This is a genomic window from Vibrio mimicus CAIM 602 (assembly GCF_000338875.1).
Classification (GTDB): Bacteria; Pseudomonadota; Gammaproteobacteria; order Enterobacterales; family Vibrionaceae; genus Vibrio; species Vibrio mimicus.
On sequence record NZ_AOMO01000024.1, the window covers coordinates 115,344 to 173,014 of the forward strand.

The window sequence follows — 57,671 nt, forward strand, 5'->3', positions numbered from 1 at the left end:
CTATGATGCATGGTGGATTGGATAATGGACGGTTACGAGAAATTTCATAATATTCTCACTGAATTAAAGCTTTCTGCTGCTCAGGTTGATCGACAGCGTGGTGAACATCATCGCCCTTTATTTGACGAAGTTTTGTTTCACTGCCACGGCAAACTTTTAACGCCTTGTGTTGAAGAAACACAGTCGACTCTACAAGCGTTGATTCGTGAGAAAGAGAGCGGACGTTTGACTGCCTTACGAGCGGAATATTTGTCCGAACGTTTATTAGCACAAATTTCGGCATTAACTCGTGAATTATCGACACAGAATGTGCGTCGTAAAGAACCCAAACCACACGCTTATTTCAAGAAACCAATCAATGAACTTTACCAAGAACTGGCTCAGCATCAAGATTGGGAACGTAGATTGATGGATTTAGTCCGTGACAAGGCAATGTTGCTAGAACAAGCTTCTATGACCAATAAAGCATTGGCTCAGCAAGCTCTGTTGCAAGCAGAACAGCGCCTTAGTCGCTGCCGAGAAGCCAAAACAAAAATTGAGAAGCGAATTACCACTCAGGAGAGAAAAGCATAAATGTCGACCTCGTCTATTCCACTGAATGAAGCAGCAGATGAAATCAAACTCGCTGTTGATCTCATCTACTTATTGGAATCACACGGTATTGAGCCACAAACGGCACTTGCGGCGCTTGAGATCGTCAAACGCGATTTAGAGCATAAATTATCTGCCATCTCTGCCCCACTTTCAGACGAATAATCACTCGTCTGAAAGTGAACCTTACTTAAACATCAATCGACTTTGAACTGAGCAACCAGCGTTTGCTGTTCAGAAGAGAGTCGTGCAATCTGCTCGCCCACTTTTTCAGACGCTTCTGTTTCACGTAAGATTTGCGCACTCAAATCACGGATGTTCACCACACTCTCTGTGACTTGTGATGACACGGTTTGCTGATCTTGAGCAGCCTGCACGATTTGATGACTCATCTCGTTGATCGCATGAATAGCGGAGAATACGCGATTCAATTGCGTCACCGCATCTGCGACTTGCTCGGCAGTAACCTGAGCCGTTTCGTTACTGCCCTGAATGGCTTTCACTACTTCTTGTGTACCCAGTTCTACTTTACTAATCACAGTACGAATTTCACCGACGGATGCTTGAGTTCGACTGGCAAGATTTCTCACTTCATCAGCGACAACGGCAAATCCTCGACCTTGTTCCCCTGCTCTGGCGGCTTCAATCGCTGCATTGAGCGCAAGCAAATTCGTTTGCTCCGAAATGCCTTCAATTACACTTAAGATTTCAATGATGCCAGTATTATTGCGTGCTAGCTCTTCAACCACAGGCACAGCAAGACTCATTCGTTCTACTAGGGCATTCATTTGAGCTTGCGAGTGACGAATCACCGTATCACCTGTTTGTGCCGCGAGCTGCGCTTCATTGGCGGCACTTACCGCACGCTGCGCATTGTCAACAACATGAGCTGAAGTCTGAGTCATCTCTTCTGCCGCCGTTGCAACACTATCTACTTCTTTAAATTGGGCTTCACTGCTACGACGTGTGGATGCTACTGTGCTTTTCGCGTGTTCAGTGGTTTCTACCACTTGCCCCGTATTATCTACTACACGGCGAATGATCGGCTGCAATTTATCCATAAATAGATTAAAGCCTTGAGCCAGCTGGCCAATCTCATCAGAAGAGGTCACATTCAAGCGCTGCGTCAAATCGCCTTCCCCAGAAGAAATGTTTTGTAATCGTTCTGCTACTGCTCGGATAGGTTTGACTAAACGCATCGCCATCAAAGCGATAATCAGTAAACCGACCAACACCATAATGGTACCGACAACCAACTCACTTCGAATCCCACGTTCCAGTTGCTCAGTGAGTAAAATATCCAGCTGTTCCGCATCTTGCATAACGCTGCGGCGCGGCATTTCAAAAATAACCCCCCAGTTTTGATTCGCTACTGTGACAGGAGCAAATACCACCAACCATTCGCTATCTTCACTCCACTGAGTGTTCACTTGGCCCGTTTGCAACAAGGAATCCAATGCTGAATGGGTTAAATGCTCGCTTTGAAAAACACTACCTAGTGTGAGTTTTGGATCGTCACTGGCAACTAATACTTGGTTTAAGCTGACAATAGAGACCTTGCCTTCACCATCAAACAAATTGCTATCCGATTTTTGGGTGATGCCGATCAGCGGTGCGAGAGTGAGATCAATGCCATAAAAGCCAATCGCTACGCTATCAATCAAAATTGGTACAGAGAGGGAAGCGGCAAGATAGCGCCCAGTCTCAAGCTCTACCATTCTGGGCGAGGTGATACAAGGTGTCGCCTTTTCCAATGGACAAACAAAGCGCTCTTTATCCGAATCTTGTGTCAATTGCACTTGAGTCAGAACGCGGGAAACCACATTTTGCCCATTTTCAGCTTTTGTCCAATACGCAGCAAACTGGCCAATGTCGTTTGAGCCAACATAATCAGCATTGACGTAATTTGAGTCTTCGTTATCAAGCATGTTGGGACGAAATACCAAATAAGCGCCTTCTATCGTGTCAAAATTCAGCACTGATTTACGCACCATCTCATCTAATGAAGTACGCAGCACTTCGCTTTCACCGAAGTTCTCTTCCGAATTATTTTTCAAAAATAGGGCATTGGCAGCCAACATTTCGGCTCGATAAATCGCCTCACTAAGATATTCCGAGATTTCAGTGGCATTTAGCAAAGCCCCTGTTTGTAACAGTTGTTGTGACTTATCGATAACCGATTCAGCACTCTGCTGCTTAGCGGTTTGCTGACTGGTACGAGCGTTGTAGATCGAAAAACCAATCAACGCGAGAGAAGTAAAAACTAGACAAAGCCCAGCAAGTAGTGTGATTTTCCACTGAACTGAAATTTGGCGCATACAACATCCTTCTGTTTGCGTTTTAGACATGGAAATATAGAGATAGAACTAAAAATAAGTCTAACCCCCATTTTAAACAACATTTTTATTACTTTTGTTTTACCAAAATTACAAACTATCGAACCACAAACGCTTCACACTTGTGATCGCGAGCTTAGGTGATAACATCACCCCCTAAGTCAACCAAAAGGAATCGCAATGAAAGTCATTAGTTTCAATATCAATGGACTCAGAGCCAGATTGCACCAATTGCAAGCCCTAATCGATAAACACCAACCCGATGTGATTGGTTTGCAAGAAATCAAAGTCCATGATGAGGCGTTTCCTCGCCAAGAAGTCGAGGCTATGGGTTATCAAGTTTTTTTCCACGGCCAGAAAGCTCATTATGGTGTAGCTATTTTATGTAAGCAGACGCCTGTGGAAGTCATTAAAGGTTTCCCAACTGACAGTGAAGAACACCAAAAACGCATGATCATGGCGACATTTGCCGACAAAGATGGCAATAAAACCACGATTCTTAACGGTTATTTCCCTCAAGGCGACAACGTAGAACACGAAACCAAATTTCCATATAAACGCCAGTTTTACCGTGACTTAATGACTTATCTGCGTGAACACCGTAGCAATACAGAACGTCTGGTTGTTATGGGTGACATCAATATCAGCCCACTCGATCTGGATATTGGTATCGGTGAAGCCAACCGCAAACGCTGGTTACAAACCGGAAAATGTTCATTCCAACCTGAAGAACGCGAATGGCTGCAAACCTTGATGGATTGGGGACTGGTTGACACTTTCCGTCAACTCCATCCAGAAGTTAGCGATCAGTTTTCGTGGTTTGATTACCGTTCACGTGGCTTTGATGACAACCGAGGCCTGCGTATTGATGTGATTTTAGCAACGCCGACGCTTGCCGAAACCTGTCAAGAAGCCGGGATCGATTATGAATTACGCGGTATCGACAAACCTTCTGATCACGCACCAATCTGGGCAACATTCAAGTAATCCATTTGCCCATAGTAGTTAAAGTTAAATCCCCATCGATTAGCGATGGGGATTTTTATTCAGCTCAATGGTCTTAAATAAGCCAGAAACCGCTTTTCAGCCTGCTTAAAGCACCACAAGATGATGAATGTCAGTGCCATATAAAACAGTCCTGCACTCAAGAAGGCTTCAAATGGCGCATAGTAACGGGAGTTCACTAAACGGGCTGCCCCAGTTAAATCCATAATGGTGACTATCCCCGCAACCGCACTTCCGTGTAGCATGAAAATCACTTCATTACTGTAAGCGGGTAATGCACGTCGCAGCGCGCTAGGCAGAATAATTCTCTTATACGTCTGCAAGCGGCTCATTCCATAGGCTTTTGCTGCTTCGACTTCACCTTTTGGTAAACCATTGATCGCACCGCGAATGATTTCCGCTGTGTAGGCCGATGTATTCAAAATAAAAGCGACTAAAGCACAGAACCATGCGTGTTCCCATAAGGTTCCTTTAACCGGAAACCATTGATCCATACCGTAATAAATCAGATATAACTGCACCAAAAGTGGCGTTCCGCGCAAAAAGTAGATGTAACCCCAAGCAGGATAGCTCAGCAGCTTCTGTTTGCTATTTCTGGCAATGGCCAAAGGGATAGCACACATCAAGCCTATAACTAAGGAAAGGCTGACTAGCCATACCGTGGTCCATAAGCCGCTTAAGTAAACGGGTAAACTTTCGATGATCAGAGAAAAATCCATGTTTACCTCGTATGTATACTGAATCTACGTTCTATCAGTTTGAGTAAACCGGTAGACACACTGGTAAAAAACAAGAAGATAATGGCCACTGCCATGTAGAACGTAAACGGCATTTTGGTCGAGCCTGCAGCTAATGAGCTGATACGCACCATATCTTCAAGGCCGATAATTGAGACTAACGCTGTGGTTTTTAGCAGCACTAACCAGTTATTTCCAAACCCAGGTATCACGTGACGAATCATCTGCGGCAACAAAATACGGCGAAAACTCATCGAAGAACTCATACCGTAGGCTTTCGCCGCTTCTAGCTCACCTTTATCAACCGCGAGAATCGCACCACGAAATGTTTCCGCCATATAGGCACCGAAAATGAACCCTATGGTCAGCACCCCAGCAACAAACGGACTCACGTCGATATAGTCCGGCAAGTAAGATACCCACTCATGGTTGGGATCTCGTTCGGTAAACCATTGGTTGAGAAACTCATTGAAGCTACTGAGTCCATTATTCAACAGTATTTGACCACCGAAGAAAATCAGCATCATCAGTACTAAATCAGGAATACCACGGATGATAGTGGTATAGAGTGTTGCTATCCAACGTGCCCAGCGGTATGGCGCCATCTTCGCCAAAGCCCCAAGCATACCCAACACCACAGCCAGTAGCAGTGAGAGTAGTGCAACCTCAATTGTGACGAGCGCCCCTTTAGCAATCGAGGCCTCATAACCTTGCAAATCCAGCATACTCGTTCCCTGTGGGTAAAGACCGGATTGTTGGTGACATCAGGAACGAGCGGCCAACAATCCGGTTGCAGGAAGTTAAAAGCTATCCTTGAATATGACTTCTCTGCGAATTAATCGCCGTACACGTCATATTTGAAGTATTTCGCTTCAATTTGCTGATAAATGCCCTTTTCACGCAGTGAAGTGATCGCAGCGTTGAGCTTTTCGGTCAAATCTTTATCTTGCTTACGAACGGCAATACCAAAACCTTCACCGAACCATTTAGGATCAGTCAGTGAAGGGCCAACAAATTCATAAGCATCACCACCCGCCTTGTTCAGTACGCCTTCTTCGAGTGCCGAAGCGTCACCCAACACGGCAGCAATACGACCGTTCGCCAAATCTAGATATGCTTCATCGAACGAGCCATAACGAACGATATCTACAGAATCGCCATAGTTATCGGAGATGTATTTGTCATGTGTCGTCGCACGTTGCACACCGATTTTCACACCTTTTAAACCTTCTTTAGTAAAAGCAAGGTTCGCACCTTTTTTGGCAATGTACTTGTTTGGAATAAGGGCATATTTCCCCGTGAAATCGACCTTTTTCTTACGCTCTTCAGTAATCGACATTGCAGCAATAATCGCATCGTACTTCCGAGCTAAAAGTGAAGGGATAATGCCATCCCAATCTTGCGGCACAATTTTGCACTCGACTTTCATCTCAGTACACAGCGCATTAGCCATGTCCACATCAAATCCTTTGAGTGAACCATCTGCTTCCGTCCAACTGAATGGAGGGTAAGCGCCTTCAATACCAAAACGCACCGTTTTCCATTCTTTAGCTTGCGTTACACCACTGATTGTTGTCGCGATTAAGGCTGTAGCAACTAACCACTTCTTCATATCCATACTCCTGTGATTGTTTGTCTTTATGTTGTGTTTACTATTGAGTTTATTGTTGTGTTCAGTCATCGATTTCGATTAACAAGCAAGACTTTGTTCTGCGCTAAACAGAGCCAAACCCGTGCTGAAACATTCATCGCCCGATGTTGTTTTAATGCTTAATAAATAGACGAAACAAACTGTTTTAACCGTTCTGAATCGGGATTTTTAAACAATTTTTCCGGCTTACCCTGCTCTTCCACTTTTCCTTGGTGCAAGAACATCACATGATTTGAGACATCACGAGCAAAAGCCATTTCGTGAGTGACCACCAGCATAGTGCGGCCCTCTTCAGCCAGATCTCGCATAACGCCTAATACTTCCCCAACTAACTCAGGATCGAGTGCAGAAGTCGGTTCATCAAACAACATGACTTCAGGCTCAACGGCAAGAGCCCTTGCAATAGCGGCACGTTGTTGCTGGCCACCGGAAAGATGGCCTGGGTAATAATCTTTGCGCTCGTAGAGCCCCACTTTCTGCAATAAACGTTCGGCCTGTTCAATGGCTCGAGCTTTAGGCACTCCCAACACATGAACAGGCGCTTCAATGACGTTTTCTAGCACGGTCATATGTGACCACAGGTTAAAGCTCTGAAACACCATAGCTAAGCGCGAACGAATACGTTGAACTTGTTTCTCTTTGGCGGGTTGTACTATGCCTTGACGTGAGGTTTTCATTTGGATCAGTTCACCTTTGACCCAAATCTCACCAGAAGTTGGCGTTTCTAATAAATTGATACAACGAAGAAAGGTACTTTTGCCAGAACCTGACGAGCCAATAATGGAGATGACATCGCCTTTACGTGCCTGAAGGGAGATCCCTTTCAGCACTTCATTCTGCCCAAAAGTTTTGTGTAGGTTTTTAATTTCAAGCGCGGGTACATCCGTCATGCGCTAACGCTCCCTGTTTAAATCGATGAACTTCACTGTTCATTTTTGGAACAAGCTAACACTCAACCCAAGCCAGCGCAACAAATTATTAACCCACAAAATATGACTGAAAAGTTATTTAATTTGCAGATTAATGCACCAATGAGTGAATAAATCTTAAAAAACGAAATAAGCAGTCATTTTTGCAATAATTATTTATTAATAATTTTTTAACAAAATCACATATCAGCTACAGCCTTGCTTTTATTGACTGATATTTCCTTAGTTTTTATGCGCCATTTTCCGCACTAAAAAACGTAATAAAACTCGCAATATGAAAAAATATTTCAAATTAAATCTGACCTATGTGTCTGATATCACTAGGCATGTGTAGTTTTCTTTCATATCTATTCTTAAAGTGATCAAGATCAATCGTCCTTATTGATAAGCACGTTAAACTCGCCGCAAATATAAGGTCATCATAATGATCAGTATTTGTGTTAGAGGTGGCACATTTGACTCGTGTCAGAAACACTTCAACACTTTATTCATTCATGCAATGAAACAGTATTCACAACTGAATTACTTACTTTTACAAATATGAGGAATCTATGTCAGACGTTATGAACAAAGAGCGCTCAGACATTGAGACGAAAAGCTACCAGGAGCTTCACCGTCCTGCGTCTGAGTTTGCGACTCGCTCAGAATATCTGGATCATGAACTGCAAATCATGAAGCCACGACGCTTTGGTCTCAACTTACCTGGGCGAGATTTCCGCTTTGAGCTAGAGGATTTAGTTCCTGCTCTGGCTGGTACTATCGGCATTATCTCAATGTACTCCGCGGTAATGATGTCTTGGGCTGACGGCCTGACTCAAGCGTGGGATCACATTAACTTGGGTAAAGAATTTGCTATCGAAGTTGCTCGTGTAGAAATGCTTTTCCCTGCTCTTTTCTTCTGTGTGATTGCTTCTGGTTTCCTCAACCCTAGAGCTAACCTTGCGGGTAACCACGGTCCGATGATTCCTTTGATCGGCTCTATTGCTCTGGCCGGCGCTCACCCTCTTGCTCTTGCTATTCTTCTTGGCGTTTTCGGTCTTCTGCTCAGCTACTTCAAAGGGGGTTCCAAACTGGTTAACCTCACCTCTGAAGGTACGGCCGGTGGTTTGCTTATCTTCCTCGGTTTTACCGGAACCATGAGCCAAATCACCTCGATACAAGAGTGGGCGGTAGGCCTTCAATCCGCGGATATTGCGGCAGGCAGCATGGGTTACATTGGTTTAGTGGTACTGGGTGTAAACATTGTGATTTACGCGCTACTGGCCAAATTTAACCTGCGTTGGCTGGCCATTCCTGTGTGTGCCTTTACAGGTCTAGTTATTGCGCTCGCATTGGGTGCAGGTTTCGACTTGAAATTTGAAACTCAAATGGGCTTACCTAACCTGAACCCAGTTTACTGGTGGGGCAGCACTGAACAGGGTTGGATGTTGGGTATGCCAACACTACAACACTTCATCGCTTCACTACCATTTGCCATTCTTGCGGTTGCGATGTGGTCACCAGACTTCCTTGGTCACCGTATCTTCCAAGAACTGAACTATCCAAAACGTACTGAAAAAGTACTGATGGATGTGGATGACACAATGACTATGTGTTCTATTCGCCAAATGGTAGGTACTGCACTGGGTGGTGGTAACATCACATCATCTTGGGGTACGTACATGATCCCAGCAGCGATTGCGAAACGTCCAATTCCTGGCGGAGCTATCATCCTAGGCTGTTTGGTAATGCTCATTGCTATCCTTGGCTTCCCAATGGATGCTGCGGTATGGCCACCAGTAATGCGTTGTGCTCTGCTCGTAGGTGTGTTCCTACCTCTGCTTGAAGCAGGTATGCAAATGGTGAAAAACACCAAAGATTCACAAGCTGCGGGTATCTGTATTTTTGGTTCAGCTGTAGTAAACCCTGTACTGGCTTGGGCTCTGACCATGCTACTGGACAACAACGGTCTTATCGGTGACAAAGAGCGCGCAGCAAAATTGTCATTCATGGATAAAGTTGTGATCCCTGGCGGTGTGCTAATCATCTGTTTGATTGCTATGCTTGCTGTTGGCATGCTGGAAAGCCAATACGGCTTACAAGCTTGGTTGTAATAACCACTCTTTTTTGGGTAGCGCTGACCGCGCTACCCAAACTTTATTTTAAATTTTTAACTTTTATTGATTTAGTTTAAGGTTTACGAAAAATTTTTAGCGTAGAGTGGCTACATAAAAGGAACTAATAGCGATATCCATATTCAAACAGTATCTGATTGCATTTGAATATCGTTATTGAAGAGTGTACTGCTCCCTAACGGGATAGCTGGCTCAACGGCGAAGACAGTACGTGTTTTTTCTACTCATAAAGGTAGGTATGTCATGGCAGAGCAATTTGCTAAAGCTTGGGAAGGTTTTGCAGCAGGTGACTGGCAAAACGAAGTAAACGTTCGTGATTTCATTCAAAAGAACTACACTCCGTACGAAGGCGACGAATCTTTCCTAGTTTCTGAAGGTACTGAAGCGACTAACAAGCTTTGGGCTAAGGTAATGGAAGGTATCAAAGTTGAAAACTCAACTCACGCTCCAGTTGATTTCGATACTGACCTAATCTCTACCATCACTGCTCACGATGCAGGCTACATTGAAAAAGATCTAGAGACTATCGTTGGTCTACAAACTGACGCACCTCTAAAACGCGCTATCATCCCTAACGGTGGTATCCGCATGGTTGAGGGTTCTTGTAAAGTTTACGGTCGTGAACTCGATCCTCAAATCTCTAAAATTTACACGGAATACCGCAAAACACACAACGCTGGCGTATTCGATATCTACACTCCAGATATCCTAGCTTGTCGTAAGTCTGGTGTTCTAACTGGTCTTCCAGATGCTTACGGCCGTGGTCGTATCATCGGTGACTACCGTCGTGTTGCACTTTACGGTATCGACTTCCTAATGAAGGACAAACTGGCTCAATTCAAGTCTCTACAAGAGCGTTTTGAGAACGGTGAAGATCTTCAAATGACGATGCAACTTCGTGAAGAAATTGCAGAGCAACACCGCGCTCTAGGTCAAATGAAAGTGATGGCAGCGAAATACGGTTACGATATTTCTCGCCCAGCTGAAACTGCACAAGAAGCGATCCAGTGGACTTACTTCGGCTACCTAGCGGCTGTTAAGTCTCAAAACGGTGCTGCAATGTCTCTAGGCCGTACTTCTACGTTCCTAGACGTATACATCGAGCGTGATATCGCTGCTGGTAAGATCACTGAAGTTGAAGCTCAGGAAATGATCGACCACTTCGTAATGAAACTACGTATGGTTCGTTTCCTACGTACTCCTGAGTACGATGATCTATTCTCTGGCGACCCAATCTGGGCAACAGAATCTATGGGTGGTATGGGTCTTGACGGTCGTACGCTAGTAACGCGTTCAAACTTCCGTTTCCTAAACTCTCTATACACTATGGGTCCTTCTCCAGAGCCAAACATCACTGTACTTTGGTCTGAGCAACTACCTGAAGGCTTCAAGAAGTTCTGTGCGAAGGTATCTATCGATACTTCTTCAATCCAGTACGAAAACGACGACCTAATGCGTCCAGACATGAACTCTGACGACTACGCAATCGCATGTTGTGTATCTCCAATGGTTGTTGGTAAGCAAATGCAGTTCTTCGGCGCTCGTGCAAACCTTGCAAAAACGATGCTTTACGCAATCAACGGTGGTGTTGATGAGAAGCTAAAAATGCAAGTTGGCCCAGCAATGCCTAAGATCACTTCAGAAGTACTAAACTTTGACGAAGTGTGGAGCAACCTAGACCACTTCATGGATTGGCTAGCTAAGCAATACGTTGCTGCACTGAACGCAATCCACTTCATGCACGACAAGTACAGCTACGAGTCTGCACTAATGGCTCTACATGACCGTGACGTATACCGTACAATGGCATGTGGTATCGCTGGTCTGTCTATCGCAGCTGACTCACTTTCTGCAATCAAGTACGCGAAAGTGAAACCAGTTCGTGACGAAGATGGCGTAGCAATCGACTTCGAAATCGAAGGCGACTACCCTAAATTCGGTAACAACGATGCTCGCGTTGATGATATCGCTTGTGAACTTGTTGAAGTGTTCATGAACAAGATCCGTAAGCTAAATACTTACCGTAATGCCGTTCCTACTCAGTCTATCCTGACTATCACGTCTAACGTGGTATACGGTAAGAAGACAGGTAACACGCCAGACGGTCGCCGCGCAGGTGCTCCATTCGCACCAGGTGCAAACCCAATGCACGGTCGTGACGAGAAAGGTGCAGTAGCGTCTCTAACTTCAGTAGGTAAACTGCCATTTGCTCACGCAAAAGATGGTATCTCTTATACCTTCTCTATCGTGCCAAATGCACTGGGTAAAGATGAGAACTCTCAACGTGCTAACCTTGCTGGTCTGATGGATGGTTACTTCCACCACGAAGCAGGCATTGAAGGTGGTCAACATCTGAACGTTAACGTTCTGAACCGTGACACTCTGCTTGATGCGGTTAAGCATCCAGAGAAGTACCCACAACTGACTATCCGTGTATCAGGTTATGCAGTTCGCTTTAACTCTTTGACTGCAGAACAGCAGCAAGATGTTATCGCACGTACTTTCACTGAATCTCTGTAAGATTGAGTAAGTAAATTTAAAGCCCCGTATTAACGGGGCTTTTTTGTGTTTTACGCGTAGCAAATTTAATTTCTGTATGTCACTGCACATTTGTGCTCTTCTTTACTAGGTTTATTTTCTGCGATAGCCCATGATCCACGGGTTTTTCTTTTATCTCTCCAAGACATAGTTCACAAAACCATGAAATCGATTCGCTATTTGCCTTTACTGTTCATCAGTACTTACGTAGCCGCTGCACAGACACCCACTTTCACCCTAAGCATTGATAATGACGGTGTATTCGGGGTTGACCAAAACTACACCAACGGTCTGTTTCTTAGCTACACCTCGGGAGGTATTACTCCTTACTGGCTTTTTCAGCCACTCAGTCTGTCCGTTTGGGGCGCACCCAGCCTAGATAAATGGGAGTTTACACTCGGCCATAAAATGTGGACTCCATCCGATATCGAGTTGACCACACCGCAACCGAACGAACGACCTTACGCAGGTTATCTACACACTGAATTTAACTACATTAGCCTTAATCCACAGCAGTCTCAGCGTTTCAACCTGACTCTCGGCATGACAGGAGACAGCGCGCTCTCAGAAGAAGCGCAAAAGATAGTCCACAGTATTACTAAATCTGACGAGCCCAATGGTTGGGCATATCAAGTTGAAGACCAATTTGTTGGAAGCCTAGGTTATCGTTCACATTTCAATTGGGGTCGTTACCAAGCCATTGGCGGAACCGCATTAGAATTAGCGAACATCTCCGAAGTGAATATCGGTAATTTCCGCAGTGATCTTTCATCAGGATTGATGCTGCGTTGGGGTACTGATTTAGAAAACAACTTTGGTGCAGCGCAGATTTCGGTTGAAAACCCGTTCACTCCGGGAATGATTGGTGCCTCAAATCAGGGTTGGTTTGTATTTACTGGTATTGAAGGCCGTTATCGTTTCAACGATGTCACCATTGAAGGTGATAGACCGCTCAATGGTTTAGAGCACCCAGCTGAGTATTACCAAGTTCACGTTGAACCTTTGCAGGCCACAGCCGTAGTGGGGCTTGCTTTATATGCTCGCAGTTTTGGTGCAAGCTTGACCTTAACCGCTAACACCTCTGAATTTAAAGAAAATAAAGAGTCTTTTAGCAGTACAGGTAATGTCTCGCTCTACGCTTTCTTCTAACGTTAAAGAATAAAACGTCGACAATCATTCTCTAAACTCTCTGCGCGTGTTTCCACTTCACTGCTGGTCGCGCGCAGTTGATTGTTATACGACTCTAACGCCTGCATTGCACTCGAAATCTGCGTCATACTCTCCGCCATAGCTTGACTGGTTGTTGAGAGTTCTTTAATCGACGAGAAAATCATCTCGGTCTGTGATGCTGCTTCATTCGTACCTTGAGTGATTTTTTCTAAGGCTTGCATTGCTTGATTGCCTTTGTTCTGCCCCTCTTCCATCGTCTGCTCTGATTGATTCATAAACAGAATCACTTCCGCACTCTCTTTTTTCATGGTTTCGATGGTGTCCGATATTTCACTCACCGCGTCCACCGTACGTACGGCTAAACTACGCACTTCGTCGGCGACAACCGCAAATCCTCGGCCTTGTTCGCCAGCACGAGCCGCTTCAATAGCAGCATTGAGCGCTAAAAGATTGGTTTGTTCTGCAATCCCGTTAATGATGTCCATTACCGAATCCACTTTGGCAGAAGCTTGTTCTAACTGTTGAATATGCGTCGCCGCCGATTGCAAAATCGCGCCAACATCACGCAAAGAACCAATCGCCACACTGATGATTTTACCGCCTTCCTCGGCCGCTAATGTCGAAGCCTTGCTGACGTTGGCAACGACTTCAAGTGAATGAGAAACTTGTTGAGTGGTTAAGCTCACCTCTTCAGTAGCAGTGGCAAGTCTTTGAGTTTGATCCATGACATCCGACTGACTTCGCACCAAATTATCAATCGCTTGATTCAAAGCCAATGCATCACCAGACAAAGCCACACTGCGATCTTGTACTACATGCACTAAGCTGCCGAGATTTTCACAGCTTTTATTCACAGCAAACGCCAGTTGATTGAATTCATCTTTTTTATTTGATGAGAGAGTTAGCCGTTGCGACAAATCACCTGACGAGAGTTTTTCCAACACTCGGCTAATCTGGCTTAAGGCTTTCGTCAAAGACATACTGACCATCATAAACAGCACTATGGTTAGCACAGCCAAAACCACACAAGCCACTAAAATGGACAGCAAGGTTTGTTCACCGGCTTTCTGAGCCAGTGTTTGGTAATTCACACTGATATCTTCAAGACGCTGCGCGGTAGACTCAATAACGGTTTGGGCTTTTGCTTCACTGCTCAGGAGTTTTTGTTCAATATCCTTTACCTGTTGTGAAAGCTCACTCACGCGCAGAAAAGCCGCCTTGAACTGCTCTATCTCGGCTTTATAAAGATCCAACATCGCATAAGATTGTGAAACCCCAACAAACCCAGCCAAAGCGCGATTAAACAGCTTTAGGTTTTGCTCGTTGGGTTGTAACAGATAATTTTGCTGCGCCTTAATCATGGCTTGGAAATCAGAATTGATGGTCACCATGCCTGTTTCATCAATTTTCTTTTCTATGGTGGTCGCTAACGTTTTTAGTTCAGCGAGTTTTCCGTCATCAACATTGAAGCCTAGTTCCCCCTTTGTCCCCAGCCACGGCTGCATATCGCTAATAAAGGCCTGCACCGATTGCTGTAATGCCTCCCCTTCGCTGACAAAATCATTATCGAGCAGGAAACTCTTGTCGCTCTCGACTTTTTGCGTCAACTCAGTCAACCGAGTTTTGATTTCAGACACTTTGCTTGAGGAAAGATGCTCACGCTCGGAGGCCAACTCAAACAGCTGTGCTTGGGTGGCGAATAAGGACGCGGAGCCCGATGTGATTTCCCCACTTTGTTGATACTGTAAATTCATTTTGGACAAGCTTTGCGCGGTAAATAACGACAAACCAACAAAGCCTAAGCAAAGAACAACGATAAATAAGGTGATTTTTTGTTTTTGTGAAAGTTGCGTAACATCCATATTTTCACTTCCTTCTGCTACTTCATCACTGCAAAGTGAACCAAACCCTCGGCGGCTGATGTCCGATTCCCATTCTTCTTGTTAAGAAAAGTTTAGACCCAGGAAACCTGACTTACCCATTTTTCACGGGAATAGATAACCAGTTCGATACTAAGCCATGATTAGGCTGCTTTTCTGAAAAGTCGCTAGCCCTTGCTACCACTGGCAAAGCGGTGAATTATCCGGGAGATAAACCTATTTAATCCCTGTTATTTGTAATAAAATAACGACCAAACTACATAACTGAGAAGCGCTCATGTCTACTGTTGGTCGAATCCACTCTTTCGAATCTTGTGGTACTGTTGATGGCCCTGGAATCCGCTTTATTGTGTTCTTGCAAGGGTGCCTGTTTCGCTGCAAGTATTGCCATAACCGAGACACTTGGGATACCCACACGGGCCGAGAAGTTACGGTTGAGGAAATCATCAAAGAAGCGAAATCTTACCGCCATTTCATGAATGCTTCCGGCGGTGGTGTGACGTGTTCCGGCGGTGAAGCCATGCTGCAGCCAGAGTTTGTGCGTGATTTCTTCCGCGCAGCGAAAGCAGAAGGCATCCATACCTGCTTGGATACCAATGGCTACATTCGTAAGTTCACGCCAGTAATTGATGAAGTGCTGGAAGTGACTGATCTCGTGATGCTTGATATCAAACAGATGAATGATGAGATCCACCAAGATCTGATTGGTGTTTCCAATAAACGCACTCTCGATTTTGCACGTTACCTGCATCAAATTGGCCAAAAAACTTGGCTACGTTATGTGGTCGTTCCGGGTTATACCGATGATGAAGCATCAGCGCATCAGCTTGGTGAGTTCATTAAAGACATGGAAAACATCGAGAAGATTGAATTGCTCCCTTACCACAAGCTTGGCGCTCATAAATGGGAAGCTATGGGTGAAGAATACCCATTGGAAGGTGTAAACCCTCCGAGCAAAGAAACCATGGATAAAATCGTAGCAATCCTTGAGCAGTATCACTCAAACGTAAAATACTGATTCAACCTCACGACGTTATCGTAAAAAATACCAACCTCAGGTTGGTATTTTTTAGGTAACTCGATTGGAATTAGCACAAATCGCTTCAACCATTGTACTCGTGGTCGTCTTGCTCTTCGTGAGAAAAGACAGCCAGAATGCACTATGGCCAAAATTTCGTGATGACAAATCCTTTCAGCATCTCACCTACTTCGTGATCCTTGGCTTGTTCTTACTTTGGTCAGCCCAAGCAAGTGTCAAAGAGGGGCTGAGCATTCATTTTCTCGCTTTAACCACACTCACTATGATGTACGGTTGGCGCAGTGCCTTTATTATCACCATACCTGTTACCACAGCTCTAGCTCTCGTTGGCAAAATGAGCTTTGCAGCCTTGCCGGAATATCTGCTTCTTTCAAGCCTGCTGCCGATATTGATCAGCTACTCGGTTTTCGCCTTAAGCTACCACTATCTGCCCAGAAATATCTTTGTGTTTATTTTTGTGGCGGGCTTTTTTAATGCCGGTTTAACGGGCAGCTTGCATCTTCTGGCCAACTCGCTCTATATCTGGCAGTTGGGAGCTTATGACTGGACGACCATCACGGATAACTATCTGATTTTTGTTCCACTGCTTGCCTTTCCTGAAGGTCTGCTCAATGGCATGGCGCTAGCGATTTTGGCCGTATTCCGACCTGAGTGGCTACGCGTGTTTTCCGATCGCGATTATTTGTATAACCACTATCATCGTCATTAAGCATGCTGTTTTTTTGTGCTTTCACTATTAAAACCGTGTTGAGATCATGTTTCACTCTGCACCAATGCTGTTAACCTTAAATCAGCAAAATAATAACTCTGATTTGAAGTGAGGCTTTTCATGGAAATGACTAACGCTCAGCGTTTGATCCTATCGAACCAATATTTCCTTATGTCGCAACTCGACCCAAACAACGCAAACAAATACAAACGTTTACAAACGATTGTTGAACGTGGTTATGAGCTACAAATGCGTGAACTGAACCGTGAGTTTGGCTGCCTGCCTGAAACCGAATGTCGTGAAATTATCGACATTATGGAAATGTACCATGCGATGCAAGAATCCAACCGCATGCTGGAAGATGCCGCACGTAAAGAAGTTGACCAACGCCGTCTGACTTTCCTTGGTTTTGATATGGCAACCGAAGCTCCGCTTGCGAACTATGTGCGCTTCTTGGTGGATTCTGAAGGTCTGTACCCACAATTTGATAAAGGCGATCACCATTTCAACAGCCAAATGCCTATGCTAGCGAAATACCGCCGTATGCTTACTACTTGGCGCAATTGTCCACGTCAGTACCATCTGTCGGCCAATGAATTGCGTCAAATCATGAACGCTTAATTCCCGCTTTCAGCACTTTTTTATTCTCTAAAGCTGGCTCTATGCCAGCTTTTATTTTGCGATTTTTCCATCACACATTCTCCTCTCTGCCTTCCCTGCTTGTCCTATTTACCCGAAATCACGATTTTGAAATAAAACCATAATTCTTAAGCAAAAGAGTAGATTACAGACTAGGCTTAAATTGTTAGGGATTTGTATACAGCGGTTGTATGTCGTCATGACATTTTCAAAGGGGAAACAACTATGAGTATTTTTGAACACTTTCAGGCACGCTATGAAGCCGCCAAGGATGAAGAGCTGTCCATTCAGGACTTTCTAGCTCTGTGTAAAGAAAACAAAAGTGCTTATGCCAATGCCGCGGAGCGCTTATTGCTGGCTATCGGCGAACCCGAGATGATTGATACATCCAAACACTCGCGCCTTAGCCGAATTTTTTCCAACCGAGTGATTGCTCGTTATAAAACCTTCGAAGATTTTTATGGCATGGAAGAAGCCATAGAACAGATCGTCGCTTACCTCAAACATGCTGCGCAAGGTTTGGAAGAGCGCAAACAGATTCTCTATTTACTCGGTCCTGTGGGCGGCGGTAAATCATCACTGGCTGAAAAACTCAAAGCTTTGATGCAACAAATGCCGATTTATGTGTTGTCGGCCAATGGTCAACGCAGCCCGGTTAACGATCACCCCTTCTGTCTATTTGATGTGAATGAAGATGGTGAACTGCTCAAACAAGAATACGGCATTGATCGCCGTTACTTACGTTCCATCATGTCACCTTGGGCAGCGAAACGCCTACATGAGTTTGGTGGCGATATCACCAAGTTCAAAGTGGTTAAAGTGCGCCCATCCATTTTGGATCAAATCGCGGTAGCCAAAACCGAACCGGGTGATGAGAACAACCAAGATATTTCCTCTTTGGTTGGTAAAGTCGATATCCGTAAACTGGAACACTTTTCACAAGATGACCCAGATGCCTATAGCTACTCCGGTGCACTATGCCGCGCCAACCAAGGTTTGATGGAATTCGTGGAAATGTTCAAAGCACCGATTAAAGTGCTACACCCACTGCTGACCGCGACCCAAGAAGGTAACTACAACGGTACCGAAGGGCTTTCAGCCTTGCCGTTTGATGGCATGATCCTCGCGCACTCGAACGAATCCGAGTGGCAGACTTTCCGTAACAACAAAAACAACGAAGCGTTCCTAGACCGGGTGTACATTGTGAAAGTGCCTTACTGTCTGCGCGTTTCGGAAGAAGTCAAAATCTACCAAAAACTGCTGGATCACAGTGAGCTATCCAAAGCCCCTTGCGCCCCAAGCACACTCGATCTATTGGCACAATTTAGCGTACTATCACGCCTGAAAGTGCCTGAGAACTCTTCCCTGTTCTCAAAAATGCGGGTCTATGATGGTGAAACGCTGAAAGATACCGATCCGAAAGCCAAAAGCTATCAGGAATACCGTGACTACGCCGGGGTTGATGAAGGCATGTCTGGGCTTTCCACCCGTTTCGCGTTCAAAATCCTGTCTCGCGTGTTTAACTTCGATCACTCAGAAGTGGCCGCGAACCCAGTGCATCTGTTCTACGTTATCGAACAGCAAGTCGAGCGCGAGCAGTTCCAGCAAGAAACAGCGGATCGCTACAATGAATTCCTCAAAGGTTACTTAATCCCACGCTATGTCGAGTTCATTGGCAAAGAGATCCAAACCGCTTACTTAGAGTCTTACTCTGAGTACGGTCAGAACATTTTCGACCGCTACGTCACCTACGCCGACTTCTGGATTCAAGATCAAGAGTATCGCGACCCTGAGACAGGCCAACTGTTTGACCGTTCAGCACTCAACAGTGAACTGGAGAAAATTGAGAAAACCGCGGGGATCAGTAATCCAAAAGATTTCCGTAATGAAATCGTTAATTTCGTACTGCGTGCACGTGCCAATAACAATGGCCAAAACCCAGTGTGGACCAGCTACGAGAAATTGCGCACTGTGATCGAGAAAAAGATGTTCTCCAATACTGAAGATCTGCTTCCGGTCATCTCCTTCAACGCTAAAACCTCATCCGATGATCAGAAGAAACACGATGACTTCGTCGCTCGTATGATGGAAAAAGGGTATACCGAAAAACAAGTCCGCTTACTGTCTGAGTGGTACTTGCGAGTACGTAAATCCTCATAGTGTGTATGCCGTGTAATGGTCGGCGGTAGTGCAACTACCGCCACCAACGGTGTTACCTACCCCCACAGAAGAGCTGTTGGGCTGTAGGTCACCCCCTCAACAAACTCGAGATTGAGTTTGAGGTGATGTCATTAGGGAGAGGCTCATGGCGCAATTTATCGACAGAAGGCTAAACGGCAAAAATAAAAGCACCGTCAACCGACAACGCTTTTTACGCCGTTACAAAGAGCAGATTAAAGAGTCGGTTGCGGATGCCGTTAACCGCCGCTCAATCACTAATACGGAATCCGGAGAAGATGTCTCGATTCCGACTCGCGACATTAAAGAGCCGATGTTTCATCAAGGTAAAGGTGGCGTGCGTGAACGTGTGCATCCGGGCAATGACCAATTTATTCGTGGCGATAAAATTGATCGCCCCAAAGGTGGTCAAGGCAGCGGTGGTTCAGGTGAAGGCGAGGCCAGTGCCGATGGTGACGGTAGTGATGATTTCGTATTTCAAATTTCCAAAGATGAATACCTCGATATTCTGTTTGAAGATTTAGCACTGCCGAATCTCAAGAAAAACCAAGTTAACAAAATCACCGAATGGAAAACCCATCGCGCAGGTTTCCAAACCTCGGGTGTGCCCTCCAACATTTCTGTGGTGCGTTCACTACAACAATCCTTAGCACGCCGTACGGCGATGACCGCTGGTAAACGCCGTTTAATGAGTGAGTTGGAAGAAGAACTCGAACGCATTCAGCGCAGCGAACCACCACAAATTATGGAAGAGATGCGCATCAAGCAAGAGATTGAAGAACTGCGTAATAAAATCGATAGCGTGCCTTTTATCGACACCTTTGATTTGCGCTTCAAAAACTACGAAAAGCGACCTATTCCATCCAGTCAGGCGGTGATGTTCTGTCTGATGGACGTGTCGGGCTCTATGGATCAGGCGACCAAGGATATTGCGAAACGCTTTTATGTTCTGCTTTACCTGTTCCTCACTCGCACCTATGAAAACGTGGAAGTGGTATTTATTCGCCACCATACGCAAGCCAAAGAGGTGAATGAACATGACTTCTTCTACTCCCAAGAAACTGGGGGCACCATAGTGTCCAGTGCGCTCAAGCTGATGCATGAAATCATTGAAGCGCGTTTCCCACTGGGTGAATGGAATATTTATGGCGCACAAGCTTCTGATGGTGATAACTGGGCAGACGATTCACCACGTTGCAAAGAGTTACTCTCCAACAAGCTGCTGCCCTATTGCCAATACTATGCCTACATCGAAATCACGCGTCGCTCACACCAAACCTTGTGGCACGAATATGAAAAATTACAGGCATCCTTTGATAACTTCGCGATGAAGAACATTCGCAGTGTTGAAGACATTTTCCCTGTGTTTAGGGAGCTGTTCCAAAAGGAAAATGCGTAGGGAGACTGAGAGATGACAACCAAAGCCAAAGCCGCACCCAAGCGTAAAGCTGCCCAAAACAAGCGACTGCCCGATGGACCAGATTGGACGTTTGAGCTGATCGAACGCTATCACCAAGAGATTCGCCGAGTCGCTGAGTTTTATCGTTTGGATACTTACCCAAACCAGATTGAAATCATCACCTCAGAGCAGATGATGGATGCCTATTCCAGCATCGGCATGCCCATCAACTACAACCATTGGTCGTTTGGCAAAAAATTCATCCAAACCGAGCAAACCTACAAACACGGTCAGATGGGCTTAGCGTATGAGATCGTCATTAACTCCGATCCTTGTATCGCCTATCTGATGGAAGAAAACACCGTAACCATGCAAGCCCTCGTGATGGCGCATGCGTGTTACGGCCATAACTCCTTCTTTAAAGGCAACTATCTTTTCCAAACCTGGACGGATGCCAGCTCTATCATCGATTACCTGTTGTTTGCCAAAAACTACATTGCCGAGTGTGAGCAGAAATTTGGCGTGAATGAAGTCGAAAAGCTACTCGACTCTTGCCATGCTTTAATGAATTACGGGGTTGACCGTTATAAACGGCCAGAAAAGATCTCGATTGCCGAAGAGAAAGCACGCCAAGAAGAGCGCGAAGCCTATCTGCAATCCCAAGTGAATGCCTTGTGGCGTACTGTGCCGAAAAAAGCGGTTGAGCAGGAAAAACATCGCCGTTTCCCGAGCGAACCGCAAGAGAACATCCTCTACTTTATTGAGAAACACGCTCCCTTGCTGGAACCTTGGCAGCGCGAAATCGTGCGCATCGTACGCAAAATCAGCCAGTATTTTTATCCGCAGAAACAGACCCAAGTCATGAACGAAGGATGGGCGACCTTCTGGCACTACACCATTCTCAATCATCTTTATGATGAGGGGTTAATCAGCGACAAATTCATGCTGGAGTTTCTGCACAGCCACACCAGCGTTGTGGCGCAACCGCCCTACAACAGCCGTTATTTCAGTGGCATCAACCCTTATGCTCTTGGGTTTGCCATGTTCCGTGATATTAAACGGATCTGTGAAGAACCGACTGAGGAAGATAAAGAGTGGTTTCCAGAGCTAGCGGGATCTAACTGGTTGGATGCCCTTCATTTTGCGATGCGTAACTTTAAAGATGAAAGTTTTATCAGCCAGTACCTATCCCCCAAACTCATTCGCGATTTTAAGCTGTTTGCCATTTGCGATGATGATAGGAAAAATCACATCGAAATCAGTGCTATTCACGATGACCTCGGTTATCAACAAATCCGCGAAAAACTTGCGGCACAATACAATCTCAGTAACCTTGAACCCAACATTCAAGTGTATAACGTCGATGTTCGAGGCGATCGCTCATTGACGTTGCAGTATGTTCCACACGATCGTATTCCGTTAGATCCAAGCTACGAGGAGGTGCTGAAACACATGCACCGTCTATGGGGTTTTGAAGTCAAACTGGAGGAGGTCAAAGACACAGGAAGAAGAGATATCCTCGCAACCTGCCCAAAGAAAAATGACTAGCAATACCAAGTCAGATTGGGCTGCAATACAACATTCCTAACATAACAAAAGCCCACAACTCCGTTCGTTGTGGGCTTTTTCTTCTTTTCAGTGAACTAGGTTTTCTTACTAAGCTGAAGCAAGAACACCATGAATTTCACTTTTTATCGTGTCTGACTGCGTACCAAAGATGGCTTGTAAATTGTCGCCAATCACAATGACCTCCCGCGCGCCAAGCTGTTTCAGCTTAACCACATCGACATGCTTAATGTCTCTCACGCTAACACGAAGTCGGGTGATACAAGCGTCTACGGTTTTGATGTTACTTTTACCGCCGAGCGCTGCCACCACATCCACCGCAATTTCATTCGGCTTACCCGCTAAAGTGACGGTCGTTACCTCTGTTTCTCGGCCCGGCGTTTTCAGGTTTAACTTCACAATCAGAAAGCGGAACAGACCATAGTAAAGCAGCGCCCAAATCGGCCCGATGATAAAGAACATCCACGCATTGCTCGACATTGGGTAGTACAAGAAGAACTGGATGGCACCGTGAGCAAAGTCGGTACTGTGTTTAATCTCTAAAAACGCGGTGATCGCAAACGCAATACCTGTCAGGAAAATATGGATGACGTACAAAACAGGAGCAACAAACAAGAAGGTGAATTCAATCGGCTCCGTAATACCAGTCAGCCAAGATGTCAGCGCTGCAGACATCATTAAACCACCAACAATCTTTTTACGCTCAGGGCTCGCACAGTGGTAAATAGCAAGAGCCGCGGCAGGCAGAGCCCACATTGAATACATAAAGCCACCAGACAGATAGCCTGCTGTTTTATCTCCCGCGAAAAAGCGCGTGAGCTCACCCGTGAACACTTTGCCCGTTTGTGGATCTGTGTAGCTGCCCACTTCAAAGAAGAACGGCGCATTCCAAATATGGTGTAAACCGACAGGCAACAGAGAACGCTCACCCGCACCATAGATACCCCAAGCAAGCACAGGGTTTTGATAAGCCGCCCAGTGAGAGAAAATGTCTAAGAGATTACCGATAGGCGGCCAAGCGAAAGCCAATACCGCACCAATCACGATTGACACTAACCCTGTCACAATCGGTACAAAGCGTTTACCCGCAAAGAAGCCTAAGTACTCAGGCAATCGAATAGCATAGAAACGGTTGTACATAATCGCCGCAACGGCACCGACAATAATGCCGCCAAAAACACCAGTTTGCAGTGTTGCGACGCCCATGATGGTGGCATCGGTTTCTAACCCGCGCAACCCTGTAACTATTCCGAGTGCCGCATTCATCATGATCAGGCCAACCAGTCCTGCCAACCCTGCTGCGCCATCGTTACCTTTGGATAGGCCTAACGCAACCCCCACTGCAAACATCAACTGCATGTTGCCAAATATGCCTTCACCGGCAGCAAGCATGACTTTACTCAGTTCAGCAGGGATGAAAGGTAATCCCGCATTTCCTATACCAAACATCAACCCGGCAACGGGTAATACCGCAACGGGCAGCATGAGTGACCGTCCGATCATCTGTAGCTGGCCAAACAAATTTTTCAGCATGTCTCCCTCCTTGTTGGAGTTTTTATCAGGTGATATAGGCCGCATGGCCTATCGCTTTCACGTGTATGGATAAAATAAATCCGCCATCATGTTATCAATCCCCAACCCAGTGAAGGTTACAAAGCGCAACGAGTTTGTAAGCGAACACTTACAAAAAAAGTCTTTTGTAAGCAGTCAATTACTTGTGAAATAACCGAGCTTTCACCACAGAGAACAAGAAGGAAACACCGCATGCTGGAGAACAAACAAATTCTGGTGGTTGACGATAATCAGGAGCTTCGAGAGGCGCTCAAAGACTATCTGGGTAAAGCAGGATTTGAGGTTATTTGCGCCGAAAATGGCGCGGTAATGTGGAAACTTCTGGAAACCCAGAATCCGGATCTGATTATTCTAGATATCATGATGCCGGGTGATGATGGCTTTACGCTCTGCCAAAAATTACGCAAACACTCCAGTGTACCCATCATCATGTTAACCGCCGTGACAGAAGAGACCGATCGCGTCACGGGTTTAGAACTGGGGGCAGATGATTACATCACTAAATCCTTCAGCCCAAGAGAGCTGTTAGCTCGCATCAAAGCCATTCTTCGCCGCAGCCAACTTTCAGACTCCCTTTCTGTGGCAAGAAAAGTCACCTTTGCTGGCTGGCAATTGGATACGATTACGCGACAACTAAAACACCTTGAAACACACGCGGTAAAACAGCTCAGCGGCGCGGATTTATCCTTGCTCGGGCTTTTTATCAATCACGCAGAGAAGCTCCTGACCCGTGATGACATTGCACGAGAAATATGGGGACGCGATGCTGACCCGTTTGAAAGAGGCATTGATGTGCAAATCAGCCGACTCCGCACTCACTTGGAAGATAAAGATCGCACTTTAATTCTCACCGTGCGCAATAAAGGTTACATGCTCACGTCAGGCATTCGTTATGAACATTAAGCAGCGGTTTAATTCGCTTGCCGTACGAACCAGCCTGTTTTTGGTGATCGTGGTCGTCACCTCGCAATGGCTCGCTAGCGCCATTTGGTATCAACATAGTTACAAACGAGATACTGAAGGACTTGTCACTACGGTACGTAGTTTGGCGTTAAGTGCAGCATCCACCATTTCTTTTTTCCAAACCCTACCCGCTCAGTATCGTCATTTAGTGCTCAATCAACTGCGCAATATGGGCGGAACACGCTTTTTCGTTTCACTGAATGATCACGATATCGCCATTGATGCTCTTCCGGAAAGTCAGCGTAAAACCTTGGTCATTGAAGAGGTGCAGAAAGTGCTGAAGCAGCAGCTACAAGGGCAGCCGAAAATCCTTGTTGAGTTTACTCGCCGAGACCAACTTAAAGTGTTTAATAACGAGCTGCTTATTGATGAACTTCCCTTGTTATGGGCGCACTATTCACTCAGTTACGGCGAACTCAACCCCCCGATTCTGGTTCTGCAAGTCAAAGTGTCACCCGGCGAGTGGTTCTATCTTGCCGCTGTTCTTCCCGCCCCTTATGTGGATTTAGAAACAACCTATTTTGAAAGGCGTGAGTGGTTTACCTTGGTGCTATCCGCCCTGCTCTTACTGGTATGTATGGGCATTATCGTGCAACGTGAAATCACACCGATTCGTCATTTGGCAAAAGCTGCAACGCTCATGTCCAGCCGCTTGAAAGTGCCATTAGTCAAAGAACAAGGCAGTAACGAGCTCAAAGCCGCGATTCGCGCATTTAATAAAATGCATCAGCGTATTGATAGCCATATGAAAGAACGGGAAATGCTGTTCAGCGCCATTTCACATGACTTAAAAACGCCCATCGCCTGTCTCAAATTGCGCACAGAAATGCTGGACGATGATCGGGAACGCGAACGCTTTACCCGAATCGTCAACGATTTAGAACTTATGGTGAAAGGCGCTTTGCAATGCATTCGTGAAACCGACATCCACGAAGAGATTGAGCCTATCGACTTAAACTTGTTGGTGGAACATATCACGATGCGTTACGAAAGCGATAAAACCTCAATTCAGGGGCAAGTCATGAGTCCGCTGATTGGCAAACCTCTCGCGTTGAAACGCTGCATCCAGAATTTGGTGGACAATGCGATCAAATATGGCCATCGAGCCCATATTCATTTCCACGAGGCTGAAAGCGCGATCACCATCGCCATCAGTGATGAAGGTCAGTCTCTTGATCCAAGCTTAATTGAAAAACTCTGCGCGCCTTACTATCGAGCCCCCCAAGCACTTCATCACGAAGGTAACGGACTCGGCTTAACCATCTCTCAAAGCATTGCTAAGGCGCATGGCGGAAAACTTGAACTCAGCTTAACAGCCCAAGGTGGATTAATGACCACGCTTTCACTCCCCAAGGATTCATAATGTTACTGCGAACATTGTTATGTTTATTCTTCTTTGGCTATTCGTCTTTCAGCACGGCTGTCGAAATCATGCATTGGTGGACTTCTGCGGGTGAACAACGCGCCTTGCAAACACTGGAACAACACTTAAAACAGCATCAGATTGAAATCGAAATTAACCCAATTTTGGGTGGTGGTGGCGACAATGCGATGACGGTTTTGCAAGCCCGAGCCTTGGCAGGCAATCCGCCACAACTCGCCCAGATTGAAGGCCCCAGCATTCGTGACTGGGATGCAATTGGCATACTCCACAACTTAAACCTCGTGGCTGCTGCAGAACACTGGGATGAACAGCTTTACCCTGCTGTCATCCATGTGAACAAAACCGAGCAAGGCTATGTTGCGCTCCCCTTAACTCTGCATCGCATGAACATGCTTTGGGTCAACAACCAGTTATTGAAGCAATTGAATCTGGAATTGCCCACAACCCAAGCCGAGTTCTTACAAGCACTCAAAACCGCTCATCAGCATGGCATATCGCCCTTAGCGATTGGGGAGCAACCTTGGCAAATTGCGCAGATATTCGAAAGCTTTGTTATCGCGTATGGGGGCATTGATTTTTATCGTCAGTCATTGGTCGAACTGAGTCCTGAACACATTCGTACCCCGCCCATGCATCAAGCTCTACAAGCCTTACGCGAGGTGAGCCAATGGGTCAGCTTTACCAAAAATGATGAGCGATGGGATAGCGCCACACAAGCACTCATCAATGGTGAGACTTTGTTCCAACTCGGTGGTGATTGGATATTGGGTGAGCTCTTGGCTAAAAAGGTGAACGTTCCAGAGGCAATCTCTTGTACCCCAGCCCCAGGCTCACACAACAGTTATCTCTATAACATGGACAGTTTCGTTTTCATGGCGAGCAAAGAATTCAGCTACGCAGAAGCCAATCAGCTGGCGACACTGCTCGCCGATAAGCAATTTCAAACCAACTTTAATCGCTATAAAGGGTCGATTCCCGTCCGTCAGGATATTGCTTTAGACACATTCAACCTTTGCCAGCAGCGTTCCCACCAAGACTTTTTGTATGCAGCCAAAGAGGGAAATCTCGTGCCAAGTATGACTGATTCAATGGCGGTTAACCCCATGATTCAGCAAGCCATTACCAATGAAATTTTCCATTTTTTCCGTAACCCGGCGGTCAGTGAAGAAGAAGTCATGAAACGAATATGGGCAATCGCTTCAAGTAATTAAACATTATGGAAAAACGGATTGAGCGTACCAAAAATAAAGCTCCCGATTGGGAGCTTTATTCATTTAGAGTTGTTTAGCGATGAACTGTCTCACCACTTCCAAATCTTCAGGCGTGTCTACCCCTGCTGGTGGTGCTTCTAACGCGACCGCAACATGAATTTTTTCACCATGCCACAACACACGAAGCTGCTCTAAACATTCAATCTTTTCAAGCTGGCTTGGCTGCCAATGCAGATAAGTGTTGATGAACCCTGCACGATAGGCATAGATGCCGATATGGCGCAGCAGTGGTTGAGCGATGGATTTATCCACTTTGGCGAAGTTATCTCGATCCCAAGGAATCGTAGCGCGGCTGAAGTAAAGCGCATAACCGTTTTTATCAGTGATCACTTTCACCGCATTCGGGTTAAACACTTCCGCTTCATCTTCAATTTCCACCGCCAAAGTCGCCATTGGCGCGCTGCACGCGGCTAAGTTATCCGCAACTTGGCGGATAATCGCAGGCGGGATTAAAGGCTCATCACCTTGTACGTTAACCACAATGTGATCGGCCGGAATAGCCATTTTTTCAACCACTTCCGCCAAACGTTCTGTACCAGATTGATGATCAGGCGAAGTCATACACACCACACCACCAAAGGCTTGAACCGCTTGTTCAACACGTTGATCGTCGGTTGCAATAATCACGCGGTCAGCACCCGCCTGCATGGCTTGCTCATACACCCATTGAATCATGGGTTTGCCACCGATATCCGCCAGAGGCTTACCCGGTAAACGCGTTGATTGGTAACGCGCAGGGATCACGACGGTAAATGACATTAGCGTCCCTCATCCATGCTCATGCCGCGTGCTTCCGGTTCTAAAAGCACTGGAATACCTTCTTTAATTGGATAAGCCAAACGATCCAACTTACAAATTAACTCTTGACGATCTTTATCGTAAGTCAGCTTACCTTTACACACTGGGCAAGCGACGATTTCAAGCAGACGGTGATCCATACTGTTCCATTACCTCTTTAATTTTGTCCACAATACGCTGCTCCGCTTCTGGAGCAAATTGAGCCGAAACGGGCAAATACCACCAATTTGGCTGGGCAAACTCAGCGCATTTTACGGCGTCTTTTTCTGTCATGATCAGATGATCGCCCTGCTGCGCGAGTTGATTCAACTGGGCAGCATCAAAGGCTTGATGATCGGCAAAACCTTGGCAGTGAACCAAATCTGCATTGAGTTCACGCAAGGTATTAAAAAATCGGGAAGGATGACCAATCCCAGCCATCGCACATAAGCGAGTGAGCTTGCTCACCGCACATCGTTCACCCGTCTGCAGATTAATCGCATCAGCAGGTTGAAGATGCATCGCGACTTCATTGGCCTGCGCCACACTACCATTGGTGATAATGAAATCGACTTCATCTAACCGACTGATCGGCTCACGCAGAGGGCCTAGGGGAATCATCTGTTGGTTACCAAAACGGCGCGCACCATCCACCACAGCAATTTCAATGTCACGCTGCAATGCATAATGCTGCAAACCATCATCAGTGATGACGATGTTAACTCCTTGCTCAAGCAGCGCTTTCACGGCTTGGCTGCGCACAGGATCGACGGCCACTGGCACTTTTGTACGCTGAAAAATGAGTTTTGGTTCATCACCGCAATGTTCCGCTGGCGTTTGTTCACTAACCACCAAAGGATAACTTGGCGCTTTGGCTCCATAACCGCGTGATACCACGCCAGGACGATAGCCAAGGTTTTGCAATGTTTCCACCAGCCAAACCACAACCGGCGTTTTACCATTGCCACCCGCGGTAATATTGCCTACCACCACCACAGGCAATGGTGCACGATAGGAAGGTTTGTCACCCGTTTGATAAGCTTTGCGCCGTGAGCGGCTAATTGCGCCAAACAGCAAGCTGAATGGCCACAACAGTGGCCATAACAGATAACCCAACGGATGGCGGTGAAACCAAATCTTTTCTATCACCACTATTCACCAAACTGGATGCGGTGTAGTTGAGCATACGCGCCATCTTGTGCCAACAATTCAGCATGACGGCCGCGCTCGATGATTTCACCTTCGTCTACCACAAGGATCTCATCGGCTTGTTCGATGGTCGACAAGCGGTGCGCAATCACCAGCACGGTTTTGTTTTTCTGTAGCTCATTCAATGCCGCTTGGATCGCACGCTCAGATTCAGTATCCAGCGCTGAAGTCGCTTCATCTAGAATGAGCACCGGAGCATCACGCAGCAACGCACGGGCAATCGCCACACGCTGGCGCTGACCACCGGACAAACTCGTACCGTTCTCACCAATCACGGTATCCAAACCTTGCGGCAGGTTTTCAATAAACTCCATCGCATGTGCTTGGCGCGCAGCTTGTTCAATCTGCTCACGGGTGTACACGCCTTCAGCCGCATAAGCGATGTTGTTGGCAATAGTGTCGTTAAACAGGTGTACGTTCTGCGAAACCAGCGCAAAGTGGCGGCGCAAATTAGTCAGCTTGTAGTCACGCACATCGTGTCCATCAAGGCTGATTGAACCGCTGTCTACATCATAAAAACGGGTAAACAGGTTGGCGATCGTCGATTTACCCGAACCAGAGCGACCAACCAGTGCGACGGTTTTCCCTTGCGGGATAGCAAAAGAAACATTCGCTAATGCAGGCTTTTCTTTACCTTGGTAGGTAAACGTCACGTCATTGACTGCCACATCACCCTTAACACGTTCCACTTCGTATTTGCCGTTATCACGCTCAGTTTCCAGATCCATCAAACCAAACAGAGTTTGGCAAGCCGCCATACCACGCTGGAATTCAGACGTTACACTGGTCAAAGCTTTTAACGGGCGCATCAAACCAAACATAGCGGAAAACACCACAGTGAAGGTACCCGGTGTCAGGTCTGCGCGAATTGAGTCAACACTCGCCAAGAACAACACGGCAAACAGCGCTAGTGAAGCAATCATTTGAATCACAGGGTCAGCAATGGATTGAGCCGAAACCAGCTTCATCGTTTGTTGACGCATGCTGTTACTTACTTGGTCAAAGCGTTTACGCTCAACGGCTTGACCACCGTAACTGAGCACCACTTTATGGCCTTTGAGCATCTGTTCAGCAGATGAAGTCACATGCCCCATTGTCGTTTGCATGTTGCGCGAGATCTTACGAAAACGCTTAGAAACCACACTAATCGCGAACGCTACCACAGGCGCGACCACAATCAACACCAAAGAAAGCTGCCAACTGTTCCAGAACATCAGGGTTAACAAGCCGATAATGCTTGCCCCTTCACGCACAATGCTGACTAAAGCGCGGCTGGTTGCGCCTGCGACTTGCTCAGAATCGTAAGTGATGCGAGATAGCAGTCCACCCGTCGATTCTTGGTCGAAAAAGCGCACTGGCATGTGCATGAAATGGTTAAACAAACGGCGACGCATCAGCATCACCACATTGCCAGAAACCCAGCTCAGGCAGTAGGAAGAAGCAAATCCACTTAAACCACGCACAAACATCAAGCCTAAAATCATGAACGGCAGGATGCGCAGGAAGTTGGATTCCGCATTACCAAAACCTTCATCTAGCAAAGGTTTTAGTAGAGAAATCATATAGGTATCAGCGACAGCATTGATAATCAGCGCGACAACCGCAACAGCAAGACCCGCCTTGTATAAGCGGATATAAGTCCACAGACGTTTGAAAGTCTGCCAAGTAGTTTCGTCAGAGTGAAGTGACATAGAGAGGCTTTTCTGATTACAAAATTGCGCTCATTCTACTCCTTTACGCAGCATATGCCTATACCAAGGCTCCCAGCCAAGCCCGCGCTGGGCAAACCAATCCATCTGTTCTTGATAGAAAAACAGGCTAATCTGCCCTTTTTGCCCCGTATCTAGCCACTGAACTTGCTGGTTTTGATAACGATCCACCACTTGCGGGTTAGGCAAATTCCAGCGGTTGTCTTTGGCCAGTGACGCAATCGCCAGTCGTGGTTCGACTTTCGCGATGAACTCAGCGGTTGATGAAGTTTTACTGCCGTGATGCGGCACAATCATCACGTCACTCTGCAGCGGTACTCCATCGCGTGCGAGCAACCACTCCCCCATTGCGGTGACATCCCCAGAAAGCAGCACTGAATGGTTAGATTGGGTATCGGTTATACGGATCACACACGAATGCTGATTGTAAGCTCGGCTGACCAGTTGCGGCGGCCATAGCACATCGAAATGCAAAGATTGCCATTGCCAACTTTCACCACGTACACAAGGAACAAATTCCACACCAACTTGGCTTGTGCGTATCCAACTTGGTTGCCAACGTTTGGCTAGATTTTGCCAATCGCCCGCATGATCGTTATCGAGATGGCTCAAAATCAAGCCATCCAATCGACGAATTCCACGCTGCTGCAAAATCGGTTCAATGACGTTTTGTGCGTAACTTCCTCCCGACCAACTGCTGCCCGTATCGTAGATGATAGCCCTGTCATTTTGCTCAATCACTATCGCTAAGCCATGCCCCACATCCAACACATCCATACGCCAAAGTGGTGTAATGGAAGGAAACCACCACCATAAGCCAACGATGCTTAACGATAAGGCACAGGCTCGTAGGCTCATCACTCGATACAGCAAACTGAGCACCACTAACGCAGCAATTAGGCCTTGTATACTTTGTGGAATCACTACCCAACCCACATCCGCAAATTGCAGCGCCCAATCAAGAGGCAGAAAAGTCCAATCCACCCTAGGCCAATAAAGCGCAGCCCAAGTGGGGATTGTTACTGTGAGTGCTAAACCCAAAAACAAAGCGGGAACGATCACCACGGAGAACCACGGTATAAAAACTAAATTGTACAAAACCGCCGTAATACTTAACCCGCCGAAAAAGTATGCTGTAACAGGTGCCATTAAACAGACGAGGGAGATTTGTGCTAGCAATAGAGCTTTCCACCAAGCTTTGCGTTTACCCTGACTGGCTAATTGATAAAGCACAATCGCGACAGCTAAAAACGACATCCAAAAGCTATTTGAAAGCGACGCGAATGGCGACCAAAGTAAAACGGTGCATAAGGTAAGCAAAATCCGCTTTAAAGCCGAAAGAGGAAAACCCAAGATCACCAATACCACATTGAGTAAGCACATGATTAGCGCACGTTGAGTCGGTATGGTGAAACCTGCTAGCCATGCATACAACACCGCAAGCAAAGCTCCAAACACAAAAGGGGACCAAAGCAGCTTGGCATGCAAGCGCATCACGCCTGCTCCCAGTAAATAGCCTAAACTGAACGCGATACCAATATGCAGACCAGAAATCGCAACTAAGTGGATTAAGCCGCTGTTACGCAGTGCCTGCCACTCTTGCTCATCAATACCACTTCTCTCCCCAAATGTTAGCGCTCGTATCAGCCTTGAAACGGGCTGGTGTGAGTCAAAGCATCGAGTTGAAATAACAAACTTGACCTTAAGCCACTCTGTTGCACAATTTGATAAGCAGTGTTGGGTTTAACACTGGCTCGCGCGACCAAAGAATGGGCCATGTAATGAGCTTCCAAATCAAAGCCCGTTTCATTGAGGCGACCAACAACAGGTTTAAGCGTTACAGAGAATTCGAATTGATCATTGGGCTGCAACGGAATAGGTGCAACTAGACGAATGCGAGGCCTCATGAGGCTGTTTAAGGTTTGACCATTCACCTCGTGAATTAAGACTAAACCCTCATAAGCGTAACGAGTTTTCGCAAAAAAGCTGTCAACCTTACCTTTTATGATAATATCCGGGCCTGCTTGATAGAGCGTGTTGGATTGATCTCGCATAAGGTTGCCATGTAGCACGATAGTTAGTATGGCCAACGCGAAGCCAAGGAATTTTCGGCTTGTACGGTGATAACCGAGCAAACCCGTCAAAATAAGGCAAAACCAAGCCCAGCCCCATGTTGGCATCCACGGCCAATAAGGAGCAGAAAGCACGGTGATCGAAAACGAAATTAGCGACCAGTAATTCGACAAGAGAGTCATAATCCCGTATGCCAAGAAAATTTATTAAACGGTTTATGCCTGACCACGATGTGATCAAACGCCAAAAAGCGCTGCGCGTGTTTGGTAATGTGCTGTATAACCCAAACCTATGGTGTTTAAATCGCCGCTCTGCAGCGGGTGCTTTCGCGGTTGGCCTATTTATGGCATTCGTCCCACTGCCAAGTCAGATGATTATGGCTGCCGGTGTCGCGATCATGTTTGGCGTTAACCTGCCGCTCTCCATTGCGTTAGTGTGGATCACTAACCCGATCACCATGCCTGTTATCTTCTACTTCACCTACAAAGTCGGTGCTTGGCTAATGGGCACGCCAACACAATCCTTCCACTTTGAGCTGACTTGGGAATTCCTGCTTAACCAGATGAGCACCATAGGCCCCCCTTTCTTGCTTGGCTGTGCCGTCTGCGCTGTTTTGGCCTCACTGATCGGTTATTTTGGTATTCGCGGATTATGGCGTTATTCAGTGGTACGCAGCTGGCAAAAAAGACGCACCAGTAAGATGCCGGAGAATCTGCCCTAGCGCATCGCACGCTAGCGCTGTTTGAATGGAGTTGCGATGTAGAGCATCTCCCTTTTTGCAAACCGTGTTAAATCAAGATGAGAAAAAAGGACCCGTGGGTCCTTTTTTATTGGATAAGAGCAACCGTGCTTGAGGCTATTAATACCAAATCTGGCATAGAAAAAATGGCCAATTACTTGCTGCTCAGTACTTGTGCCGGATTGAGATGGCTCGCACGCCGCGCCGGATACCAAGTGGCTAACAGACTCAACACAATTGCGGTGCCGGAAACCAATAGCACATCAAACCACTCGACTTGTGAAGGAAGAAAATCGACAAAGTAGATATCTCCCGACAAGAATTGGTGGCCAACAAGCTGTTCTAAACCTTTAATCAATGGGGTTAAGTTAAATGCCACTATCACACCAAACAGACTGCCAACCACACTGCCTAGCACACCAGAAAACACACCTTGCCAAACGAAAATGCGTTTAATCAAACCGTCACTCGCCCCCATGGTGCGCAAAATTGCGATTTCTGCCGCGCGATCTTTCACCGCCATCATCAGAGTAGAAACAATGTTAAAGCTGGCCACCCCGATCACGAGCACCATCACCAGATACATAATCGTGCGCACTAATTGAATGTCTCGGTATAGGAAACCATACTTCTGCTGCCAACTGTGCAGATAGACGTACTCGTTCAGTTGGTTGCCCACATCACGCACAATTTGTGTTGCTTGCAGCACATTATTGACTTTGACCGATACGCCCGTCACACCACTGCCTAAATTGGCGTAGCTTTGTGCATCTTCTAACGGCAGCAGAGCCAAGCTGTGATCAATCTGCCCATTGAGCGTCAGTAAACCACTCACTTTCACTCGTACTCGCTTCGGTGCCTGTACCTTCTCACCGCTGGTCGCACTTGGAATCATCAAAGTGATGAAATCACCTACCTGTACGCCCAATTTATCCGCGACACCTTGCCCCAAAATGACTTGCTGTTGACCGGGAATAAAATTTTGCCACGCTTGCGGCGTAATAAACTGCGACAGGCGAGATACCGCTTGTTCGCGCTGAGGATCAACCCCGCGCACTTCAATCGCTTTGAGTTGAGTGCCGTTTTCCGCCAACGCGGTCATTTTTACATAAGGTGCAGCCGCCAAAATTTGCGGATGACTCGCAGCTTGCGCCATCAAATCTGGCCAACGCTGCACAGGGCCGCGAACACCTTCAAATTCCCCATGAGGAATTACCGACAGCACACGTGATTGCAATTCACGCTCAAAGCCATTCATGGCTGAAAGACCAATAATGATGACCGCAACCCCCACTGCAATACCAATCGTGGAGGAGAGCGAGATAAACGACACCATTTTGTTGCGTTGTTTGGCGCGGCTAAAGCGCCCACCAATAAACAGAGCCAGAGAGGAAAACACTTACGCCCCCGTAATATCGGTTAGCAGACCATCTTGCATGTGCATATGGCGATCCATTTTCGCTGCTAATTCACCATCGTGAGTGACCACTAAAAATGCCGTACCAGATTCTCGGTTAAGCTCACGCATCAAATCGTAAATCGACAGCGCAGTTTTATGATCCAGATTACCTGTCGGCTCATCGGCGAGCACCAAATCAGGCTTATTCACCAATGCTCGAGCAATCGCCACACGCTGACGTTCACCACCGGATAATTCTGATGGACGATGCGCTAAGCGATGTCCTAAACCCACTCGCTCCAGCAAGCGTTGTGCCTGAGCTTTCGCTTCCACCACTTTATGCCCACCAATCAAAAGCGGCATTGCCACGTTTTCTAACGCAGAAAAATCAGCTAAGAGATGATGAAACTGATAAACAAACCCAAGGTGTTGGTTGCGAATTTTAGCTTGCTTGTTCGAACTCAGTTCGTGCAGTGGCTGACCGAGAAACTCAACTTGCCCTTCACTCGCTTCGTCCAGAGCACCCAAAATATGCAACAAGGTACTCTTTCCCGAACCCGATGAACCAATGATCGACACCAACTCACCACGCTTTAGCTCAAAGCTCACCCCTTTAAGAACCTGAGTTTGCAAATCACCTTCTTGATAGGTTTTGCAAACCTGATGACAACGTAAAAGGTTATTCATAACGTAACGCCTCAGCGGGTTGAACAGAAGATGCGCGATAGGCTGGGAACAGCGTCGCCAAAAGGCTTAAAACAATCGCAAGAAAAATAACTAATACAATTTGCAGTGGTTCAATCACCACGGGCAGAGAGCCACCGACAGAGAAGAGTGCCAAACCTAAGGCATCCATCAGGCTATTCAGGTTAGCTGCCAGCAACACACCGAACAAGCCCCCCACTACAGCGCCAATTACCCCACTGCTTGCACCTTGCACCATGAAAATGGCAAGGACTTGTTGTGACTGCATACCTTGGGTTTTTAAAATCGCCACTTCGGCCTGCTTTTCCATCACCACCATGATCAGGGCAGAAATAATGTTGAATGCTGCCACCCCGACGATAAGACCAAGCATCAGCCCCATCATATTTTTTTCCATGCGTACGGCTTGGAAAAGCTCTCCACGCTGTTCACGCCAGTCACTCCATTGCCAACCGTCAGGCAAAGGCTTTTTGGAAAGCTCACTCACCACAAACGGGTCATCAAAGAAGAGTCGCCAGCCTGAAATAGTTTGTGCGTCATAACGCAGCAACTTGGCCGCATCACGCAGATGCGTCACCATCAGTTGCCCATCCACATCCGAACCTGTATTAAAAATACCCGCAACCGTAAAGTTGCGCTGACTGGGTAAGCGACCTAAAGGAGTGAATTGACTGGCTTCTGTCACCATCAAGCGTACTTTATCACCGACAGTGACATTGAGCTGCGCGCCAAGAGATGACCGAGGAAGAGTTGGTACTCACCTTCTTGTAAAGCCGAGACACGACCAGCAATCAGATATTGTTCAATCGGATCATTTTGCTGTGGCTCAATGCCAATCAACAAACCAGCCGCAAGTTGTGATGCACTTTGAACTACGGCTTCACTGCGCACCAACGGCTCAGGAGCACGTTGAGTAGAAAGAGCAGAAATAAACGCAGGAGGCTCCGCTGTGAGTGCTGTTTTACCTGTGTCTTGCGCCACCACCGCTTGTGGCAACACACCGAGAATACGAGATTTAAGCTGTGCTTCGAAACCGTTCATCACCGATAACACAGTCACCAGCGACATCACACCGATCGTAATACCCGCTGTCGACATATAAGAGACAAAGCGGCTAAAACGATCGCCAGAACGACCGCGCAAATAGCGCAAACCAATAAAAGCCGAAATCGGATGAAACATAAATCCAACCATAGGAATAGAATGGCGCTACTGTAGCGAGATTCCTGCTGAGGTTGTAGCTTTTCTTTGCCAATTCTGTGTAAGAGGACGTTTATTTCACACCGATAACAATGACATACCTTGATTAGTTACTGCTTATGACGATAATCAACACAGATGTGAGAAGGAACCCTCTATGAATGACCAAGAATTCTTTACTGTCCACCACGCGCTAACCATCAATGTGGAGCCGTTGGCTGACAATTTTTTGCTCCCTTCTCACGAGATTTTTGAAGCCGAGATCCCTGCTCCTTTTATCGTGGCCAGTGAGTTTAGCCAACTGGAACAACTCAGCGATAGTGCCCGCATGGAGTTGAAAAACAGTGACTTTAAAAGTGTCTTACAACTGCTCGAAGCACAAAACTCAAAACTCAATTTGCTGCTGACTTTTATGCTGTCACAACAAGATGATCCGCAATCTCGCAGCGCAACCACTCGTTTTGGCGCAAGCCAACTGACTTATCTTGCCAAATCACCTTTAGAGTTGGGGCGTAAAGTACGAGTTAAACTGTTTCTGGAATACCCTGCCGCAGCGATTTATTGCTACGCCAGCGTGACAGAATGTGTTCAACAGCCTGAGCATTGCTTAGTAACTCTCAAGTATGATCTGCTGCGCGATGTGGATCAGGACCTGCTGATCAAAGCCGCCTTATACCAACAGCAGCGCCTGCTGCGTCAACGCTCACTAGACCGAGAAAAACCTCAAGCGTGACTATGACTACACACTCTCTACTCTCTCTGTTTTCGGCTCAAGGTGCCGGAGACAAAAAAACCATCGGTAACTTACACGGCTCTAGCCTTGCCTTGGCAATTGCTGAATTAGCTAACGCCCATACCAGCCATACTTTGCTGGCAGTGCCGGATCCGCAAACTGCACTAAAACTGCTGCACGAAGTTGAACAGTTTAGCCACAGCGAAGTCGCACTCTTCCCTGATTGGGAAACATTACCGTACGATAATTTTTCTCCGCATCAAGACATCATTTCTGATCGTATTTCGCGCTTGTATCAATTTCCGAGCCTGACCCGTGGCATCACGATTGTCCCGGTCAGCACTTTGCTACAACGCCAATCACCGCGTGACTTCTTATTGCAGCACACCTTAATCGTTAAGCGAGGTGACCTTTTCTCGCTCGATAAGCTACGCCTACAGTTAGAAAATAGCGGTTATCGCCATGTAGATCAGGTCTTTGGTCCCGGCGAATACGCGAGTCGCGGCTCGATTCTCGATCTGTTCCCAATGGGCAGCAGTGACCCGTTTCGGATTGATTTTTTTGATGATGAAATCGACACCATTCGCACTTTCGATCCGGAGAACCAACGTTCGATTGCTGAAATGGATGAAATTCGCCTGTTGCCAGCGCATGAATTCCCCACCACAGCGGCAGCGATTGAAGAGTTTCGTAACCGCTGGCGTCAGCGCTTTGAAGCGCGCCGTGAGCCTGAATCGATTTACAGCCAAGTCTCCAAAGGCACTTGGCCTGCGGGTATTGAATACTGGCAGCCATTGTTCTTTGACCACAGCGAAACCTTGTTCGACTATCTACCACCCAATAGTCAACTCTTAGTCGTTGGCGAATTGGAAAAGTCCATCGACCAGTTTTTGGCTGATGTGGATTATCGCTACGACCAACGCAATATCGATCCACTGCGCCCACTACTGCCACCTAATGAGCTTTGGCTGCGCAAAGATGAGCTGTTTGCCCACTTTAAAACTCTGCCGCAAGTCCAACTAACGAGTTCACCTATCGAGTTACGTGCAGGACGAATGAATGCCCAAGTACAGCCATTGCCCGTATTGGCCGTTGAGCATCAAAACAAAGAGCCTCTGGCAGCACTGCGCCAGTTTAGCGAGCAATTTGCTGGCAAAATCATTTTCTCGGTAGAGTCTGAAGGTCGCCGTGAAGCATTGCTTGAGCTTTTGCAACGCATCAAGTTGCGTCCGCAAAGCCAAAGTGAGTTCAGCATTGCCTGCCAACATGCAGAGAAGTTCTCGCTGGTACTGGGTGCCGCAGAGCGAGGATTTATTTATGGTGACAACCAAGTTGCCCTGATCTGTGAAAGCGATTTACTGGGCGATCGGGTGATTCAACGTCGCCGTAAGAAAGATCGCAAAACCGTCACCAACAGTGATGCGGTGATCCGCAACCTTGCCGAGCTCAAACCGGGGCAACCCGTTGTACATATCGATCACGGGATTGGCCGCTACTTAGGCCTACAAACTCTCGAAGCGGGTGGCATGATCAGCGAATACGTCATGCTTGAGTATCAAAACGAAGCCAAGCTGTATGTGCCGGTTTCCTCACTCAACCTGATCAGTCGTTATTCAGGCGGTGCTGAAGAAGCAGCCCAATTACATAAACTGGGTGGCGAAGCATGGGTAAAAGCCCGCCGTAAGGCCGCCGAAAAAGTACGTGATGTCGCGGCAGAGCTATTGGATGTCTACGCTAAGCGCGAAATCAAACCGGGTTTTAAATTCCACCTCGACCGCGAACAATACGCCACCTTCAAGGCCACCTTTCCGTTTGAAGAAACTGATGACCAAGCGATGGCGATCAACGCTGTGCTGTCAGACATGTGCCAACCCAAAGCCATGGATCGTTTGGTGTGTGGTGATGTAGGCTTTGGTAAAACCGAGGTGGCGATGCGCGCGGCTTTTGTCGCGACCGATAATGGCAAACAAGTGGCAGTATTAGTCCCTACGACTCTACTGGCACAGCAACATTTCGAGAATTTCCGCGACCGATTTGCCAACTTGCCGATCCGCGTCGAAGTGCTCTCCCGCTTTAAATCCGCTAAAGAGCAGAAACTCATCCTACAAGATGTGGCGGACGGTAAAGTCGATATTCTGGTCGGTACCCATAAACTGCTGTCGAGTGAAATTCGTTTTGCTGATCTTGGCTTGTTGATTGTCGATGAAGAACACCGCTTCGGGGTTCGTCAAAAAGAGAAAGTCAAAGCGATGCGTGCGGATGTCGACATACTCACCCTCACTGCAACGCCGATTCCACGAACGCTCAATATGGCGATGAGTGGCATGCGTGATCTCTCCATCATCGCGACGCCGCCAGCGCGTCGATTAGCGATCAAAACCTTTGTGCGCCAAAGTGAGGACAGCGTGATCCGTGAAGCGGTGCTGCGTGAAATCATGCGTGGTGGACAGGTGTACTTCCTGCACAATCAGGTCGAAACCATCGACAAAGTGGCTGCGGATTTAGAAAAACTGGTTCCAGAAGCACGAGTTACCGTGGCACACGGGCAGATGCGCGAACGTGAACTGGAAAAAGTGATGAACGATTTCTATCACCAGCGCTTTAATTTACTGGTGTGTACCACGATCATCGAAACCGGTATCGACGTTCCAACGGCTAACACGATTATTATGGATCGTGCGGACAGCTTAGGTTTGGCTCAGTTGCACCAATTGCGTGGCCGTGTGGGTCGCTCGCATCACCAAGCCTACGCTTACCTGTTAACACCGCCACCAAAAGCGATTACCAAAGATGCGGTAAAACGTTTAGAGGCCATCGCTTCCTTAGAAGATTTGGGGGCAGGCTTTACTCTAGCAACGCACGATTTGGAAATTCGTGGTGCCGGTGAGCTGCTAGGCGAAGAACAGAGCGGCCAAATTCAATCTATCGGTTTTACTTTGTATATGGAAATGCTCGAACAAGCAGTGGATGCACTCAAGTCCGGTAAAGAACCTGCGCTTGATGATTTGCTACGTGAGCAAACCGAGGTTGAAATGCGTCTTCCTGCCTTGCTGCCGGGTGATTATATCCCGGATATCAACACTCGTTTGTCGATGTACAAACAGATTGCCAGCGTAGCCAGTGAAGATGAACTAGCCGAGCTAAAAGTCGAATTGATTGATCGCTTTGGTAAATTGCCTGACGCCGCGTTAAACTTACTCGCCATTGCAGAGCTGAAACTCAATGCGATGCGACTAAAAGTACGTAAAATTGAAGCCCATGAGCGCGGCGGGTACATTGAGTTCTATCCAAATGCTGACATTAATCCACTGTTTTTGGTTAAACTGTTGCAGTCGCAACCTAAGCAGTTTGCGATGGATGGGCCAACTAAGTTTAAATTTACATTACCTTTAGTGGAACGCAGTGCGCGCATTCAATTTGTCGCTGACATGTTGAACGATTTCCAGCAAAATGTGCTACCTGCCATTAAGTAATAACCCAGTGTGAAACACTGAACGACGGAGTGACAATGAAAAGATTGATCCCACTGCTGCTATTGCTGTTTGCAATGCCCAGCATGGCTGCACGACAGTTTGATATTGAAGTGATCATTTTTAAACGTGCAGTAGATGCTGAAAAAGTGAGTGAATCTTGGCCCAACACCTTGCCTGCGATTAATTTCGATCGCGCGGGAAGTTTTGCAGACGTTAGCTTTCGCCAAAGCAAGGGCGTCACTATGCTGCCTTCGTCAGCCTATCAGCTCAACAATGCGGCTCAAAAGTTAAGAAACCACGCTGGCTTCAATGTGCTGTTACACACCGCTTGGCGTCAAAACGATCAAGGTCGCCAGTCTGCACCAGTTTTCCACATTCAAGCTGGTCGTGATTACTCAGGTCAGTTCCAATCGGATGGTCGCCCAGTCGGTAGCTCATCCGTTACTGCTCCAGTGGATGGCGTAAGCGAAATGAGCATTGCTAAACCACTGTATGAGTTAGATGGCACGTTACAGATTTACGTTCAACACTTCCTATTTGCGGAAGCATTGCTGGACTTGAAAAAGCCTTCAGTACGTGAAGTTACTTTGCAAGATGCACGTTTGGATCTGAGCGGTACAGAAGAAGATCAAGGTGCGACAGTGCAAGCTGGCTTGCTCGAATCTGTGTCACCAACCGTTGAAGAAGAAACTTTCCTGAAAAGTTATCGAATGGATCAAAAACGCCGTATGCGCAGTGGTGAAACTCACTATCTGGATCACCCTCTGATGGGTATGATCATTCAAGTGCGCCGCGTCGCCGATTAATTCCATTTAAAGTTTGAACTGTGGTTTCCGCAGTTCAAACTTCCTCCTTGTTCTTTCCAAATACTCTTGTTATGAGTCTCTGGTAGATTTCACGCGACAACACCTTGAACAAATCTGAACCACTAAACGCCATTCCTGTTAATTATCAAAGCAATTGATTTTCCACAAAACGTCCTTGCTGCTTATAATCAAGTACAGTATCCACTGGTTTATATAACAACTTGTATAATTAACGGCTCAAGAGGAACTGTCAATGAGCGGCGTTGCCAGCCCCTTAGGCGGGCTATGTTCCCAATAGGCATATTTATTTGATGAAGAAAGTAAATAAAGACATCCAGACGATAGGCTATACCGTCACAGCACTAATTGCGTTTGCTGCAAATTCTGTGTTATGCCGAATCGCATTGAAAGATAATGTCATTGACGCATCAAGCTTTACTGCAATTCGTCTTTTATCTGGCGTTTTAATGTTTCTAGTTTTATTGAGTTTTAAGAGTAAGACATTGGCAAGCACTTCCGAAAAGAAAGCTGGCAACTGGAAAACCGTATTAATGCTATTTATTTATGCTACTGCATTCTCGTATGCATACATCTCGTTGGACACTGGTACGGGGGCGTTAGTTTTATTTGGTGCCGTTCAGCTCACAATGATAGCTACCAGTGTCTTTAAGGGAAAAAGGCTGAACATATCTGAATGGCTAGGTGTTCTCATTTCATTTTCAGGCCTTGCTTACTTAGTCTACCCAACGCTAACGACCCCCAGTCTCTCAGGATTTATGCTAATGGGGTTGTCAGGTCTTGCGTGGGGAATGTACACATCGGTTGGTCGCGGTTCAATTGACCCGATAAGAGATACTGCTTTTAATTTTAAGTATACCGTCCCTTTAGTTGTGGCTTTGGTTGTAATTACCTTTCCAGTAATAAATATTTCACCTTATGGAGTGGCATTAGCCGTTATTTCAGGTGCGTTTGCCTCCGCGCTCGGTTATACGATTTGGTATATTGCGTTAAGTGGCTTATCGGAAATCGAGGCTGCAGTCGTTCAGTTATCAGTCCCTGTTATAGCGGCCATTGGTGGTGTTTTATTTGTCTCAGAATCTATCAGTATGCGGTTAGTTATCGCATGCTTACTTGTACTAGGCGGAATCTTTACTGTATTAATCAGTCGTTGGAAGTTTGTAAAAAAGTGAACTTAATAGGAATAAACCATGACACCGGACTTTCAGATCGTCACTCAGCGTTTGCAACTTCGTTTGATCACGGCCTATGAAACTAATGACTTGGTCGAATGCATTCGCCAATCTCAATCACTTCACCATTGGGTGGATTGGTGTCATGCGCTGTTCAGCGTGCAAGAAGCCGAACAGTTTATTCAGGCCACAAGGCTGAATTGGGTTAAAGCAGAAGCCTATGGATTTGGGGTTTTTGAGCGTGAAACGCAAACTTTAGTCGGTATGGTGGCCATTAATGAGTTTTATCACACTTTTAACATGGCCAGTTTAGGTTATTGGATTGCGGATGATTACCAAAGGCGCGGCTACGGTAAGGAAGCACTTACCGCTTTAATCTTGTTTTGCTTTGAACGATTAGAGTTGACCCGACTGGAAATTGTCTGTGATCCCGATAATGCTCCTAGCCAAGCATTGGCCTTGTGCTGTGGAGCGATACAAGAGCAGTTAGCACCTAATCGATTTTTGTATGCTGGAGAACCGAAAGCAGGGATTGTATTTTCTTTAATCCCCTAGGTGTCGCAAGAATCATTTATCCTAAAAAAGCAGAAGCGGCAACCTGTGCCGCTTCAATCTATCTAAGTTTGGATTAATGTAGCTTGAGGTTTGGACGCAGTACGCGGTTAATCCGACCAACCAGCATCATCAAACCAGTCTTGAGCATGCCATGCAGCGCCATCTGGTGCATACGGTACAAAGAGATGTATACCACTCGGGCAATACGCCCTTCCACCATCATAGAACCACGAGTCAGGTTACCCATCAGACTGCCAACTGTTGAGAAGCGGCTCAGCGATACCAGTGAACCATGATCCTTGTAAACATAGGCTTTCAGTTCACGGCCATACATCTTTGCCACAATATTGCGGAATGCCAATGATGCCATCTGGTGCGCAGCTTGCGCGCGTGGTGGTACAAACTTACCATCGACTTGCGTGCACTGTGCCAGATCGCCAATAACAAAAATGTCATCGTCACGCGTAGTCTGCAGTGTACCTTTAACCACCAGTTGGTTGATGCGGTTCGTTTCTAGCCCCGCGATATCTTTCATAAAATCTGGCGCTTTAATACCCGCAGCCCAAACCATGATGTGCGCAGAAATTTTCTCGCCATCTTTCGTCGTTAAGCCATCTTTTTCTGCTTTAGTTACCATGGTCATGGTACGCACATTCACACCAAGCTTGGTTAGCTCTTGATGAGCAGCCGCTGAAATACGCGGAGGCAGTGCTGGCAAAATACGCTCACCCGCTTCAATCAAGTTCACATTCAACTTGCTTGAATCAAGATCGCCAAAGCCATAAGTACGGAGTTCTTTCACTGCATTGTGTAATTCAGCAGAAAGCTCAACCCCTGTCGCACCCGCACCAACAATGGCAATATCCACCGTTCCATGACCGTTTTTCGCGTGCAGCTTGAGGAACTCGTTGTTCATCTCGGTACGGAAGCGGTTAGCCTGCTCTGGGCTATCAAGGAAGATACAGTGTTCTTTAACACCAGGAGTGTTGAAATCGTTCGATGTTGAACCAATCGCCAACACCAACATATCGTATTCCAAATCACGCTTTGGCATGAGCAGTTCGCCATGCTCATCTTTCAGTTCACTTAATGTGATCTTTTTGTTTTCGCGATCGATCGATTCCAAGCTACCAAGCTGGAAATCAAAGCAGTGATTTTTTGCATGAGCGCGGTAACTCAGTGCATCTACACCTTCGTCTAGAGAGCCTGTTGCCACTTCGTGCAGCAAAGGTTTCCAGAGATGGCTTGAATTGCGGTCAACCAAAGTTACATTGGCTCGACCTTTGCGCCCAAGTGTGCGACCTAGTTTGGTTACTAACTCTAAACCGCCAGCGCCACCGCCTACTACGATAATTCGTGTCACAATAACACTCCTCAAATAAAGATGAACAATTTTGTCCAGCCCGATGACTCGTGCTGAAGGAATCTGTTATAGCCATGATGGATTGGGCATCTGGCCTATTGGGTGAGGATTGGTTACTCTCAGTGGCACGTTACAAGGCAGCAAAAAAGCTGCGCTAACACAAAGAATTGGCAAGTTTTAAACTCGCTCTCAATTTTTTTTGATATTTATCAACAAATCTTAGCGTGAGTCATTATATAGGGCTGGTTCAATCTCGCAACCACAGATTCACGCGTATTCATTAGTTTTTTTGTGGAATTGAATAAGCAAAAACAGCCTCACACTGAGGCTGTTTAACATTGGATCACTTTGTTGATTTATGCAGCTTTGAAGGCTTTCATTGCTTGCAGATGATGGGATATTTTTTTGAACTTGTGAGACTGCGTTTCATCCCAAACAATATCGTAATAGTCCTGTAGTTCTTGAGCCGTTTTCTGGTTGTCATGGATTTCATCATTGCGAGACAGTACGACTAAACAGCGACCTTGGTTTTTTGTACGAAACTTCTCAACACATTTCGTGGCAATATCTTCATACTCTTCCGGGCGATCAATTCGGCCCTGCATAGTCAATTCAGGATGCAGATTAGGATTGAAAATCACCTGTTTTATCCCACATAGAAACCCAATTCGCTCAGACCAATATCCACCTAAACCGACGCCACAAATCAGTGGATGCGGATCACCTGATTGTTCAATGGCCTTATGCACTTCTTTCAGTAAGTGCTGCATATCATGTTTGGGGTGTAGTGTGCTGTAGTTAATAAAACGAACGTCGCTATCAATGAACTGCAATTGCAGCACTTTCTCATGATTGCCTGGGCTGGTTGAATCAAATCCGTGTAAATAAATAATCATAATGTTTCCCCCGCTCCTTGAGGTTTTAATCTACCACGAAGAGTATGGTTTAAAACAGGCTAGCAGAAATATCAGTAAAGAGAATGAGAAAAAGTGACCATCTCTCCAACAAAATACGTCGCAGTTAAGCTTAGCGTAGTGTTCTTGATAGATATGAGTGAATCAACCAGAAGAGAGTTTCTGCGCCAAGTTATGCTTTAATTGTTGCGCACATTGCAGGTAAAGTTCATCCCCCCACAGCTGATACGCTAAAAAATACCAGAGCATCGCCATCATAGCAGTACGTGGCCGCCATGCTTGTACGCCTTCAACCCAATCGTCAATTCCAGATATTTCGCGCAATTGGCAATAACGAAAGACAGAATCCAGCACCTTCTCGCCCGCAACATCAATGCTCAGTGCCAGGTCAATACGTGGATCAGCCAGTGCAGCGTATTCCCAATCAATCACTCGCTGCCCTTGCGTTGTTTTCACCATGTTGTAGCCAGCTAAATCAAAATGGCAGAGTGCTTGACCCACATCAGCAAGATTAGGTATGGAGCGCCACTGCTCGTAAATGGCCTTAACCTGTGTGGTTTTCAGTTCTTCACGGATTTGCAGCCAGTAGTGATCTACTCGTCCCAAGTAGTTAAACGGCGCAACGGGAATACGGTGTACATCAAGTTCATGGATACGGATTTGAGTTCTCAACACGGCGTCAAAAGGCATTCCGTCGCGCAGCGATTCACCTTCAATCCATTCCACCAGTAAGCCATGCTCATTCACTAGCTCAGCTTTAGGGCCGATATGATCATGTTCAATCGCTTTGAGAATTTGGTATTCCTGAAAACGGGAGATAGAGAAAGCTTTGGTAATTGCCGTTGCTGGTCGCCAAACATAAGCATGCTCGCCTGCGACGATTTTCCAGCAACGGTTGGTGAGCCCCCCGGTTAAGGTCTGAGCATATTCCGGAGGCACAGAGAAAAAGTGATTTAATGACAAAAGCGACGGATCTAACGAGATAGCTTCTCGCCACATAATTTTTGCCATAACCCACTCCTTCCCTGTATTACGGAGTTAGAAACCCAGTAAGCTTTTTGATTGTTGCTTACGAATTTCCGTTTCGTCTGCCCACTCAATCAAACCTGTTTTCAAGTCCATCAAACGCATGGTCATCTTGTAGTAGACATCTTTATCACTGCCTGCATTTTTCACGATGCTAGAAAGATTGCCGTACAGCATGTATTGCGCGCCAACCATCTTACCAAATTGAATGGCAGTGCTTTGATTCACCAATTCATCATTGTTTTGGAAGTTCAGTTGCTCGCGTACGGCTTCAACTCGATCCATATCTACGAAGCGGAACTTGCCTGAGTTGAGCATTTTCGTGCTGATGGTATCGGTGATCGATTCAGTATCGATATGCTCGCTGGTTTTATTTTTGATTCGCTCTACAAACACAATCGGGCGACCGTCACGTGTAATTGCAGCCACAGAGCCAGACATCATCATGCTGTCGACCATTTCTCCTGCAATTTTTTGCAGATCGGTTGAGCCAAAATCAACATTTACCGTTTCAACAGCTTGCGCGTCACCATAACTGACTCTATTTGAACAACCCCCTAAGATTACCGCCAAACCTAGCAGGGCAATGACACTCTTTTTCATCGTGATTCCTCTTAAAACTAACGTTTTTTATTCATTTGATTCGCGGATCTGGACTCGGAACTGCTTACCGTTTGGATTAACCGAAACCTCAGTCAGTGACACTGTCTCCATACCTCGCAAAATGGTGGTTTTCCATGGACTCAATTTACTGTTGACCTCAAGTCCATCATTGTCATACCAATAAAAGCGGTACTGCACATGCAGATCACTTTTCTGATTGTTTTGTATCCGCACCACACCGCGGGTGTGGCCATCGACTTGAGTGGTTGCGATATCCTCAATGAGCAGACTTTTACTTAAAGCACTGTCATTAAATAAAACTTGTTGTGATGCACCATCAACCCGCAAACCTGCGGTATTCGCACTGCATCCCACCAACAGTAAACCTGTTAATACTGCTAATAGCCACGTTCTCATTACCGTATCCCTAGTTGTTTATGCCAAATCGTCACATTGTTACCTTGTCTAGATAGCCAAACTAACGCAGTGCCGTTTTCTGGAACATGAAAGGCATAGTGTGTCCCTGCAATGTCCAGCACTTGATCACCCGCCTGAACCACTTGGGTTGCTGTGCTCACAGCGGCGGGCAAGGTTAACCAGCTGCGCGTATCCGGCTGCTCGGTTAAGGTATTCCAAATATTGAAGACTAAATTAGCCACATCCTCTTCCTGCGTAGTCTCTTTACGCAGTTGATCTTTAGCCACCACACGCAATGCTTGGCGCAAAACTAATGCTGGCATTTGCTCTGTCAAAGCTTGCTTAGCCATCAAGTTAACATCTGTCACTGGCATCGGCTGCACGTTAGTCCCATTGAGTGATAATGGCGCGCTGCTTGTTATCACTGATGATGGGTAATACGGCAGTGCGAGAGAATACAGTGCTGTGTTACCGCGACTGTCAGACAAAGGTAAAGAGAGTCGCCAACTTTGCTTAGGTTGCACTATGCCCTGCTCTTCAATCACTATGACTCTCGCTTGAGATGATGCCAAACGCTTTGGCTCGCCATATTGCTTTTTGAGGAGCTTGAGATCTTCTTGCATGCCAAGACGTGTGGCCACTCTCAGCACGCCATCGATCACCGCAGGATTGTTAGGTGCAACCGCCAAAGCTCTGCGGTAATCAACATAAGCCGCATTCAAATCATTATCAGCTTCGTAGAGCAAAGCCGAAAGATAGAAAAGATAGCCGTTTTGTACTGCTTGTAAGGTTTTACCTGCATCAGGATATTGCGCAAGCACACTCCCTAAGCTGGGAGATAAGCCTTGCGAGCGCATATCTTGCTGCGCACTCGCGAGCTCTTGCTCTCGTCGCTTTTTGGCTTCTTCCTGCACTTGATTAGCACGACGCATCTCAACCAATGCACCGTCGAGATCGTTATCACGCACATAGTTCAAACCCAAATACAGATGCAAAAAGCCCAGCTCATAATCGGCGGGTTCATACTCATTCAGGTTATCGTTCACCGCTAGCGAGCCGACACTCGTCGCTGTGTTGCTAATCGAAACGATCGCACGGTCTTGTTGTACTTTTACAGCCTGATCGGCAACCGACAGACTTTTCAGACTTTCGGCATATTGCTGGCTAAGAAAATAGACTCGACCTTTTTCAAGATTATCTAACACATCTCCAGCCACATAGTCCGGCAACAATTGTGCAGCTTGCTCATATTGCCCCGCCGCAACCGACTGGTACACCGCATTGTTTTGAGCACTGTAATGACTAAAAAGATTGCCCGCGGTGAGGTTGGCACACCCCGCGAGCAGAAGCAATGTCAAGGTCAGAGTAATGCAGCGTATAGGCCTTTGCATGTATTGAACCATTTGATTGGTTACCATCCGATACATGAGTACGCTAGCTTAGCCCATCAACAGAGGTCCAAGTGGGCGGCCTCCCACTAAATGCATATGGATGTGGTAGACTTCCTGACCGCCGTGTGAATTGCAGTTCATGATCAAACGATAACCGTTTTCTGCAATACCTTCTTGCTCCGCAATTTTCTTGGCAACAGTAAACATACGACCTAGCGCTAACTCGTCTTCCACTTCCACATCATTGACCGTCGGGATCAGCTTATTCGGGATGATCAAAATATGGCTTGGCGCACGCGGATGAATATCGCGAAATGCCGTAACAAGCTCATCTTGATAAAGAATATCAGCAGGAATTTCTCTGCGAACGATTTTGCTGAAAATGGTTTCTTCCGCCATGACGTACTCCATACGAAGGTTTTGATTGAGAATTTTTCTGGCTTGAGTATGCGTCAAGGCATACTAAAGCTCAATAAAAAACACCGTACAGTTAAAAGAACCTGAGCAAGCTCACTGGTGAAAGGTAGTTTTTGCCGCATCGGTCATAAAATGCGATTCGCAACCTCAATACAATAATGATTATTTTGTTAATTTTTTAAGACAAATTTGTCTTTTAATGCATTTTTATAACAATGATTGATGTTCGAGGGAGAGAAAATATGCAGGGTTCCGTTATCAGGCGAATGTATGCGGGTTTTGCGCTAATTATTATCATGTTCGTGGTTACTGTGGCGATCATGTTGCGCGGGATGAGTCAGATTCACAGCAATTTTGAAAGCGTATCACAAACGGCGCTCCCTCTAGTCTCTTTATCGAACCAGACCAGTGTTCAGTTATTGTCTGCGGATAAATCATTCAAAGATTTTCTGACAACGCAAGATACGGCACGCATGGATGGTATGCGTCAGGAGTTTTCCAATTCTAAACAACACTTTCAATCTGTACTGAACGATCTCAGCCAAGCCAGTCAGAACCATCCCGAACTTGAACAACCCATCGCAGAGTTGAAGCAACTCGAGGCACGTTATTTTAAAGAAGCCGATCTTGCGATGGACAACTATCAGGCTATGTTTGCAGCTCAAGCTTCTGTCCAGAAATCGACCCGTGAATTCCAGCGCTTACATTCAGAGTTAAGTGTCGGGATGAAAGAGTTCGTGGATGGCAATGACAGCATTTCTGTCAAAGTGATGGCAAAAAGCTATTTCATCAAACTGAAAGATGCAGAGGTCATTACCTCTGATGCTCTCGCCAGTTCAGACGTGGCTTTTGTTGAAAAAGCTGTTAACCAGAACAAAAAAGCGGTCACTCACCTTAACTATGCTTACCGTGGCCTTGCCACACAAATGCCAGAGTTGAAAGAACGCTTTGATGATTCCGTTGCCAAATTCACTCAAGATATTGGCCAGAAAGGTGGTGTACTCGATCAGCACAATGAGTACCTGCAAGCTCGTGCTGCGCTTTATAACAACATTGCGAATCTTGCTAGCGAAGTCGATAAGGCGATGACGATTTTGGGTGCATTTAACCAAACGGCCACTGATGATCTCAACCAATCACTGGCGGAAGCAGGCTCGGTTTACCAACAAGGCACGATCAAAGCGATTATTATCGGCATCGCAGTAGTGATTTTAGCTACCGCTATTGGTTACCACATTGCGCACAGTGTGCGCGAACCGGTGACTCGTATTTTGAGAGCGCTAGAAAGCCTGACACAAGGCAATATGACCCAGCGCATTGAGATACGTTACAACAACGAATTCAGCCGTTTGAGTCGCCATATCAATACCCTCGCCGATAGCTTGCACGACATATTGGTCAAGCTGAACAGTGCATCCGATGATTTGACCGCTACAGCCTCAAACAATCAAACCACCTCGATCAGTGCACAAAGTAAATTGAACAGCCAACGTGAGCAGACTTCCACCGTGGCTGCTGCAATGACTGAAATGGCACATTCAGTAGAAGAAGTGGCCAGCAGTGCTCAGAACTCATTAGCCATGGTACAGCAGGTGGAAACGGCATCGGAATCCGGCCGCCAAATCATGAGTACCAATATCAGCACAATTCGTCAGCTTGAAACACGTTTGATTGAGTCGGTTGAAGCGGTAGGTGACTTACGCAAGATGAGTAGCCAGATCGGTTCGATTCTGGATGTGATCCGGAATATTGCCGAACAAACCAATCTTCTAGCCCTTAACGCAGCCATCGAAGCTGCACGAGCAGGCGAACAAGGCCGCGGCTTTGCGGTAGTAGCAGATGAAGTGCGTGTACTTGCCCAACGTACTACACAATCGACCTCTGAGATCGAGTCTATGATCAGCAATCTTCAATCCAGCTCTTCATTAGCGAGCAAAGTTATTGAAAGCTGTATGCAGGATATGGAGTTGTCGGTCGAGCAAGCTTCGCATGCTAACAGTGCCATGGAAGAAATACAGGCACTGATCATCGAAATCAGCCATATGAGTACTCACATTTCTCAAGCGGCAGGTGAACAAAACGAAACGACTACTTCAATTGCACGCAGCATTGAAGACATCAACCATATCTCGGATGAAAGCTATCAAGCTATGTCTCAAATAGCGCAAACCAGTGCCAATTTGACTTCGCTGGCAAACCAACAAAGTGAGTTAGTGCATCGTTTCAAACTCTAACTCTCACAGACTCTCTGTGCCCTAACTGTCAATTTTTCCACAAAGAGCGGCTTTTAATCTGAGTCGCTCTTGTTTTTTCATCCCCTCATCGTTATATGAGTAACAAAGCTTGCGCCACTTTTCTCTCCACTCATGCAAGCAAATCATGAGGATACTATATGGCAATTCACGTAGGTATTATCGATCAGGATCCGGTTCGTCTAGTCACGCCGCTGCTCGATAACCGGACCCTCAGCCGCCACATTATTTTTATTGGCGACCAGACCCAAAAACTGATTTTCCAACGCCTCAGTGAGGTTTTACACAAGCGAAATATCTCGACGGACTTCTTCGAAATCCCAGCTGGAGCCAATACCTCTGCCATCAAAAGTGCTATCCGCCATCTTGCTGAGACACTGAAAGAGCGTGGCGAAGAGGTAAAGTTCAATGCCAGCTGTGGATTGCGTCACCGACTTCTCTCCGCTTACGAAATCTTCCGCAGCTATCATTGGCCAATTTTCGTAGTTGAACCCAATAGTGACTGCCTATGTTGGCTCTATCCCGATGGTAATCAAGATACTCAAGTTCAAGACCGCATCACCATTGCCGATTATCTAACCATTTTTGGTGCGCGTGGCGAATTTAATGAGCATCAACTACCACCGCAACTGGATCAGCAGCTTTATCAATTAGGTGAACGCTGGGCTGGGAATGCTTTGGAATTAGGCCCTGGCCTTGCCACATTAAACTACCTAGCCACGACTTGCCGTAAAGAGCAGCGACTTGATGTGGAGCTCTCTGACAAGCAACAAGGTTATCGCGAACTCAATCTGCTCCTCACCGATCTGGTCGAAGCGAACATCGCAAGTTATGAAAACGGTATTCTTACGTTTAGCAGCGAAGAAGCTCGTCGCTTTGCTAACGGAGAATGGCTAGAAACACTGGTTCATAGTACGGTTAAACAGATTCAAGACGATTTGCCTACAATCCAAGATCGCTCTTTGAATGTACAAGTCTATCGCCAACTCGGAGATAGAGAAGTACGTAATGAGTTGGATGTTGCTACCGTCGTCAATAACAAGCTGCATATCATTGAATGTAAGACCAAAGGTATGCGTGATGATGGTGACGATACGCTATACAAATTGGAGTCACTGCGTGACTTACTGGGCGGCTTACAAGCCCGAGCCATGTTGGTCAGCTTCCGTCCTCTGCGTCACAACGACATTACTCGTGCCGAAGATTTAGGTCTAGCGCTCATTGGCCCAGATGAGTTGAAAGATCTGAAAACACATTTAACCCAATGGTTCAAAGCCGCTGGCGGTAATTAACCATAATCTAAATCGTCACCGCCATAGGTGGTGATGGTTTAGGAATGACAATAAAAGACAGCCGCTAAAAGCGGTGGTTTAGGGATGACAACAAAAAAGCCCGCAATGCGGGCTTTTTTTATAACGATCTTGCTGAATCAGCAATCATCTTCCGTAAAGTTCGATGGCAGAGTCGTTTTCATCTGATTCCAGACATGACCACTTGCAATACCATATTGACGGATCACGTGAGGTAACTGCTCACGCTCTCCACTTTGGCATACTGCTAACAGTTGACGGTAAAAATCCATGGCCAGTTCGCGCGCTTGTGGATTAGAGAAATAGTAACTGCCCACGCGGTCATACAATTTCTTCAATCCGTTAAAAATCAAGCCATAAATTTGGTTACCTGAATGGAAAGCCAAACGTTGGAACAGCATGTAGTCATAGAAATTAAACGTCTTCGCGATCAAGATTTCCTGTCTCTTCAGCTCATCTTTCTCGTTATCTTCTTTAACGTGCTGCTGAATTTTTTCCGCATACGGAGAAGCCGCAATAAAAGCATCCCATGAAGGCGCATTCACTAAAGCTTCACAAGATTCAATCACATTGATCATGATCCGCTCAGCGCTCTCTTTATTGAGCTTAAAGGCGTAACGCATAAAAATTGGACTGATATTGGTTCTTGCTGCCAGAAGGTCTTCAACAATACTGGTGGCATTGTCCGCATCAAGAGTCATCAAAGTATCCAGAATATGCAGACCGGAGGTTTCCATAAACTGGTTCACTTTGGTGGGTTTACCGTGTTGGATGGTAAGCCAACCATCACGTGCCAAACGTTGTAGCACTTCACGCAATGTTGTTCGCGTAACACCAATCAATTCTGAAAGCTCACGCTCTGCAGGTAAGATGGACCCCGGTGGAAAACGGCCGTTCCAAATACTCTCAATAATATATTTCTCAGCGAAACCGGCTGGGCTTTTTGCCTTAATGACCATTAATGACTTATCCAATTCTTGTTTTACTTGGGTCGAATGGCACTCATCATACCACTACTTAGTACGACTCGAAAACCAAGCATCGATAATCTTGTCACAAAGCAAACATAGTGTAATTACTCTAATTTAACCTGAGTGAATCATTGTTATCAATTTGCTTAAAAGATGGGTGTTAAGCAATTTTCTAGAATACGACTGCACAAAGCGCCTGAAATTAAATGAATGCAGCTCACACTCTCCTATTTCTTTTTAGCAAAATAAACTTACTCCAAAGAGGTATTTCTTCAGAGTTAAGATGTATTAAATTCAATTTCGCCTAACTCACGGCTTCTAAATGAATTTTTCATCATCTTTGTGCTATGCTTACACCACTTAGATCGCGTTTTTTAACGAAAGTTTATTGAGTCTTTATCATAATGATATTTGTTGTTGACTATTATGTAACGACAAGTAGAGTTGCGGTCGAAGTACGGAGTGCTTGTTTTTCTCAAGGAGTGAATTGGTAAGAATATAATCGAATGAGCGAAATTATTTTCTTTCTAATTCACTGTTGATGAAGATTTTGTTTGAACACTGAGTCGGATGTTTTCGTGAGAACAGGCACGACACAAAGTCTATCGATAACAACAGTTTAAGAGTAATCATCATGCCGATGTCCCTCGGAAATGCGTTTATCAAGAATTTCCTTGGTAAAGCGCCTGATTGGTACAAAGTTGCCATCATTGCTTTTCTTATTATTAACCCAATCGTATTCTTTTTTATCAATCCCTTCCTTGCAGGCTGGCTATTGGTAGTTGAATTTATTTTCACCCTTGCCATGGCTCTCAAATGCTACCCACTACAACCCGGTGGTTTGCTCGCCATCGAGGCGATTGCGATTGGCATGACTAGCCCAGGGCAAGTAAAGCATGAACTGGTCGCCAACATTGAAGTACTACTCCTGTTGGTATTTATGGTGGCTGGTATCTACTTTATGAAACAGCTTCTGCTGTTCATTTTCACTAAGATCCTACTCGGCATTCGCTCGAAAGTTCTGCTTTCAGTGGCCTTTAGCGTTACCGCTGCTTTCCTATCTGCATTCCTTGATGCGCTGACTGTTATTGCCGTTATCATTAGCGTCGCGGTAGGTTTCTACTCTATCTACCACAAAGTGGCGTCAGGTCAGAGTATCCACTCTTCTCACGATCACACTCATGATGATGGTATCCCTGAGTTAACTCGTGATGACTTGGAAAACTACCGTGCATTCTTACGTTCACTGCTTATGCACGCAGGTGTTGGTACCGCTCTAGGCGGCGTAACCACCATGGTTGGCGAACCACAGAACTTAATCATTGCTGATCAAGCGGGCTGGCTCTTCGGTGAATTCTTAGTTCGTATGGCACCCGTGACTGTTCCTGTCTTTATCGCAGGTATTTTGACTTGTGTGTTCGTCGAGAAATTCCGCCTATTTGGTTATGGTGCTCGCTTACCTGCAAACGTTCGCCAAATCCTGCTTGATTTTGATTCGGAAGAGCGCAAAAACCGCACAAACCAAGATGTTGCAAAATTATGGGTTCAAGGTGCTATTGCAATTTGGCTGATTGTTGGTCTAGCTCTGCACTTGGCTGCTGTTGGCTTAATCGGTTTGTCGGTTATCATTCTTGCAACAGCCTTTACGGGTGTAATTGAAGAACACTCATTAGGTAAAGCCTTTGAAGAAGCTCTGCCTTTTACTGCTTTGCTCGCTGTGTTTTTCTCCGTGGTGGCGGTGATTATCGACCAAGAGCTGTTTAAACCTGTTATTGATGCAGTACTGAATGTGGAAGACCATGGCACGCAGCTCGCTCTGTTCTATGTGGCGAATGGTCTGCTCTCGATGGTGTCAGACAACGTGTTTGTTGGTACGGTTTACATTACTGAAGTGAAAACCGCTCTAATGGAAGGCATGATCTCTCGTGATCAATTTGACTTACTGGCTGTCGCGATTAACACGGGAACTAACTTACCATCCGTTGCGACTCCTAACGGTCAAGCAGCATTCTTATTCTTACTGACATCTGCACTGGCTCCACTTATCCGCCTTTCTTATGGGCGTATGGTGATTATGGCTTTCCCATACACCATAGTACTATCTATCGTTGGTCTAATGGGTATCATGTTCTTGCTAGAGCCGATGACTGAATTGTTCTATAGCATGGGCTGGATCAATCACCATGTTGTACCTGCAGCCAATACTTTGCTGCAAGGTGGCCACTAATTTTCAGTTGAACCTGAAACTATTCCAAGATAAAAAGCTCTGAGTATTCAGAGCTTTTCTTTTTCAACAAGGATCTCACTGTGCATTTATTATCCTCACTTAAAACCTTTTCTCTATCACGACTATCTTGGCTATTACTGCTGGCTTTTGTGGTTTTCTTTACTCTTTGTGCAATGTACTTCCAACATGTGATGCTACTAGCGCCCTGCGTGATGTGTATTTACGAACGTATTGCTATGTTTGGCATTGGAGTCGCCGCAATTATCGGTGCTATTGCGCCGACCAACCCACTCTTACGCTGGTTAGGCTTTGCCACTTGGGGAGCAAGCAGCTACAAGGGGTTAATGCTGTCCATCGAACATGTTAACTACCAATTTAATCCTTCACCGTTTGCAACTTGTGATCTGTTTGTTTCTTTCCCGTCTTGGGCACCACTCAATCAATGGGCGCCAAATCTGTTTGAAGCGTATGGTGACTGTAGCAAGGTGGTATGGCAATTTTTAACCCTTTCCATGCCTCAATGGTTAGTCGTTATTTTTGC

The 57,671-nt window shown here is 46.2% G+C and carries 47 protein-coding genes and 2 pseudogenes (2 of these 49 cut by a window edge); 26 read left to right on the forward strand and 23 right to left on the reverse strand.

From position 1 onward, the window contains the following. The 3 genes in view from D908_RS13580 to rsmS are tightly spaced (each overlapping or abutting the next) and all read left to right on the forward strand, a layout consistent with a single transcriptional unit that may run on beyond the window. Positions 1–25 carry the 3' portion of a sulfite exporter TauE/SafE family protein gene (locus tag D908_RS13580; protein WP_000454738.1) on the forward strand. It extends 752 nt beyond the left edge of the window, so only the last 25 of its 777 coding nucleotides appear in the window; its start codon lies beyond the left edge, outside the window; its stop codon occupies positions 23–25. Further along, entirely contained in the window at positions 25–573 is a 549-nt protein-coding gene (locus D908_RS13575) for a primosomal replication protein (protein WP_032467545.1), read from the forward strand. Before D908_RS13580 ends, D908_RS13575 begins: the two co-directional genes overlap by 1 nt. Further along, positions 574–756: a pleiotropic regulatory protein RsmS gene (gene rsmS / locus D908_RS13570; protein WP_000108046.1), complete on the forward strand. Its 183-nt coding sequence runs from the start codon at positions 574–576 to the stop codon at positions 754–756. Between the two features lie 32 nt (positions 757–788). Here the strand turns inward: rsmS and D908_RS13565 are convergent, their stop codons facing one another. After that, the gene (locus D908_RS13565) at positions 789–2,909 is read right to left on the reverse strand and encodes a methyl-accepting chemotaxis protein (RefSeq protein WP_005523446.1); all 2,121 of its coding nucleotides are present in this window, start codon (positions 2,907–2,909) and stop codon (positions 789–791) included. A gap of 198 nt (positions 2,910–3,107) precedes the next feature. On the opposite strand from D908_RS13565, the gene xthA reads away from it, so the two are divergent. After that, positions 3,108–3,914, forward strand: coding sequence for an exodeoxyribonuclease III (gene xthA, locus D908_RS13560; protein ID WP_005523447.1), 807 nt, complete (start codon positions 3,108–3,110; stop codon positions 3,912–3,914). 59 nt (positions 3,915–3,973) lie between these two features. On the opposite strand, the gene D908_RS13555 is transcribed toward xthA, so the two are convergent. From D908_RS13555 to D908_RS13540, 4 genes are all read right to left on the reverse strand, one after another. Next, positions 3,974–4,651: an ABC transporter permease gene (locus tag D908_RS13555; protein WP_000347800.1), complete on the reverse strand. Its 678-nt coding sequence runs from the start codon at positions 4,649–4,651 to the stop codon at positions 3,974–3,976. A 2-nt stretch (positions 4,652–4,653) separates the two neighbouring features. Next, a complete protein-coding gene (locus tag D908_RS13550; RefSeq protein ID WP_005523448.1) occupies positions 4,654–5,394 on the reverse strand; it encodes an ABC transporter permease in 741 nt (246 codons plus the stop codon). Positions 5,395–5,504: 110 nt separating this feature from the next. Then, positions 5,505–6,281, reverse strand: a complete 777-nt coding sequence (locus D908_RS13545) for an ABC transporter substrate-binding protein (protein ID WP_000759081.1) — start codon at positions 6,279–6,281, stop codon at positions 5,505–5,507. A gap of 158 nt (positions 6,282–6,439) precedes the next feature. Continuing rightward, complete coding sequence (locus D908_RS13540; protein ID WP_005523450.1) at positions 6,440–7,210, reverse strand: ABC transporter ATP-binding protein; 771 nt, start codon at positions 7,208–7,210, stop codon at positions 6,440–6,442. A 590-nt stretch (positions 7,211–7,800) separates the two neighbouring features. Between D908_RS13540 and D908_RS13535 the strand changes: the two genes are divergently transcribed. The 3 genes from D908_RS13535 to D908_RS13525 all read left to right on the forward strand — a co-directional run bounded on the left by D908_RS13535 (position 7,801) and on the right by D908_RS13525 (position 13,050). Further along, entirely contained in the window at positions 7,801–9,342 is a 1,542-nt protein-coding gene (locus tag D908_RS13535) for a DUF3360 family protein (protein WP_001286247.1), read from the forward strand. 264 nt (positions 9,343–9,606) lie between these two features. Further along, positions 9,607–11,883, forward strand: coding sequence for a formate C-acetyltransferase (gene pflB / locus D908_RS13530; RefSeq protein ID WP_005523451.1), 2,277 nt, complete (start codon positions 9,607–9,609; stop codon positions 11,881–11,883). Between the two features lie 180 nt (positions 11,884–12,063). Beyond that, positions 12,064–13,050 carry a lipid A deacylase LpxR family protein gene (locus tag D908_RS13525; RefSeq protein WP_000836398.1) on the forward strand — a complete coding sequence of 329 codons (987 nt, stop codon included), beginning with the start codon at positions 12,064–12,066 and terminating at the stop codon, positions 13,048–13,050. A 2-nt stretch (positions 13,051–13,052) separates the two neighbouring features. Here the strand turns inward: D908_RS13525 and D908_RS13520 are convergent, their stop codons facing one another. Continuing rightward, complete coding sequence (locus D908_RS13520; RefSeq protein ID WP_005523453.1) at positions 13,053–14,933, reverse strand: methyl-accepting chemotaxis protein; 1,881 nt, start codon at positions 14,931–14,933, stop codon at positions 13,053–13,055. Between the two features lie 295 nt (positions 14,934–15,228). Between D908_RS13520 and pflA the strand changes: the two genes are divergently transcribed. The 6 genes from pflA to D908_RS13490 all read left to right on the forward strand — a co-directional run bounded on the left by pflA (position 15,229) and on the right by D908_RS13490 (position 22,463). Then, on the forward strand, positions 15,229–15,969 hold the full coding sequence (gene pflA, locus D908_RS13515; RefSeq protein ID WP_000108738.1) for a pyruvate formate lyase 1-activating protein: 741 nt from the start codon (positions 15,229–15,231) through the stop codon (positions 15,967–15,969). A gap of 64 nt (positions 15,970–16,033) precedes the next feature. Beyond that, on the forward strand, positions 16,034–16,699 hold the full coding sequence (locus tag D908_RS13510; RefSeq protein WP_005523456.1) for an energy-coupling factor ABC transporter permease: 666 nt from the start codon (positions 16,034–16,036) through the stop codon (positions 16,697–16,699). 120 nt (positions 16,700–16,819) lie between these two features. Then, positions 16,820–17,320 (forward strand): YfbU family protein, encoded by a 501-nt coding sequence (locus D908_RS13505; protein WP_000426111.1) that lies wholly within the window; start codon positions 16,820–16,822, stop codon positions 17,318–17,320. Between the two features lie 243 nt (positions 17,321–17,563). After that, on the forward strand, positions 17,564–19,498 hold the full coding sequence (locus D908_RS13500; protein ID WP_000021518.1) for a PrkA family serine protein kinase: 1,935 nt from the start codon (positions 17,564–17,566) through the stop codon (positions 19,496–19,498). A 145-nt stretch (positions 19,499–19,643) separates the two neighbouring features. Further along, complete coding sequence (locus D908_RS13495; protein WP_005523459.1) at positions 19,644–20,915, forward strand: YeaH/YhbH family protein; 1,272 nt, start codon at positions 19,644–19,646, stop codon at positions 20,913–20,915. A gap of 12 nt (positions 20,916–20,927) precedes the next feature. Then, complete coding sequence (locus D908_RS13490; RefSeq protein ID WP_005523461.1) at positions 20,928–22,463, forward strand: SpoVR family protein; 1,536 nt, start codon at positions 20,928–20,930, stop codon at positions 22,461–22,463. Between the two features lie 108 nt (positions 22,464–22,571). On the opposite strand, the gene ptsG is transcribed toward D908_RS13490, so the two are convergent. Further along, positions 22,572–24,014 carry a glucose-specific PTS transporter subunit IIBC gene (gene ptsG / locus D908_RS13485; RefSeq protein ID WP_005523463.1) on the reverse strand — a complete coding sequence of 481 codons (1,443 nt, stop codon included), beginning with the start codon at positions 24,012–24,014 and terminating at the stop codon, positions 22,572–22,574. A gap of 234 nt (positions 24,015–24,248) precedes the next feature. Between ptsG and D908_RS13480 the strand changes: the two genes are divergently transcribed. Genes D908_RS13480 through D908_RS13470 form a run of 3 tightly spaced genes read left to right on the forward strand, consistent with a single transcriptional unit; the run spans position 24,249 to position 27,611 of the window. Then, positions 24,249–24,956, forward strand: coding sequence for a response regulator transcription factor (locus D908_RS13480; RefSeq protein WP_086027339.1), 708 nt, complete (start codon positions 24,249–24,251; stop codon positions 24,954–24,956). After that, positions 24,946–26,379: a sensor histidine kinase gene (locus tag D908_RS13475; protein ID WP_005523466.1), complete on the forward strand. Its 1,434-nt coding sequence runs from the start codon at positions 24,946–24,948 to the stop codon at positions 26,377–26,379. Before D908_RS13480 ends, D908_RS13475 begins: the two co-directional genes overlap by 11 nt. Next, positions 26,379–27,611 carry an ABC transporter substrate-binding protein gene (locus D908_RS13470; protein ID WP_005523469.1) on the forward strand — a complete coding sequence of 411 codons (1,233 nt, stop codon included), beginning with the start codon at positions 26,379–26,381 and terminating at the stop codon, positions 27,609–27,611. Before D908_RS13475 ends, D908_RS13470 begins: the two co-directional genes overlap by 1 nt. 63 nt (positions 27,612–27,674) lie before the next feature. Here the strand turns inward: D908_RS13470 and kdsB are convergent, their stop codons facing one another. From kdsB to D908_RS0119060, 5 genes and pseudogenes are all read right to left on the reverse strand, one after another. Then, complete coding sequence (gene kdsB, locus D908_RS13465; protein ID WP_005523471.1) at positions 27,675–28,430, reverse strand: 3-deoxy-manno-octulosonate cytidylyltransferase; 756 nt, start codon at positions 28,428–28,430, stop codon at positions 27,675–27,677. After that, on the reverse strand, positions 28,430–28,609 hold the full coding sequence (locus D908_RS13460; RefSeq protein WP_000350065.1) for a Trm112 family protein: 180 nt from the start codon (positions 28,607–28,609) through the stop codon (positions 28,430–28,432). The genes kdsB and D908_RS13460 overlap by 1 nt, the downstream gene beginning before the upstream one ends. Further along, positions 28,590–29,597, reverse strand: a complete 1,008-nt coding sequence (gene lpxK, locus D908_RS13455) for a tetraacyldisaccharide 4'-kinase (protein ID WP_005523474.1) — start codon at positions 29,595–29,597, stop codon at positions 28,590–28,592. The genes D908_RS13460 and lpxK overlap by 20 nt, the downstream gene beginning before the upstream one ends. A 2-nt stretch (positions 29,598–29,599) precedes the next feature. Next, positions 29,600–31,348 carry a lipid A ABC transporter ATP-binding protein/permease MsbA gene (gene msbA, locus D908_RS13450; protein ID WP_000052159.1) on the reverse strand — a complete coding sequence of 583 codons (1,749 nt, stop codon included), beginning with the start codon at positions 31,346–31,348 and terminating at the stop codon, positions 29,600–29,602. 30 nt (positions 31,349–31,378) lie between these two features. Next, positions 31,379–33,621, reverse strand: a pseudogene (locus tag D908_RS0119060) (DNA internalization-related competence protein ComEC/Rec2). Positions 33,622–33,629: 8 nt separating this feature from the next. Here D908_RS0119060 and D908_RS13445 point away from each other — a divergent pair. After that, a complete protein-coding gene (locus tag D908_RS13445; protein ID WP_005515139.1) occupies positions 33,630–34,160 on the forward strand; it encodes a DUF2062 domain-containing protein in 531 nt (176 codons plus the stop codon). A 172-nt stretch (positions 34,161–34,332) separates the two neighbouring features. Here the strand turns inward: D908_RS13445 and lolE are convergent, their stop codons facing one another. From lolE to lolC, 3 genes and pseudogenes are all read right to left on the reverse strand, one after another. Further along, the gene (gene lolE / locus D908_RS13440) at positions 34,333–35,577 is read right to left on the reverse strand and encodes a lipoprotein-releasing ABC transporter permease subunit LolE (protein ID WP_005523477.1); all 1,245 of its coding nucleotides are present in this window, start codon (positions 35,575–35,577) and stop codon (positions 34,333–34,335) included. Beyond that, on the reverse strand, positions 35,578–36,264 hold the full coding sequence (gene lolD / locus D908_RS13435; RefSeq protein WP_005523479.1) for a lipoprotein-releasing ABC transporter ATP-binding protein LolD: 687 nt from the start codon (positions 36,262–36,264) through the stop codon (positions 35,578–35,580). It lies immediately after the preceding gene. Continuing rightward, a pseudogene (gene lolC, locus D908_RS0119065) lies at positions 36,257–37,464 on the reverse strand (lipoprotein-releasing ABC transporter permease subunit LolC). Before lolC ends, lolD begins: the two are co-directional and overlap by 8 nt. Before the next feature lie 175 nt (positions 37,465–37,639). Here lolC and D908_RS13430 point away from each other — a divergent pair. From D908_RS13430 to D908_RS13410, 5 genes are all read left to right on the forward strand, one after another. Further along, entirely contained in the window at positions 37,640–38,215 is a 576-nt protein-coding gene (locus D908_RS13430) for a hypothetical protein (RefSeq protein WP_000999599.1), read from the forward strand. A gap of 2 nt (positions 38,216–38,217) precedes the next feature. Then, the gene (mfd, locus tag D908_RS13425; RefSeq protein WP_005523481.1) at positions 38,218–41,688 is read left to right on the forward strand and encodes a transcription-repair coupling factor; all 3,471 of its coding nucleotides are present in this window, start codon (positions 38,218–38,220) and stop codon (positions 41,686–41,688) included. 35 nt (positions 41,689–41,723) lie between these two features. Beyond that, positions 41,724–42,494: a peptidoglycan binding protein CsiV gene (locus D908_RS13420; RefSeq protein WP_005523483.1), complete on the forward strand. Its 771-nt coding sequence runs from the start codon at positions 41,724–41,726 to the stop codon at positions 42,492–42,494. Between the two features lie 311 nt (positions 42,495–42,805). Beyond that, entirely contained in the window at positions 42,806–43,684 is an 879-nt protein-coding gene (locus tag D908_RS13415) for a DMT family transporter (RefSeq protein ID WP_000757533.1), read from the forward strand. 18 nt (positions 43,685–43,702) lie between these two features. Then, entirely contained in the window at positions 43,703–44,239 is a 537-nt protein-coding gene (locus tag D908_RS13410; protein ID WP_005523485.1) for a GNAT family N-acetyltransferase, read from the forward strand. Between the two features lie 73 nt (positions 44,240–44,312). Here the strand turns inward: D908_RS13410 and D908_RS13405 are convergent, their stop codons facing one another. The 7 genes from D908_RS13405 to hinT all read right to left on the reverse strand — a co-directional run bounded on the left by D908_RS13405 (position 44,313) and on the right by hinT (position 50,352). After that, entirely contained in the window at positions 44,313–45,602 is a 1,290-nt protein-coding gene (locus D908_RS13405; protein WP_005523487.1) for an NAD(P)/FAD-dependent oxidoreductase, read from the reverse strand. Positions 45,603–45,958: 356 nt separating this feature from the next. Further along, positions 45,959–46,498: an alpha/beta hydrolase YcfP gene (gene ycfP / locus D908_RS13400; RefSeq protein WP_000587952.1), complete on the reverse strand. Its 540-nt coding sequence runs from the start codon at positions 46,496–46,498 to the stop codon at positions 45,959–45,961. 162 nt (positions 46,499–46,660) lie between these two features. Beyond that, complete coding sequence (locus D908_RS13395; protein ID WP_005523489.1) at positions 46,661–47,527, reverse strand: phosphotransferase; 867 nt, start codon at positions 47,525–47,527, stop codon at positions 46,661–46,663. A gap of 27 nt (positions 47,528–47,554) precedes the next feature. Beyond that, positions 47,555–48,145: a penicillin-binding protein activator LpoB gene (lpoB, locus tag D908_RS13390; RefSeq protein ID WP_005523492.1), complete on the reverse strand. Its 591-nt coding sequence runs from the start codon at positions 48,143–48,145 to the stop codon at positions 47,555–47,557. A gap of 27 nt (positions 48,146–48,172) precedes the next feature. After that, entirely contained in the window at positions 48,173–48,562 is a 390-nt protein-coding gene (locus D908_RS13385; protein ID WP_001261383.1) for a YcfL family putative periplasmic lipoprotein, read from the reverse strand. After that, positions 48,562–49,965: a COG3014 family protein gene (locus tag D908_RS13380; RefSeq protein ID WP_167733104.1), complete on the reverse strand. Its 1,404-nt coding sequence runs from the start codon at positions 49,963–49,965 to the stop codon at positions 48,562–48,564. Before D908_RS13380 ends, D908_RS13385 begins: the two co-directional genes overlap by 1 nt. Positions 49,966–50,001: 36 nt before the next feature. Beyond that, positions 50,002–50,352 carry a purine nucleoside phosphoramidase gene (gene hinT / locus D908_RS13375; protein WP_000807130.1) on the reverse strand — a complete coding sequence of 117 codons (351 nt, stop codon included), beginning with the start codon at positions 50,350–50,352 and terminating at the stop codon, positions 50,002–50,004. A 260-nt stretch (positions 50,353–50,612) separates the two neighbouring features. On the opposite strand from hinT, the gene D908_RS13370 reads away from it, so the two are divergent. Continuing rightward, the gene (locus D908_RS13370) at positions 50,613–52,604 is read left to right on the forward strand and encodes a methyl-accepting chemotaxis protein (RefSeq protein ID WP_005518856.1); all 1,992 of its coding nucleotides are present in this window, start codon (positions 50,613–50,615) and stop codon (positions 52,602–52,604) included. Between the two features lie 158 nt (positions 52,605–52,762). Further along, positions 52,763–53,914: a DUF1887 family protein gene (locus tag D908_RS13365; protein ID WP_000974444.1), complete on the forward strand. Its 1,152-nt coding sequence runs from the start codon at positions 52,763–52,765 to the stop codon at positions 53,912–53,914. Between the two features lie 137 nt (positions 53,915–54,051). On the opposite strand, the gene fadR is transcribed toward D908_RS13365, so the two are convergent. Further along, on the reverse strand, positions 54,052–54,891 hold the full coding sequence (fadR, locus tag D908_RS13360) for a fatty acid metabolism transcriptional regulator FadR (RefSeq protein ID WP_000234815.1): 840 nt from the start codon (positions 54,889–54,891) through the stop codon (positions 54,052–54,054). Between the two features lie 646 nt (positions 54,892–55,537). Between fadR and nhaB the strand changes: the two genes are divergently transcribed. Together nhaB and dsbB are read left to right on the forward strand one after the other, a co-directional pair. Continuing rightward, positions 55,538–57,130 carry a Na(+)/H(+) antiporter NhaB gene (gene nhaB / locus D908_RS13355; protein ID WP_001132258.1) on the forward strand — a complete coding sequence of 531 codons (1,593 nt, stop codon included), beginning with the start codon at positions 55,538–55,540 and terminating at the stop codon, positions 57,128–57,130. 80 nt (positions 57,131–57,210) lie between these two features. Next, positions 57,211–57,671 carry the 5' portion of a disulfide bond formation protein DsbB gene (gene dsbB / locus D908_RS13350; protein WP_005523500.1) on the forward strand. It continues 61 nt past the right edge of the window, so only the first 461 of its 522 coding nucleotides appear in the window; it begins with the start codon at positions 57,211–57,213; its stop codon lies beyond the right edge, outside the window.

Bases quoted from the DNA above. Each gene is read 5' to 3' on its own strand.
- kdsB (WP_005523471.1), bottom strand. From the start codon at position 28,430: ATGTCATTTACCGTCGTGATCCCTGCGCGTTACCAATCAACGCGTTTA.
- D908_RS13575 (WP_032467545.1), top strand. From the start codon at position 25: ATGGACGGTTACGAGAAATTTCATAATATTCTCACTGAATTAAAGCTT.
- D908_RS13540 (WP_005523450.1), bottom strand. From the start codon at position 7,210: ATGACGGATGTACCCGCGCTTGAAATTAAAAACCTACACAAAACTTTT.
- ycfP (WP_000587952.1), bottom strand. From the start codon at position 46,498: ATGATTATTTATTTACACGGATTTGATTCAACCAGCCCAGGCAATCAT.
- D908_RS13365 (WP_000974444.1), top strand. From the start codon at position 52,763: ATGGCAATTCACGTAGGTATTATCGATCAGGATCCGGTTCGTCTAGTC.
- D908_RS13490 (WP_005523461.1), top strand. From the start codon at position 20,928: ATGACAACCAAAGCCAAAGCCGCACCCAAGCGTAAAGCTGCCCAAAAC.
- D908_RS13475 (WP_005523466.1), top strand. From the start codon at position 24,946: ATGAACATTAAGCAGCGGTTTAATTCGCTTGCCGTACGAACCAGCCTG.
- D908_RS13445 (WP_005515139.1), top strand. From the start codon at position 33,630: ATGCCAAGAAAATTTATTAAACGGTTTATGCCTGACCACGATGTGATC.
- msbA (WP_000052159.1), bottom strand. From the start codon at position 31,348: ATGTCACTTCACTCTGACGAAACTACTTGGCAGACTTTCAAACGTCTG.
- lolD (WP_005523479.1), bottom strand. From the start codon at position 36,264: ATGAATAACCTTTTACGTTGTCATCAGGTTTGCAAAACCTATCAAGAA.
- D908_RS13555 (WP_000347800.1), bottom strand. From the start codon at position 4,651: ATGGATTTTTCTCTGATCATCGAAAGTTTACCCGTTTACTTAAGCGGC.
- nhaB (WP_001132258.1), top strand. From the start codon at position 55,538: ATGCCGATGTCCCTCGGAAATGCGTTTATCAAGAATTTCCTTGGTAAA.
- D908_RS13420 (WP_005523483.1), top strand. From the start codon at position 41,724: ATGAAAAGATTGATCCCACTGCTGCTATTGCTGTTTGCAATGCCCAGC.
- D908_RS13370 (WP_005518856.1), top strand. From the start codon at position 50,613: ATGCAGGGTTCCGTTATCAGGCGAATGTATGCGGGTTTTGCGCTAATT.
- xthA (WP_005523447.1), top strand. From the start codon at position 3,108: ATGAAAGTCATTAGTTTCAATATCAATGGACTCAGAGCCAGATTGCAC.
- D908_RS13460 (WP_000350065.1), bottom strand. From the start codon at position 28,609: ATGGATCACCGTCTGCTTGAAATCGTCGCTTGCCCAGTGTGTAAAGGT.
- hinT (WP_000807130.1), bottom strand. From the start codon at position 50,352: ATGGCGGAAGAAACCATTTTCAGCAAAATCGTTCGCAGAGAAATTCCT.
- D908_RS13500 (WP_000021518.1), top strand. From the start codon at position 17,564: ATGAGTATTTTTGAACACTTTCAGGCACGCTATGAAGCCGCCAAGGAT.
- D908_RS13385 (WP_001261383.1), bottom strand. From the start codon at position 48,562: ATGAGAACGTGGCTATTAGCAGTATTAACAGGTTTACTGTTGGTGGGA.
- mfd (WP_005523481.1), top strand. From the start codon at position 38,218: ATGACTACACACTCTCTACTCTCTCTGTTTTCGGCTCAAGGTGCCGGA.
- D908_RS13395 (WP_005523489.1), bottom strand. From the start codon at position 47,527: ATGGCAAAAATTATGTGGCGAGAAGCTATCTCGTTAGATCCGTCGCTT.
- D908_RS13505 (WP_000426111.1), top strand. From the start codon at position 16,820: ATGGAAATGACTAACGCTCAGCGTTTGATCCTATCGAACCAATATTTC.
- fadR (WP_000234815.1), bottom strand. From the start codon at position 54,891: ATGGTCATTAAGGCAAAAAGCCCAGCCGGTTTCGCTGAGAAATATATT.
- D908_RS13415 (WP_000757533.1), top strand. From the start codon at position 42,806: ATGAAGAAAGTAAATAAAGACATCCAGACGATAGGCTATACCGTCACA.
- D908_RS13550 (WP_005523448.1), bottom strand. From the start codon at position 5,394: ATGCTGGATTTGCAAGGTTATGAGGCCTCGATTGCTAAAGGGGCGCTC.
- lpoB (WP_005523492.1), bottom strand. From the start codon at position 48,145: ATGAAAAAGAGTGTCATTGCCCTGCTAGGTTTGGCGGTAATCTTAGGG.
- D908_RS13470 (WP_005523469.1), top strand. From the start codon at position 26,379: ATGTTACTGCGAACATTGTTATGTTTATTCTTCTTTGGCTATTCGTCT.
- ptsG (WP_005523463.1), bottom strand. From the start codon at position 24,014: ATGCTGAAAAATTTGTTTGGCCAGCTACAGATGATCGGACGGTCACTC.
- D908_RS13545 (WP_000759081.1), bottom strand. From the start codon at position 6,281: ATGAAGAAGTGGTTAGTTGCTACAGCCTTAATCGCGACAACAATCAGT.
- D908_RS13380 (WP_167733104.1), bottom strand. From the start codon at position 49,965: ATGGTTCAATACATGCAAAGGCCTATACGCTGCATTACTCTGACCTTG.
- D908_RS13430 (WP_000999599.1), top strand. From the start codon at position 37,640: ATGAATGACCAAGAATTCTTTACTGTCCACCACGCGCTAACCATCAAT.
- pflA (WP_000108738.1), top strand. From the start codon at position 15,229: ATGTCTACTGTTGGTCGAATCCACTCTTTCGAATCTTGTGGTACTGTT.
- D908_RS13565 (WP_005523446.1), bottom strand. From the start codon at position 2,909: ATGCGCCAAATTTCAGTTCAGTGGAAAATCACACTACTTGCTGGGCTT.
- D908_RS13495 (WP_005523459.1), top strand. From the start codon at position 19,644: ATGGCGCAATTTATCGACAGAAGGCTAAACGGCAAAAATAAAAGCACC.
- D908_RS13525 (WP_000836398.1), top strand. From the start codon at position 12,064: ATGAAATCGATTCGCTATTTGCCTTTACTGTTCATCAGTACTTACGTA.
- rsmS (WP_000108046.1), top strand. From the start codon at position 574: ATGTCGACCTCGTCTATTCCACTGAATGAAGCAGCAGATGAAATCAAA.
- D908_RS13535 (WP_001286247.1), top strand. From the start codon at position 7,801: ATGTCAGACGTTATGAACAAAGAGCGCTCAGACATTGAGACGAAAAGC.
- D908_RS13410 (WP_005523485.1), top strand. From the start codon at position 43,703: ATGACACCGGACTTTCAGATCGTCACTCAGCGTTTGCAACTTCGTTTG.
- D908_RS13520 (WP_005523453.1), bottom strand. From the start codon at position 14,933: ATGGATGTTACGCAACTTTCACAAAAACAAAAAATCACCTTATTTATC.
- pflB (WP_005523451.1), top strand. From the start codon at position 9,607: ATGGCAGAGCAATTTGCTAAAGCTTGGGAAGGTTTTGCAGCAGGTGAC.